53 protein-coding genes (1 of these 53 cut by a window edge) are annotated in these 56527 nt (G+C 62.1%); 25 read left to right on the plus strand and 28 right to left on the minus strand.

What is annotated here, in order from left to right:
* Positions 1-271: 271 nt before the first annotated feature.
* Entirely contained in the window at positions 272-1513 is a 1242-nt protein-coding gene (locus tag QZ498_RS11065; RefSeq protein WP_294622204.1) for a tetratricopeptide repeat protein, read from the minus strand.
* A 481-nt stretch (positions 1514-1994) separates the two neighbouring features.
* On the opposite strand from QZ498_RS11065, the gene QZ498_RS11070 reads away from it, so the two are divergent.
* Both QZ498_RS11070 and QZ498_RS11075 read left to right on the plus strand, forming a co-directional pair.
* Positions 1995-4544 carry a hypothetical protein gene (locus QZ498_RS11070; protein ID WP_294622205.1) on the plus strand — a complete coding sequence of 850 codons (2550 nt, stop codon included), beginning with the start codon at positions 1995-1997 and terminating at the stop codon, positions 4542-4544.
* A 129-nt stretch (positions 4545-4673) separates the two neighbouring features.
* Positions 4674-6584, plus strand: a complete 1911-nt coding sequence (locus tag QZ498_RS11075) for a monovalent cation:proton antiporter-2 (CPA2) family protein (protein WP_294622206.1) — start codon at positions 4674-4676, stop codon at positions 6582-6584.
* Positions 6585-6618: 34 nt separating this feature from the next.
* Here the strand turns inward: QZ498_RS11075 and cobT are convergent, their stop codons facing one another.
* Entirely contained in the window at positions 6619-7647 is a 1029-nt protein-coding gene (gene cobT, locus QZ498_RS11080) for a nicotinate-nucleotide--dimethylbenzimidazole phosphoribosyltransferase (protein WP_294622207.1), read from the minus strand.
* A 69-nt stretch (positions 7648-7716) separates the two neighbouring features.
* Here cobT and cobS point away from each other — a divergent pair, with 69 nt between their 5' ends.
* Positions 7717-8472, plus strand: a complete 756-nt coding sequence (gene cobS, locus QZ498_RS11085) for an adenosylcobinamide-GDP ribazoletransferase (RefSeq protein ID WP_294622209.1) — start codon at positions 7717-7719, stop codon at positions 8470-8472.
* Positions 8473-8551: 79 nt separating this feature from the next.
* Here the strand turns inward: cobS and QZ498_RS11090 are convergent, their stop codons facing one another.
* The 5 genes from QZ498_RS11090 to QZ498_RS11110 form a co-directional block, all read right to left on the minus strand.
* The gene (locus QZ498_RS11090; RefSeq protein ID WP_294622211.1) at positions 8552-9061 is read right to left on the minus strand and encodes a CarD family transcriptional regulator; all 510 of its coding nucleotides are present in this window, start codon (positions 9059-9061) and stop codon (positions 8552-8554) included.
* 291 nt (positions 9062-9352) lie between these two features.
* Positions 9353-9691 (minus strand): ferredoxin FdxA, encoded by a 339-nt coding sequence (gene fdxA, locus QZ498_RS11095; RefSeq protein WP_294622213.1) that lies wholly within the window; start codon positions 9689-9691, stop codon positions 9353-9355.
* A 51-nt stretch (positions 9692-9742) separates the two neighbouring features.
* Entirely contained in the window at positions 9743-10126 is a 384-nt protein-coding gene (locus tag QZ498_RS11100) for an RNA-binding S4 domain-containing protein (RefSeq protein WP_294622214.1), read from the minus strand.
* Between the two features lie 9 nt (positions 10127-10135).
* Positions 10136-12970: a helicase-related protein gene (locus tag QZ498_RS11105; protein ID WP_294622304.1), complete on the minus strand. Its 2835-nt coding sequence runs from the start codon at positions 12968-12970 to the stop codon at positions 10136-10138.
* Positions 12971-12996: 26 nt separating this feature from the next.
* Positions 12997-13608: a tetratricopeptide repeat protein gene (locus QZ498_RS11110; RefSeq protein ID WP_367117643.1), complete on the minus strand. Its 612-nt coding sequence runs from the start codon at positions 13606-13608 to the stop codon at positions 12997-12999.
* Positions 13609-13632: 24 nt separating this feature from the next.
* Between QZ498_RS11110 and QZ498_RS11115 the strand changes: the two genes are divergently transcribed.
* Together QZ498_RS11115 and QZ498_RS11120 are read left to right on the plus strand one after the other, a co-directional pair.
* Positions 13633-13920 carry an SCP2 sterol-binding domain-containing protein gene (locus tag QZ498_RS11115; protein WP_294622216.1) on the plus strand — a complete coding sequence of 96 codons (288 nt, stop codon included), beginning with the start codon at positions 13633-13635 and terminating at the stop codon, positions 13918-13920.
* Positions 13920-14909 (plus strand): alpha/beta hydrolase, encoded by a 990-nt coding sequence (locus tag QZ498_RS11120; protein WP_294622218.1) that lies wholly within the window; start codon positions 13920-13922, stop codon positions 14907-14909. The genes QZ498_RS11115 and QZ498_RS11120 overlap by 1 nt, the downstream gene beginning before the upstream one ends.
* Here QZ498_RS11120 and QZ498_RS11125 read toward each other — a convergent pair.
* Complete coding sequence (locus QZ498_RS11125; RefSeq protein ID WP_294622220.1) at positions 14863-15693, minus strand: fumarylacetoacetate hydrolase family protein; 831 nt, start codon at positions 15691-15693, stop codon at positions 14863-14865. The two genes, QZ498_RS11120 and QZ498_RS11125, sit on opposite strands and share 47 nt — an antisense overlap.
* A 101-nt stretch (positions 15694-15794) precedes the next feature.
* Here QZ498_RS11125 and QZ498_RS11130 point away from each other — a divergent pair, with 101 nt between their 5' ends.
* Positions 15795-16796, plus strand: coding sequence for a ligase-associated DNA damage response exonuclease (locus QZ498_RS11130; protein ID WP_294622222.1), 1002 nt, complete (start codon positions 15795-15797; stop codon positions 16794-16796).
* Positions 16793-18385, plus strand: a complete 1593-nt coding sequence (locus tag QZ498_RS11135) for an ATP-dependent DNA ligase (RefSeq protein ID WP_294622224.1) — start codon at positions 16793-16795, stop codon at positions 18383-18385. The genes QZ498_RS11130 and QZ498_RS11135 overlap by 4 nt, the downstream gene beginning before the upstream one ends.
* Here QZ498_RS11135 and QZ498_RS11140 read toward each other — a convergent pair.
* On the minus strand, positions 18382-19638 hold the full coding sequence (locus tag QZ498_RS11140) for a Xaa-Pro peptidase family protein (protein ID WP_294622226.1): 1257 nt from the start codon (positions 19636-19638) through the stop codon (positions 18382-18384). The two genes, QZ498_RS11135 and QZ498_RS11140, sit on opposite strands and share 4 nt — an antisense overlap.
* A 94-nt stretch (positions 19639-19732) precedes the next feature.
* On the opposite strand from QZ498_RS11140, the gene QZ498_RS11145 reads away from it, so the two are divergent.
* From QZ498_RS11145 to QZ498_RS11155, 3 genes are all read left to right on the plus strand, one after another.
* Positions 19733-20602, plus strand: coding sequence for a LysR substrate-binding domain-containing protein (locus QZ498_RS11145; RefSeq protein WP_294622228.1), 870 nt, complete (start codon positions 19733-19735; stop codon positions 20600-20602).
* Between the two features lie 253 nt (positions 20603-20855).
* Positions 20856-22676 carry a M3 family oligoendopeptidase gene (locus QZ498_RS11150; RefSeq protein WP_294622230.1) on the plus strand — a complete coding sequence of 607 codons (1821 nt, stop codon included), beginning with the start codon at positions 20856-20858 and terminating at the stop codon, positions 22674-22676.
* 175 nt (positions 22677-22851) lie between these two features.
* Positions 22852-23127, plus strand: a complete 276-nt coding sequence (locus QZ498_RS11155; RefSeq protein ID WP_294622232.1) for an amphi-Trp domain-containing protein — start codon at positions 22852-22854, stop codon at positions 23125-23127.
* Positions 23128-23412: 285 nt separating this feature from the next.
* Here the strand turns inward: QZ498_RS11155 and QZ498_RS11160 are convergent, their stop codons facing one another.
* Positions 23413-23979 carry a 5-formyltetrahydrofolate cyclo-ligase gene (locus QZ498_RS11160; RefSeq protein WP_294622234.1) on the minus strand — a complete coding sequence of 189 codons (567 nt, stop codon included), beginning with the start codon at positions 23977-23979 and terminating at the stop codon, positions 23413-23415.
* On the minus strand, positions 23976-25370 hold the full coding sequence (gene mgtE, locus QZ498_RS11165) for a magnesium transporter (RefSeq protein ID WP_294622236.1): 1395 nt from the start codon (positions 25368-25370) through the stop codon (positions 23976-23978). The genes QZ498_RS11160 and mgtE overlap by 4 nt, the downstream gene beginning before the upstream one ends.
* A 134-nt stretch (positions 25371-25504) precedes the next feature.
* Between mgtE and QZ498_RS11170 the strand changes: the two genes are divergently transcribed.
* Positions 25505-25753 (plus strand): hypothetical protein, encoded by a 249-nt coding sequence (locus QZ498_RS11170; RefSeq protein WP_294622238.1) that lies wholly within the window; start codon positions 25505-25507, stop codon positions 25751-25753.
* Here QZ498_RS11170 and QZ498_RS11175 read toward each other — a convergent pair.
* The 3 genes from QZ498_RS11175 to QZ498_RS11185 are packed head-to-tail and all read right to left on the minus strand — an operon-like array spanning position 25750 to position 27459.
* Positions 25750-26193 (minus strand): CAP domain-containing protein, encoded by a 444-nt coding sequence (locus tag QZ498_RS11175; protein ID WP_294622239.1) that lies wholly within the window; start codon positions 26191-26193, stop codon positions 25750-25752. The two genes, QZ498_RS11170 and QZ498_RS11175, sit on opposite strands and share 4 nt — an antisense overlap.
* Positions 26194-26238: 45 nt before the next feature.
* Positions 26239-27027, minus strand: a complete 789-nt coding sequence (locus QZ498_RS11180) for an inositol monophosphatase family protein (RefSeq protein WP_294622241.1) — start codon at positions 27025-27027, stop codon at positions 26239-26241.
* A gap of 57 nt (positions 27028-27084) precedes the next feature.
* The gene (locus QZ498_RS11185; RefSeq protein WP_294622243.1) at positions 27085-27459 is read right to left on the minus strand and encodes a helix-turn-helix transcriptional regulator; all 375 of its coding nucleotides are present in this window, start codon (positions 27457-27459) and stop codon (positions 27085-27087) included.
* A 310-nt stretch (positions 27460-27769) separates the two neighbouring features.
* Here QZ498_RS11185 and QZ498_RS11190 point away from each other — a divergent pair, with 310 nt between their 5' ends.
* Positions 27770-28735 (plus strand): NADPH:quinone oxidoreductase family protein, encoded by a 966-nt coding sequence (locus tag QZ498_RS11190; RefSeq protein ID WP_294622245.1) that lies wholly within the window; start codon positions 27770-27772, stop codon positions 28733-28735.
* Here the strand turns inward: QZ498_RS11190 and QZ498_RS11195 are convergent.
* The gene (locus QZ498_RS11195; protein WP_294622247.1) at positions 28719-29600 is read right to left on the minus strand and encodes a LysR family transcriptional regulator; all 882 of its coding nucleotides are present in this window, start codon (positions 29598-29600) and stop codon (positions 28719-28721) included. The two genes, QZ498_RS11190 and QZ498_RS11195, sit on opposite strands and share 17 nt — an antisense overlap.
* A 124-nt stretch (positions 29601-29724) precedes the next feature.
* On the opposite strand from QZ498_RS11195, the gene QZ498_RS11200 reads away from it, so the two are divergent.
* From QZ498_RS11200 to QZ498_RS11215, 4 genes are all read left to right on the plus strand, one after another.
* Positions 29725-29937 (plus strand): hypothetical protein, encoded by a 213-nt coding sequence (locus tag QZ498_RS11200; RefSeq protein ID WP_294622249.1) that lies wholly within the window; start codon positions 29725-29727, stop codon positions 29935-29937.
* Positions 29938-30039: 102 nt separating this feature from the next.
* Positions 30040-30819, plus strand: coding sequence for a Bax inhibitor-1/YccA family protein (locus QZ498_RS11205; protein WP_294622251.1), 780 nt, complete (start codon positions 30040-30042; stop codon positions 30817-30819).
* A 234-nt stretch (positions 30820-31053) separates the two neighbouring features.
* Positions 31054-31500, plus strand: a complete 447-nt coding sequence (locus QZ498_RS11210) for an N-acetyltransferase (protein WP_294622253.1) — start codon at positions 31054-31056, stop codon at positions 31498-31500.
* 31 nt (positions 31501-31531) lie between these two features.
* The gene (locus tag QZ498_RS11215; RefSeq protein WP_294622255.1) at positions 31532-32953 is read left to right on the plus strand and encodes a YdiU family protein; all 1422 of its coding nucleotides are present in this window, start codon (positions 31532-31534) and stop codon (positions 32951-32953) included.
* Here the strand turns inward: QZ498_RS11215 and QZ498_RS11220 are convergent, their stop codons facing one another.
* Positions 32954-33589 carry a hypothetical protein gene (locus tag QZ498_RS11220; protein ID WP_294622257.1) on the minus strand — a complete coding sequence of 212 codons (636 nt, stop codon included), beginning with the start codon at positions 33587-33589 and terminating at the stop codon, positions 32954-32956.
* 38 nt (positions 33590-33627) lie between these two features.
* Between QZ498_RS11220 and QZ498_RS11225 the strand changes: the two genes are divergently transcribed.
* Together QZ498_RS11225 and QZ498_RS11230 are read left to right on the plus strand one after the other, a co-directional pair.
* Positions 33628-34329 carry an endonuclease/exonuclease/phosphatase family protein gene (locus QZ498_RS11225; RefSeq protein WP_294622259.1) on the plus strand — a complete coding sequence of 234 codons (702 nt, stop codon included), beginning with the start codon at positions 33628-33630 and terminating at the stop codon, positions 34327-34329.
* Positions 34330-34337: 8 nt separating this feature from the next.
* The gene (locus QZ498_RS11230) at positions 34338-35177 is read left to right on the plus strand and encodes a PhzF family phenazine biosynthesis protein (RefSeq protein WP_294622261.1); all 840 of its coding nucleotides are present in this window, start codon (positions 34338-34340) and stop codon (positions 35175-35177) included.
* On the opposite strand, the gene QZ498_RS11235 is transcribed toward QZ498_RS11230, so the two are convergent.
* The 3 genes from QZ498_RS11235 to QZ498_RS11245 form a co-directional block, all read right to left on the minus strand.
* Positions 35141-36244, minus strand: a complete 1104-nt coding sequence (locus tag QZ498_RS11235) for an acyltransferase (protein ID WP_294622263.1) — start codon at positions 36242-36244, stop codon at positions 35141-35143. The two genes, QZ498_RS11230 and QZ498_RS11235, sit on opposite strands and share 37 nt — an antisense overlap.
* A 3-nt stretch (positions 36245-36247) precedes the next feature.
* Entirely contained in the window at positions 36248-37255 is a 1008-nt protein-coding gene (locus tag QZ498_RS11240; RefSeq protein ID WP_294622265.1) for a sterol desaturase family protein, read from the minus strand.
* Between the two features lie 186 nt (positions 37256-37441).
* The gene (locus QZ498_RS11245; protein WP_294622267.1) at positions 37442-38716 is read right to left on the minus strand and encodes a DEAD/DEAH box helicase; all 1275 of its coding nucleotides are present in this window, start codon (positions 38714-38716) and stop codon (positions 37442-37444) included.
* Positions 38717-39038: 322 nt separating this feature from the next.
* Here QZ498_RS11245 and QZ498_RS11250 point away from each other — a divergent pair, with 322 nt between their 5' ends.
* The 3 genes from QZ498_RS11250 to eno all read left to right on the plus strand — a co-directional run bounded on the left by QZ498_RS11250 (position 39039) and on the right by eno (position 41834).
* Positions 39039-39449: a Fur family transcriptional regulator gene (locus QZ498_RS11250; RefSeq protein WP_294622307.1), complete on the plus strand. Its 411-nt coding sequence runs from the start codon at positions 39039-39041 to the stop codon at positions 39447-39449.
* Between the two features lie 125 nt (positions 39450-39574).
* Positions 39575-40441 (plus strand): DMT family transporter, encoded by an 867-nt coding sequence (locus QZ498_RS11255; RefSeq protein ID WP_294622269.1) that lies wholly within the window; start codon positions 39575-39577, stop codon positions 40439-40441.
* A gap of 115 nt (positions 40442-40556) precedes the next feature.
* Entirely contained in the window at positions 40557-41834 is a 1278-nt protein-coding gene (eno, locus tag QZ498_RS11260; protein WP_294622271.1) for a phosphopyruvate hydratase, read from the plus strand.
* A gap of 54 nt (positions 41835-41888) precedes the next feature.
* Here the strand turns inward: eno and QZ498_RS11265 are convergent, their stop codons facing one another.
* The gene (locus QZ498_RS11265; protein WP_294622273.1) at positions 41889-42167 is read right to left on the minus strand and encodes a glycine zipper 2TM domain-containing protein; all 279 of its coding nucleotides are present in this window, start codon (positions 42165-42167) and stop codon (positions 41889-41891) included.
* 267 nt (positions 42168-42434) lie between these two features.
* On the opposite strand from QZ498_RS11265, the gene QZ498_RS11270 reads away from it, so the two are divergent.
* Together QZ498_RS11270 and QZ498_RS11275 are read left to right on the plus strand one after the other, a co-directional pair.
* Positions 42435-42986, plus strand: a complete 552-nt coding sequence (locus tag QZ498_RS11270; RefSeq protein WP_294622275.1) for a fasciclin domain-containing protein — start codon at positions 42435-42437, stop codon at positions 42984-42986.
* Positions 42987-43184: 198 nt separating this feature from the next.
* A complete protein-coding gene (locus QZ498_RS11275) occupies positions 43185-43334 on the plus strand; it encodes a hypothetical protein (protein ID WP_294622277.1) in 150 nt (49 codons plus the stop codon).
* Between the two features lie 273 nt (positions 43335-43607).
* Here the strand turns inward: QZ498_RS11275 and pgi are convergent, their stop codons facing one another.
* From pgi to zwf, 3 genes are read right to left on the minus strand one after another with little or no spacing between them, the layout of a single operon-like run.
* The gene (gene pgi, locus QZ498_RS11280; RefSeq protein WP_294622279.1) at positions 43608-45209 is read right to left on the minus strand and encodes a glucose-6-phosphate isomerase; all 1602 of its coding nucleotides are present in this window, start codon (positions 45207-45209) and stop codon (positions 43608-43610) included.
* A gap of 14 nt (positions 45210-45223) precedes the next feature.
* A complete protein-coding gene (gene pgl / locus QZ498_RS11285) occupies positions 45224-45895 on the minus strand; it encodes a 6-phosphogluconolactonase (protein ID WP_294622281.1) in 672 nt (223 codons plus the stop codon).
* A complete protein-coding gene (gene zwf / locus QZ498_RS11290; RefSeq protein ID WP_294622283.1) occupies positions 45892-47346 on the minus strand; it encodes a glucose-6-phosphate dehydrogenase in 1455 nt (484 codons plus the stop codon). The genes pgl and zwf overlap by 4 nt, the downstream gene beginning before the upstream one ends.
* Positions 47347-47513: 167 nt before the next feature.
* On the opposite strand from zwf, the gene QZ498_RS11295 reads away from it, so the two are divergent.
* Together QZ498_RS11295 and QZ498_RS11300 are read left to right on the plus strand one after the other, a co-directional pair.
* Complete coding sequence (locus QZ498_RS11295; protein ID WP_294622285.1) at positions 47514-48458, plus strand: radical SAM protein; 945 nt, start codon at positions 47514-47516, stop codon at positions 48456-48458.
* 42 nt (positions 48459-48500) lie between these two features.
* Positions 48501-49682 (plus strand): NAD(P)/FAD-dependent oxidoreductase, encoded by a 1182-nt coding sequence (locus tag QZ498_RS11300; RefSeq protein ID WP_294622287.1) that lies wholly within the window; start codon positions 48501-48503, stop codon positions 49680-49682.
* 68 nt (positions 49683-49750) lie between these two features.
* Here the strand turns inward: QZ498_RS11300 and murD are convergent, their stop codons facing one another.
* The 5 genes from murD to QZ498_RS11325 all read right to left on the minus strand — a co-directional run.
* Positions 49751-51184, minus strand: a complete 1434-nt coding sequence (murD, locus tag QZ498_RS11305; RefSeq protein ID WP_294622289.1) for a UDP-N-acetylmuramoyl-L-alanine--D-glutamate ligase — start codon at positions 51182-51184, stop codon at positions 49751-49753.
* Positions 51185-51467: 283 nt separating this feature from the next.
* Positions 51468-52589, minus strand: coding sequence for a phospho-N-acetylmuramoyl-pentapeptide-transferase (mraY, locus tag QZ498_RS11310; protein ID WP_294622292.1), 1122 nt, complete (start codon positions 52587-52589; stop codon positions 51468-51470).
* A complete protein-coding gene (gene murF, locus QZ498_RS11315; protein ID WP_294622294.1) occupies positions 52589-54037 on the minus strand; it encodes a UDP-N-acetylmuramoyl-tripeptide--D-alanyl-D-alanine ligase in 1449 nt (482 codons plus the stop codon). Before murF ends, mraY begins: the two co-directional genes overlap by 1 nt.
* Positions 54034-55536, minus strand: a complete 1503-nt coding sequence (locus QZ498_RS11320; RefSeq protein WP_294622296.1) for a UDP-N-acetylmuramoyl-L-alanyl-D-glutamate--2,6-diaminopimelate ligase — start codon at positions 55534-55536, stop codon at positions 54034-54036. Before QZ498_RS11320 ends, murF begins: the two co-directional genes overlap by 4 nt.
* 19 nt (positions 55537-55555) lie before the next feature.
* Positions 55556-56527: the 3' portion of a penicillin-binding protein 2 gene (locus tag QZ498_RS11325; RefSeq protein ID WP_294622298.1), read on the minus strand. The gene runs 813 nt beyond the window's last position; the window shows 972 of its 1785 coding nt (coding positions 814-1785); its start codon lies beyond the right edge, outside the window; it ends in the stop codon at positions 55556-55558.

A 56527-nucleotide genomic window follows, 5' to 3' on the forward strand; every position in this document is an offset into this window, starting at 1 on the left:
CCGACGACATCATCGCCGATCTGGAACAGGCTTTGGCGAAGGCTTCGGCCTGAAGAGGTTAACGGTTTGTGAATAGCGAACGGGCCCCGAGCGATTCGGGGCCCGTTTTGCTTTGTTAACAAGGGCGAGGCGCGATTTTGGGCGGGCTGTAACACGTCGGTATTTTGTCGGTATTGCGTCGGTGCCGGGGTGGCCCGGGGTGCGGATTAAGAGGGCGCACGGTGGGGAAGCGTACGAAACGTACGGGAGTTTCGTAAGGTTTGGGATTTGGTCAGGAAAGCTTGGCGATGTGCCCTTCGACCAAAGCGATATGCGGATGATCGGGCGGCAGGGTGACGCGGAGAATCTCCAAGGCTTGCTCATATAGGGGCCGCGCCTCTTCGGGCTTGCCTTGCTCGACCAAAAACCTAGCGAGGTTGTTGAGGCGGTTGGCATAGTGCGGATGCCTTTCCCCAACCGCATTTCGCGTAACCTCAAGTGTCTCACGAAATAGCGCTTCGGCCTCAACAGTGCGCCCCTGTGCCTGCATTGTAACAGCGAGGTTATTGAGACGGGTTGCGTAATCTGGATGCCCCGTCCCAATCGTCGCACGACCGATCTCAAGAGCCTCGCGGTAGAGCCCCTCAGCTTCGCCATTGCGCTCCTGCTCGTGCAGAACCCCGGCGAGATTGCTGAGATGGATGGCATAGTCCGGATGCCCCTCCCCAATCGTCGCACGGTCAATCTCAAGCGCCACGCGGTAGAGCCCCTCGGCCTCCGCATAGCGCCCCTGCGCCTCCACCACCAAGGCGAGGTTGTTGAGGCGGATGGCATATTCGGCGCTTTCTACGCCATGATCGGATTTGACCCAGTCCACCAATTTTTCATGTAGCGGGATTGCCTCCGCCCCTTTGGCCAGCCGCCATGTCATTCGGGCGTAGGCGGACAGGTGATCGAAGGTTTCATGTAAATCAGTCGCGCGTTTGTAGTGCGTGTAGGCATCGCCCCACCGCACCTCCGCCTCGGCCACTTCGCCCCGGCCAAAGGCGGCGCGGGCGGTTTCCTGAACGGCGAGTTCGTTTTTTGCCTCGATCTCGGCGAAAATATCGTCGGCGAGGGAATAGTCGCCCTGTTCCAGCGCCGCCTTGGCCTCGGCGATCCGGTCCGCGCCGATCTGGTTGGCCTCGCGGTCCAAGAGCGCCTCTAGGTCCTTGATGCGTTTTTGGGCCTCGGCAAGCGCCTCATCGGGGTTGGCGATTTGCTTTTCCAATTCGGCGATCCGGGCGCGGAGTTGTGATTTCTCGGCCTCCGCCGCCTCGGCCAGTTCGGCCTCAAGATCGGCTTTGAGTTCACGGCGCAGGCGGATGAATTCCGGCACTGTGAGCGCGGGGCCATCCTTGGCTTGCGGCGGTTTGATTTGGTCGATGGTGTCGGGGGCGAGTTGGGTGGGTTTGGGTTTGGCGAAGGGTTTTGTGATGATGGCCCATACGAACAAAAGGACTGCAACCAAACCTCCAGCGGCGCTCAGTTCCATTCCATAAGTTCGCAAGAACCCTAAGACAGCGTCCAACATCACCAACCCACTCGATTGCCCTCAGCCACACCATACCCGCCTGAGGTGATTTGGGAAGGGTGAGGCGGGCGCGGAATCAAGGCCGAAGGCCGCCGCGCCATCGACGGGCCGCCCCCTCGGCCCGGCGATTGGGTTGGACGCAGTTCACCGCTTGGACGTCGCGCGCCAGTGGTTGCGATAAAGCACTATTGCGCAAAGGTTTGATCGCCGCGCCGCGGCCCGCCGCTGGCGCGGCTTATCGCGCAGTGGCGCGCGAAGGCGCACCCTACGGAGGGGCCGGGATCGTCGCGGTGCGCAGGACTGCGCCTCCTGCGGGGTTGGCACGCCTGACATCTTGGTCTGCGTCGCATCCACCCTTTGCCTCGGCGGCATGCTGCTGTAGAATCGATCAACGGCAGGAGGCGACTCCCGCTTCATCCTGACCGGTGTTAAAGCGGTGCACATGAAACCAAATTTCGCTCTTACCCTCTCGTTCGACGGCATCGGGCTGTTGCACCGGGCGCATCCCGGTTGGCATCTTGTTGGTGATGTGGCCCTTGATAGCGACGATCTGAGCGCCGCGCTCGGCGATCTGCGGGACAAGGCGCGCGCGCTTGACCCCAGCGGGCTGACCACCAAGCTGGTGATTCCCAACGAGCAGATCAAATACCTCTCGTTCGAGGAAGGCACGGCCAGTGGCGACGCCTTGCAAGACGAGGTGCGCCGCCATCTCGACGGGACAACGCCCTACAGCCTTGATGAGCTTGTCTATGACTGGTCGGTGGGGGCTGGACAGGTGCATGTCGCCGCCGTGGCCCGCGAAACCCTGACCGAGGCGGAAAGTTTCGCGACCGACCATGAGTTCAACCCGCTGTGTTTCGTGGCGATCCCCGAGGCCGGCCATTTCGTGGGGGAGCCGTTTTTCGGTGAAACCTCGATGGCCGCCGATCTGGTGCCGAAGGGCGACAGCCTGATGCGCGACAGTGCCCCGATCCGTATTCTTGGGGCCGCCACCCTGCCCGATCCGGCGGAGACCCCGGCGGCGAGTACGCCCGAGGCCGAAGCGGGCGATGCTCCGGCAACGCAGGATTTTGCGGCAGGCGATGACGCCCCGGAGGCCGACGGCGGGACCACGGTGGAAGAGACCGCCGGGGCAGAGGCCCCTGCCACAGGGACGACGACCGACGATACGCCGGCCCCCGAGGCTGAGGCAGAAGCTGAGGACGCCGCCGCGCCCCCGGCGCAAGCCGACACAGGCGCGGGCGCGGCCCCCGTCGCCTTCACCTCGATCCGCGCAAGCCGTGACACGGACACCCCCGAGGCGGCACCGAAGCTCGCCGGGGCCGAGCGCGGCGCAGGCGCCGTCGCCAAACCCGCCGCTCCGGTCACCGGCACGCCCGACGCGGCCATGGCCGAAGACACGGCCGGAAATCTTGCCGCCTCGCTGCGCCCGGACCCGGAGGCGCGACTGGACGACAGCCCGGCTGAGGCCAATGCCGAAGCCAGCGCCGGCAAGGGCCTGCTGGCGGGGTTCCGCACCCGGCGTGATCCCTCCCAAGCGCCCCGCCCCAAGGCGAAATCCAAGCGCACCGACGAAGGCACGCCCGTCGCCGCCATGGCCACCACCGGGGAGGCGCGCGCCGACGAGGCCCGCCGGATGACCGTCTTCGGGGCCCGCGAGGAGGTCCCGGTTGGCGGCAAACCGCGATACCTTGGCCTGATCCTCACGGCGATCCTGCTGTTGTTCCTCGTGTCGGTCGCCGCTTGGGCGTCGATCTTCATGGAGGACGGGCTGGCGCGGTTTTTCCGCGACGACGAGACCCAGGTGGTCGCCGCCCCGGATGCCGAGGCCGAGGCCGAGATCGAGGCAGAGATCGAGGCCGCCGAGGACGAGGCGGAGGCCGACGCGGAGAATGGCGAGGTCGCCCTTGCCTCCCTCCCGCAGGACGAGGCCGAGACCCGAAGCGATGCCGAACCGCGGCTGACACAACCGGCGGTGCCCGAGGAGCTTACCCCCGACGAGGCGCGCGCCCGCTATGCGGCGACCGGCATCTGGCAACGCGCGCCGCGCCCTCTGCGCGCCCCGCGGGCCGCTTCGCTGGATGAGTTTTACCAGACCTCGATCGACAGCAATGTGCCGAGTTCGGATGCGGTGGCGCTGCCGGACATGGCGCGGCTCACGCCGGATGCGCGCCCGCCGACACCGGCCTCTCCGGCGGCGGCCGGGACCACCTATACACTGGACGACAGGGGCATGGTTCTGGCCACGCCCGACGGTGCTGTGACGCCTTCGGGTGTGACCGTTTATGCCGGGGCACCGCCGCTCACGCCGGATATCGTTCCGGACCGTCCGGGGGCCATCGCCCTGCCGCAACCGCCCGAGGAACTGCAACGCCTGATGGGTATGCGGCCCAAGCAGCGCCCTGACGACCTGACCGAACAGAACGAGCGCGGCCAACTTGGCCTTGGCGGGCGCACCCGAACCGAACTGGCCGCGCTACGCCCCAAACTGCGCCCCGAAAGCGCGCAGGAGGCCGCCAGCCGTGCCCGCGCCGAGGCCGTGGCGGCGGCAGTGGCCGAAGCACAAGAAGACGATACCGAACCGCAAGAGGCCGACCCCTTCGCCAGTGCCACGCCACAGGCGGTCGCCGCGTCGCTCAAGCCCAATTCGCGCCCGCGCAACTTCGGGCGGATCGTCAAACAGGCCGAACGCCGCGCCGCCGCGCAGCCGGTCAGCGCCTCCCAGCGCATCGCGCCAAGCGCGCCCACCACCACCACAGTGGCCCGTGCCGCGACCGAGCGTAATCAGGTGAACCTGCGACAGGTGAACCTCATCGGCGTCTACGGCACCCCCTCGAACCGCCGTGCCCTCGTGCGTCTGTCCAATGGACGCTACAAGAAAGTCAAGGTCGGTGACCGCCTTGACCGGGGCCGCGTCACCGCCATCGGCGACAGCCAGTTGCGCTACAACAAGGGTGGACGCAACGTGGTGCTGCGCATGCCGCGCGGCTGATCCGCGCCGCCGGAACCGCAGGCAAAACAAACACATCCACAACCGCTTTGCCACGGCGCCCAGCAAGCCCCTTGTTCCCATGCGCGGCTTGCCCCATACCCATAGGCACACAACACCCGGAGCGCGCCGATGGAAGGTTTCCTCTTCCAAGCCACGATCTACCTCGCCGCGGCGGTGATCGCCGTGCCCTTGGCCGCGCGGCTAGGGCTTGGCTCGGTGCTGGGCTATCTGGCCGCCGGGATCGTGATTGGCCCGGTCCTCGGGTTGGTCGGCGGGCATGAAACCGAAGAACTCAAGCACTTCGCCGAATTCGGCGTGGTGATGATGCTCTTTCTCATCGGGCTGGAGCTTGACCCCCGCGCCCTTTGGGACATGCGCCACAGGCTTTTGGGGCTGGGCGGCTTGCAAATCACCCTCACAACGCTCGCCGTGATGCTGGGCTGCATGGCCTTGGGACAACCTTGGTCGATCGCGCTGGCCATCGGGCTGGTTTTTGCCCTGTCATCAACCGCTATCGTCCTGCAAACCTTGTCTGAAAAGGGCTTGATGCAAACCGGCGGTGGGCGCTCGGCCTTCTCGGTGCTGCTGACGCAGGACATCGCGGTGATCCCGATGCTGGCCCTGTTGCCCTTGCTGGCACTGCCAAAACCGCCCGAAATGGTGCTGTCGGACGCGTTGAACCGGATGAGCGATGCCGGCCACGGCACCGATCACGGCGCCCATGATGCCGCCACCTCCTTCGTGCAAAGCCTGCCGGGGTGGGGGGTGACCCTGCTGACCCTCGGGGCCGTCGCCGCGATTATCCTGACCGGCATTTACCTCACGCGCCCGGTCTTTCGCTTCATCCACGCCGCCCGCCTGCGCGAGATGTATACCGCCCTCGCCCTGCTGATCGTCGTGGGTATCGCCTATTTGATGAACCTCGTGGGCCTGTCGCCCGCGCTTGGCGCCTTCCTTGCCGGTGTGGTCCTTGCCAACTCGGAATTCCGGCATGAGCTGGAAAGCGATATCGAACCGTTCAAGGGGCTTCTTTTGGGCCTGTTTTTCATCACCGTGGGCGCGGGCATCAACTTTGCCGTCCTCGCGCGGGATTTCTTCGTGGTGATCGGCATCGCGCTTGCGGTGATCCTGATCAAGGGAGTGATCCTTTACCTTCTGGGCCGGGCCTTCGGCCTGCGCGGGCGCAACCTGTGGCTTTTTACCCTGTCGCTGGCGCAGGCCGGTGAATTCGGCTTCGTCCTTATCAATTTCTCGGGGCAGCAAAACGTCATCCCGCCCGCGATGAACGAGATGCTGCTTCTGGTGGTGGCGCTGACCATGCTCATCACGCCGCTGCTTTTCATCCTCTACGATTGGCTTTCAGGCCGCATGGAAGACCCGACCGAGCCACAAGAACCCGACAAGATCGACGATCAGGCCCCGGTCATCATCGCCGGGATCGGTCGTTTCGGTCAGATCGTCAATCGCCTCGTGCGGTCTTCGGGGTTCAATACCGTGGTGCTTGACCATGACCTCAGCGCGATCCAGCGGATGCGCCAATTTGGCGTCAAAGGCTTCTTTGGCGACCCCACCCGCCCCGAGCTTCTGCACGCCGCCGGTCTGGGGGAGGCCAAGGTGCTGGTCGCCGCGCTGGACAGCCCAGAACAGATCACCAAGCTGGTGGCCTTTGCCCGCCGCGAACGCCCAGACCTGCATATCATCGCCCGCGCCCGCGACCGCACCCATGTGTTCCGCCTTTACAAGGCCGGGGCCGATGACATCGTCCGCGAGGTCTTCGACAGTTCCCTGCGGGCCGGACGCTATGTGCTTGAGAACATGGGGCTGACCGAGTTCGAGGCCGCCGAACTGGAACAGACCTTTTACAAGCACGACCGCCAGTCGGTGCGTGAACTGGCCGCGCTATGGGATCCCGATATTCCCACCATCGAGAACTCCGCCTACGTTGCCCGCGCCAAGGAACTGGAGCGTGACTTGCAGACCATGCTCTTGTCGCAACTCGAAGACACCGCCGAGACCGACGCGAAAGAAGCGGGCGAGTAGCGCGAAGGGTCGTGTCGCAGGGGCGGGTCGGGTGTCACCCGTCAGAAACCCCCGCCTCGGCAAAGGTCGACATGCCGGAATGACAGGCCAAGGCGCCTTTCAGGATATTGATTGCCAAGGTCGCGCCCGAGCCTTCGCCAAGCCGCATATCAAGCGCCAGAAGCGGCGTTTTCTGAAGATTGTTCAACAGTTTTTCATGCGCGACCTCGGCGCTGAGATGCCCCGCAACCGCGTGATCCAGCGCGCCCTTTTGCGCCACCTCAAGGCAGGCTGCCGCCGCCGAGCAGATGAACCCGTCCAAAATCAAGGGGATACGCAGGGTCCGCGCGCGGACCATGGCCCCGGCCATGGCCGCCAATTCGCGCCCCCCAAGACAGCGCAATGCCTCCAACCCATTGGATTTGCAGCCTGAATTCACCTCGACCGCGCGGGCGACAACCTCGGCCTTGTGCTGCAATGCCGCGCCCTCGACGCCCGTGCCGCGCCCGGTCCAATCCCCCGCCGCGCCGCCGAAGAGCGCCAAGGCAATTGCCGAGGCGGCGGTGGTATTGCCAATCCCCATCTCCCCGACGGCGAGCAAATCCGCTTTGGGATCAACAGCTTGCCACCCGGTTTTGAGGGCGTCGACAAGCTCGTTCTCGGTCATGGCGGGGCCTTGCGTCATGTCCGCCGTGGGCCGGTCAAGCGCCAAGGCATGCACATCCATCTGCGCACCCGCGGCCTTGGCCAATTGGTTTACCGCAGCGCCGCCCGCCTCGAAGTTGGCCACCATCTGCACGGTCACTTCGGGTGGAAAGGCCGAGACGCCCTGCGCCGTCACCCCGTGATTCCCGGCGAAAATGATCACCTGCGGCGCGTCGATCACCGGCCGCGCGTCACCGCGCCAGCCACAGTACCACGCCGCCAGTTCCTCCAGCCGACCCAAGGCACCCGGCGGTTTGGTCAACTGCCCATCGCGCGCCTTCGCCGCTGCCACAGCCGCCTGATCCGTTTCGGGAAGCGATTGAAGTATCTGCGAAAATTCGGCCAGCGTGGTAAAGTCTTGGCGCATCTGTCCATCCATTGCATCCTGTCTTGGCATTATGTATCGCAGCCAGACGCAGAGGCGCAGCCGGAAAAAGGCCCAGAGACGATGAAAAACGACCAAGGCCTTGTAAAAGCATCGGATTTTCCCTTGGCGCTTGCCCTTCTCACGCGCCTGCCGGTGCATGTCAGCAGCTTCGAGCGCGGTGCGCGCGCGGCCTGGGCCTATCCCTTGGTGGGCCTGGTGACAGGTGGTTTGGCCGGGTTGGGCGGGCTTGCCGCGCTTTGGGTGGGCCTGCCGACACCGCTGGCGGCCTTGTTTGCCCTTGCTATTCTCACTGTCACCACCGGTGCCATGCACGAAGACGGTTTGGCCGATACCGCCGATGGCCTCTGGGGCGGCTGGGATCGCGCCCGCCGTCTGGACATCATGAAGGACAGCCACATCGGAAGCTACGGGGTGATCGCGCTTGTGCTTTCGTTTTCAGGGCGTTGGGCGGCGCTCTGGCTTCTGTTCGAGGCCGGCCCCGGCAGTGCCCTCGCCGGCCTGCTTGTCGCGCCGATGCTGTCGCGCGCCACCATGCCCGCGCTCATGGCGGCACTACCGCATGCCCGTGATCACGGGCTTTCACACAGCACCGGCCGCCCGACGGTCGCAACCGCCGGCTTGGGCCTTGCAATCGCGGCAATCCTCGGGCTGTTTCTTCTGGGCTGGGGTATATTCGGCGCCCTGTTCTGGGCGGTCATCCTCGCCATGGTCATGGGCCGGATCGCACAGGCGAAGATCGGCGGACAGACCGGAGACATCCTTGGCGCGACACAGCAAATCACTGAAATCGCGGTTCTTTTTTACCTCACCACTTAGGCATTTCGAGACGACCCGAAACGCCATGAAAAAGGCCACGCCCAAGGGGTATGGCCTTTTTACAGAATAGTCTGAAGACTTACGCGGCGCGGGTGATCAGAACCTCATCCACCTTCTTGGCGGCACTCACCTCGTCACCACCCGACACAGCGGCCACTTCCCGGGTCAAACGCTCAAGCGCGGCCTCGTAAAGCTGACGCTCGGAATAGCTTTGTTCGCGCTGGTCGTCCGAGCGATGCAGGTCGCGCACAACCTCAGCAATGGCGATCAGGTCGCCGGAATTGATCTTTTGTTCATATTCCTGCGCCCGGCGCGACCACATGGCGCGCTTGACCTTGGCCTTGCCTTTCAGCGTGGTCATTGCCTTGGACACCACATCCGGGCTCGACAAGCTGCGCATCCCGATCTCGGTGGCCTTGTTGGTCGGCACCCGCAGGGTCATCTTGTCCTTTTCAAAAGAGATCACGAACAGTTCCAGTTTGATCCCGGCAACCTCTTGCTCTTCGATCGAAACGATTTGTCCAACGCCATGGGCCGGGTACACCACATAGTCGTCGGGACGGAACTCGGATTTCTTGGCTTTGCTCATTCAGGTCTTCCTCACAGGGTAAGCCCGTTCAATACGACATCGGCTGTATCCGGCATCCGCCGAAAAACAGACGTCAGGCGCAAAGAAAACCATCCCCAGGCGGCAGCATGGGCAAATGGATATCAGGCGATCATCTACATATGTGACAGATATATAACACAAAATGCCCCCTTTCGGAAGTGGTGGCATTCGCAGTATGTATTTATACCTTTTAACTCAAAGGCTTACACGCGATTCCTCGGGCGCGATTGGTCATAAAACCTGCCCAAATTCCGAATCGCCCGATTGGTCTCAGCCACCCTCGCCGGGTTTCTCCGAGAAATACTTGTCCAGTTTCCCGGTTTCGCCATCGCGCTCTTCGGCCTGGGGCAGTTCATCCTTCTTGGTGATGATCACCGGCCACATCTCGGAATACTTGCGGTTGAACTCCACCCATTGCTCCATGTCCGGTTCGGTATCGGGCCGGATCGCATCGGCGGGGCATTCGGGTTCACAAACCCCGCAATCAATACATTCGTCAGGGTGGATCACCAGCATGTTTTCCCCCTCGTAGAAGCAATCCACGGGGCACACCTCGACACAGTCGGTGTATTTGCACTCGATGCAGTTATCGGTCACCACATAGGTCATGTCGGTCTCTCATTCTGGCGCGTTTCGCTTGACCTAATCCAGCGGCGCGGATCAATCAAGCGTATCCGGGCGATTGAGATCGAGTTTGCGACGATCCCGCTTGGTAGGCCGCCCTTTTCCCTCATATTTCGGCGCCGGCGCACCGCTGTCCTTCGGCGCAGGCGGTGGGCTCAGGTCGTCATAAAGCGCCTGCGCTTCGGGCGCGGGGCCGCGCCGGTCGCCCACCTCCACAATCCGCACAACCCGGACCTGACGCGCCTGTGTAAAGGTCAGAACATCCCCGGGCCCGACGCTATGGGCGGGCTTGGCCACCTTTTCGGAATTGACCCGCACGTGGCCTGCCGACACCTGCTTGGCCGACAGGCCGCGCGTCTTGAAAAAACGCGCGTACCACAGCCATTTGTCCAGACGGATCTTGCCCGGCTGATCGGCCAAACCCGGGGGTTACCCCTTGTCCTTGAGCCCCATGAGGGCTGCGGCAAAGGGGTTGTCGGGGTCGATCTTGTCTTTTTTCTGCGGCTTGGAGGAAAAGCTCTTCGGCCCCTGCTCGCGCTTGGGCTTGGGTTTGCCCTTGCCGCGCGGCTTGCCGGCGGGTTTCTCACCCCGCGGTTTGCCACGCCCTTCGTTGCGCGCACGGCCGCCGCGCCCGGCCCAGGTGAAGGTATAAAACACTTCAATCTCGGGGTCGGCAGGTTCAGCGGATGGCGTTTCCCCCGGAAGCACCTCGCCTTCCGTGGCCTCGGGCACATCGGCCGGCACTTCGGCTGTCTCGGGCGCATCGGCGGCAACCGGCGCTTCTCCTGCATCGGGGATCGCTTCGGCCTGGTCCTCGGCGGTGGCCTCGGATGCGCCGCCACCTTCGGTCTGCGCCGGTCCTTCGGTCATGGCCTGATCCACCGGCTTCACCTTCTCGCGCTCACCGCGCTCGGCCTTGTAGCCAAGGCCCTGCATCAGGTCGGCGAATTGCTCCAGCGTCATGCCAGTGATCGACAGCATATCCGCCTTGGCCTCGAAACCGCCGCGGCTATCCTCGGCGCGCAGCATATCGGCCAGACGTTCCAGCATGTCGATCCGAATGGCCCGCTCACCCGCCGCACGATAACCCGACATCGCGTGATAGCCGCGCGGATGCGCCGTACCCGCAGGGACGGTGACCAAACCGGGCGGCGGCGCTTCGGGGAATTCCTCCAAGCCTTGGGCCAGCGACCACAGTACAAGGCGCAAGCGCGTCGGCGCGGGCTTGAGCAGCAAGGGCATGAAAATCGTGAACTGGCCAAAGCGCACACCGTGCTTGCGCAGCGCGCCACGGGCGTCCTGATCCAGCGCCTTGACTTCCTCGGCCACCTCGCCGCGCGGGATGATCCCGAGGTTTTCCACCAAACGGAACCCGAAACCACGCGCCAGCCCGCTCAATGCCTCGTCGCGCTGAATGTTCAGTAGCGGCTCGAACAAAGTGGCCACCTTGCGGTCAATGAAATGCTGCAAGCGGCGCTGCACCTTTTGGGCCACGTCCTCGCCCGCCGCTTCATCGACAAAGGCCTGCGCCTGCGGCTTCATCGGGTCGGCCCCGGCCACCAGCTTGCCCACGGCCTGCTCGCCCCACATCAACCCGCCTTGTTCGGTAAAGTCGATCTCGGTATCGGGCGCGTTGTAAAAACGATCCGCTTTCAAATGAAACTGCGGCGCAAGCGCCTGCAAACTGGCCTGCGAGATGGCTTTCGCCTCCTGTCCCGCTGCCGCTTTATCCTGAATAAAGCGGAACCCTTCCAGACGCCCGACGAATTCGCCCTCGACCGTCACTTCACCTTTGTCGTTCACTTCGGCCACCATGGCCTCCTTCTGCTTGAGCCGGCGCAAAAGCACGGATGTGCGCCGGTCCACAAATCTTTGGGTCAAACGCTCGTGCAGCGCGTCCGACAGGCGGTCTTCTACCGCGCGTGTTGCGCCGCGCCAATGCAATTCGTCATCGACCCAACCCTTTCGTTGCGCAACATAGGTCCATGTGCGGATATACGATAGACGTTTCGACAATGTGTCGATGTCGCCATCGGTGCGGTCAATGCGTTTCACTTGCCGCGCCAGCCAGTCATCGGGCACCCGGCCCCGTTCATGCAGATCGCTGTAAATGGTCTCCAGAAGCCCCGCGTGTTCCACATGGCTGATGCCGCGGAAATCAGGGATTCGGCAGACGTCCCAAAGCAGACGCACGGAGGCACCGTCACTGGCCCTTGCGCGCACCTCGGCCTGTTCGGCAAGGGTTCGCAGCGCGCGCAGGTCATCGGCCTCCCGCGCCCGGACCAGCCACTCGCCCTCGGGCTTGGCCTCGAGCGAGGCAATCAGCGCCTCCACCTTGCCAAACGACAGCTTGGGATTGCGCCATTCCAGCTTGCGAATGGGCGCAAAGCGGTGGTCCATGATGGCCTGCGCCACCTCGTCGGGCAGCTCGGGCGCCTCGCCCGTCACACCGAAAGTGCCATGGCTCATGCCCCGGCCTGCGCGCCCAGCGATCTGCGCCAACTCATTGGGGGCCAGCGCCCGCATCCGCCGCCCGTCAAACTTCGACAGCGATGAAAACGCAACGTGGTCAATGTCCAGATTGAGGCCCATGCCAATGGCATCGGTGGCCACCAGATAATCCACATCGCCATTCTGATACAGATCGACCTGCGCGTTGCGGGTGCGTGGGGAAAGTGCCCCCATAACCACCGCCGCGCCGCCTTTTTGACGGCGCAACAACTCGGCAATGGAATATACATTATCAACCGAAAACCCCACGATGGCGCTTCTTGGCGGCATCTTACTTATCTTTTTCGAACCTGCATAGGAGAGTTGCGACATCCGCTCCCGACTCAGGAATTCCACCCCCGGCACCAGCGCCGCAATCGCCCCGCGCATGGTGTGGCTACCCAAAAACTGCGTCTCGCGCAGCCCCCGGGCGCGCAACAAGCGGTCGGTAAAGACATGCCCGCGCTCCGGGTCGGCGCAAAGCTGGATTTCATCAATCGCCACGAAATCCGCGCCCAAGCCCTCGGGCATCGCCTCGACGGTGCAGACCCAGTATTGCGCCCGCTCCGGCACGATCCGTTCCTCGCCAGTGACAAGCGCCACCACCGACGGGCCACGGGCCGCAACGATCCGGTCATAGACCTCGCGCGCCAGAAGACGCAGCGGCAGGCCAATGACCCCGGTGCGATAGCCCAGCATCCGCTCGATCGCGAAATGCGTCTTGCCGGTGTTCGTGGGGCCCAGAACCGCCAAGGTTCTGGACTGCGCGGCCATGGACATCGGCCCAACTCCCTCAGTTGTCAGAGATCCGCGCCGCCAACCTCGCGGGCCACACGCTCCAGCGCCTTGGTTACGTCCTCGGACTGCGGATGTATAGCCGCCGAGCGTTGAAAGGCCTCAAGGGCCAGATCATCGTGGCCCACCTGCTCCAGAACCGAGCCCAAACTAAACATCGCGTTGAAGTTATGCGGGTTGAGCGCCAAGGCACGGGCCAGATCATCCAAGGCGGGGCCGAACAGATCGACATTGGCGAAGGCAATCGCCCGCAGATGCCAGCCCTCGGCGAATTCCGGCGCATGATCGGTCAGCGCGGTCAGATGTTCGATCGCGTGCCGCGAATCACCGCTCTCCAAAGCCTCTCGCCCACGCTTGAGCAGCAAGTCCATCGCCGGAGACCCGGTTTTCGACCACTCATGCTCGATTTCGCGGGCCAGGCGGCGGGCCTCCTTCGGCTCCGCCTCGGGCAGTTGCTCCAACATCTCCATCGCGCGATTACCGTTCTCCGCCGCCAAAGGTAGGGAAAACGCGACTACAACGGAAAGTGCCGCCACGATATGGTTGAGAATGCGGTGTCCTATGCCCATAGATACAGAATGTAGCGAACTGGCCGCCGAGTCAAAGACCCGGGCCATCAATTATTCCTGAGGAGTACCGCCATGAGTGATGTCATCAACACAGCCGTCGCCGCCCTGAACGATAAAATGTCGGGCGGATTCGACGGCACCGCAAAGTTCATGATCGAAGGCGAAGGCGCCATCATGATCGACGGCGACGGCGCGCGCGCCGCCGATGACGAGGCCGATGTCACACTCACCGCTGATGCAGATACCTTCCAATCCATCCTCGAAGGCGATCTTGACCCGACAGCGGCCTTCATGTCCGGCAAACTGGCCGTGGATGGCGATATGGGCATGGCCATGAAGCTGGGCAGCGTTCTGGGCTGATGGAAAACGCGCCCTTCCACGCCGATGTGGCCGACGGGCCAGAGGGTGGCCGCGCCTTTTGGCTGCGGGCAGCGGATGGGGTGCGCCTTCGTATCGGGCTCTGGACACCCGAAGGCGCGGACAAGGGGACGGTCTTTCTGTTCCCCGGCCGCACCGAATATGTCGAAAAATATGGCCGCGCGGCGCGGGATTTCGCCACGCGCGGCTATGCCACCCTCGTGGTGGACTGGCGCGGCCAAGGCTTGGCCGACCGCTTGCTTGACGACAGCATGTCGGGCCACGTCAATGTCTTCAGCGATTACCAGAAAGACGTCGAGGCAGTGGTTCAGGCGCTGGACCAGCTCGATCTGCCCAAGCCGCTTCACCTTTTGGGGCACTCCATGGGGGGCTGCATCGGGTTGCGCGCTGCGATGAACGGCCTGCCTGTGGCCTCCTGCAGTTTCACCGGCCCGATGTGGGGCATTCGCATCGCATCCCCCCTGCGCCCGGTGGCATGGTCTCTGAGCTGGGGCAGCCGACAAATGGGGCTTTGCCACCTCTACGCACCGGGCACGAAATCAGACACCTACGTTCTGGTCGACCCCTTCGAGGCCAACAAGCTGACCTGCGACCGCGACATGTATCAGTACATGATAGATCAGGCGCAGGCGCATCCCGAACTCACCCTCGGCGGTCCCAGTCTGCGCTGGCTGCACGAGGCCCTGCGTGAAACGCTTGCCTTGTCGCGCCTGCCCTCGCCCCGACTGCCATGCCTGACGCTTCTGGGCACCGAGGAGGATATCGTCGACATCCCGCGCATCCGCTCGCGCATGGCCCTATGGCCCGGCGGCCATCTGGAAGAAATCGACGGTGGCCGCCACGAGGTGATGATGGATACCCCCGAGATGCGCAAGCGCGTCTTCGACATGCTGGCGGCGCATTATGACAGCGCCGCGAAGGGGTTCAGGAATCCCGCGTCACCGGCAACCGCTGTCGCCCAAGGCGGCTGATTTCCAGTTCCATCACGTCACCGTCCTTCAGGTAACGGGGCGGTTTCATCCCCATCCCCACACCCGGCGGCGTGCCGGTGGCGATCACATCGCCCGGTTGCAGGCTCATCACCTCGCTCAGATGCGCGATGATCTGCGCCACGGTGAAATTCATCGTCGCAGTGTTGCCGGTCTGCATCCGCTCGCCATTCACCTCCAGCGACAGGTCAAGGTCTTGCGGGTCGCCCACCTCGTCGGGCGTCACCAGCCAAGGCCCGACCGGCCCAAAGGTGTCGCAGCTTTTGCCCTTGGTCCATTGGCCCGACATCTTGGCCTGAAAATGCCGTTCCGAGACATCGTTGACGATGCAATAGCCCGCGACATGGTCCAAGGCCTCGGCCTCGGTGACATATTTCACCGGCTTGCCGATCACCACGCCAAGCTCCACCTCCCAATCGGTCTCTTCCGATCCGCGCGGCATCCGCACCGTGTCATAGGCCCCGATAATGGACGAGGTCGCCTTCATGAACACGACCGGATGGGTCGGCAGTTCCATGTTCATCTCGGCGGCATGGTCGGTGTAATTGAGCCCGATCGCCACCAGCTTGCCGATATTGCCCACCGGCGGGCCAAGCCGTGGCTCTCCTTCGACCAGCGGCAGACCCTCGGGGTCGACACCAGGCAGTTTACCAAGGATCGCCCCCGCCAGATCAGGCACCACGCCCGAAAGATCGCGCAGGCGCCCTGCGCTGTCGATCATCCCGGGCTTTTCCTGCCCCGGCTCTCCGTAACGCACGAATTTCATCTCTGTCCCCTATCCGGCATTGGAATTGATCGCAGGATAACCGCAGGTCTTGGCAGTGCAAGGGGCTGGCATCCATTGCGCTTGGCCCTATCCTTTTGCGCATGGTTCTGGAGTTCAAACCCCAAGGTATCTACTGCCCCGCCGGTGATTTTTTCATCGACCCGTGGCAGCCCGTTGATCGGGCGTTGATCACCCATGGCCACGCCGACCACGCCCGCCCCGGCCATACCCGATACCTTGCCACCCATGCCGCAGGCCCGGTGATGCGCCACCGTCTGGGTGAAATCACCTTGGACGGTATGGCCTATGGCGAAACCCGGCAAATCGGGGAGGCCAAGGTCTCCTTCCACCCCGCAGGCCACGTCCCCGGCTCAGCGCAAATCCGGGTTGAGGTGGGCGGTGAGGTCTGGGTGGTTTCGGGCGACTACAAGACCGCGCCGGACCGATTGTGCGCAGCCTTCGAGCCAATCAAATGCCACAGCTTCATAACCGAATGTACCTTCGGCCTGCCTGTCTTTACCTGGCCCTCCGAAGATCAAATCGCGCAGGAGATCAACACCTGGTGGGCAGCCAACTCCGCACAAGGTCGCTTCTCCCTTCTAGGGGCCTACTCCCTTGGCAAGGCTCAGCGTGTGCTGTCGCTGCTCGATCCTTCCATCGGCCCGATCCTCACCCATGGCGCGGTGGAAAACACCAATGCCGTGCTGCGCGGCCAAGGCCTGCCCCTGCCCGAGACAATTCACGTTACCCCCGACCTGCACCCCAAGGACCACCCCGGCGCGATGATCGTGGCACCCCCCGGCGCGCTTGGCTCCACATGGGCGCGGCGCTTCCGGCCCGCCGCCACCGGCTTTGCCAGCGGCTGGATGCGCCTGCGCGGGGTGCGCCGCCGCCGCGCCGCCGACCGGGGTTTTGTCATCTCGGACCACGCCGATTGGCCGGCGCTGAACGAGGCGATCAAAGCTACAAGCGCAGAAAATATATATGTAACACATGGTTACACGGATATCTTCGCGCGATGGCTGAACACTCAAGGCTATAACGCCCAAGTGGTCCCGACCGAGTTCACCGGCGACACGCTGGAAGAAGGGGCCGGGGCATGAAGCAATTCACAGCACTTTACACCACCATCGACCAGACCACGAAAACCACCGCCAAGGTCTCCGCGCTGGCGCAGTATTTCGACACGGCCCCCGAAGACGACAAGCTCTGGACCATCGCGCTTTTCTCGGGCCGCCGCCCGCGCCGCGCGATCACCACCACCCGCCTGCGCGAATGGGCGGCCGAACGCGCGGGTATTCCCCTGTGGCTCTTTGAAGAAAGCTATCCCATCGTCGGCGATCTGGCCGAAACCATCGCCCTCGTCCTGCCCCCGCCCGAGGCGGGCCATGACGACAGCCTCACCACATGGATCACCCGCCTACGCGGCTTGGACAAGGCCGAGGAGGAGACCCGCAAATCCGCCGTTCTCGACGCGTGGAACAGGATGCAGGCGACCGAACGCATGGTCTTCAACAAACTGCTCACCGGCGGCTTTCGCGTCGGCGTCAGCCGCAAACTGATGACCCGCGCCTTGGCCGGGTCAACCGGCCAAGACGAGGCCGAACTCGCCCACCGCCTGATGGGCGATTGGACCCCGGAAACCACCACATGGGCCGCGCTGATTGAGGCCCCGGATACCGGCGCACAGGCCTCCCGCCCCTACCCCTTCTGCCTTGCCTACGGGCTTGAGGACGGGCCAGAAACCTTGGGCAACCCCACCGATTGGCTGGCCGAATGGAAATGGGACGGCATCCGGGGACAGGCGATTATCCGCGACGGCCAGCACTTCATCTGGTCGCGCGGTGAAGACCTGATGACCGACCGCTTCCCTGACCTCGCCCCGCTCTCCGATTACCTGCCGCAAGGCACCGTTCTGGATGGCGAAATCGTGGCATGGGATGGCACGGCCCCCATGCCCTTCAACGCCCTGCAAAAACGCATCGGGCGCAAGACCGTGCCGAAAAAACTACTGCAAGAGGCGCCGGTGATCCTGCTGGCCTATGACCTGCTGGAAGACGCGGGCCACGACCTGCGGCAACAGCCCTTCAGCGCCCGCCGCGCGCGGCTTGACGCATTACTCGCTGACCTGCCCCAGAACGCCCCCCTGCGCCCCTCCGCTCCCATTGCCTTCGACACATGGGAGGGCCTCGCCGAAACCCGCGCCAAGGCTCGCGACCACCGCGCCGAGGGGCTGATGCTCAAACGCTTGGACAGCCCCTATCATACGGGCCGCAAAAAGGGTGACTGGTGGAAATGGAAGCTCGACCCATTAACCATCGACGCGGTGATGATCTATGCCCAACAAGGCCACGGTCGCCGCGCCAACCTTTTTACCGATTTCACCTTCGCCGTGCGCCACGGAAACGATCTTGTCCCCTTCACCAAGGCCTATTCCGGCCTCACTGATGCCGAGTTCCGCAAGATCACATCTTGGGTGCGCAAGAACACCCAACAACGCTTCGGCCCGGTGCGCCAAGTCACCCCCGAACATGTGTTCGAAATCGCGTTTGAGGGCATCCACGAAAGCCCGCGCCACAAATCCGGCGTGGCGCTGCGCTTTCCGCGCATGAAACGCTGGCGACACGACAAACCCGTGGACGAGGCCAACACCCTCGACGACCTGCACCAGATGCTGGCGCAATACGGCTAGCGCAGCAAATCCTCCTCGAACGGAAAGCGCGAGAGAACCTCCATCCCGGTCTCGGTCATCAGGACTTGTTGCTCCAGCTTGACGCCCTCGGCCTCACCCTCCGCCCCGATATAGCTTTCCACACAAAGCGTCATGCCCGGCTCGATCACCCCGTCATAGCCTGCGTCGGGAAAATCGCCGTGGTGATAAAGGTACGGATATTCCCCGGTCATCCCACAACCATGTGCCGACAGGTAATAGCGGTTGGCATAGTATTTCTCGGGAATGTCCCAAGCCGCATCGGCATAGTCGCGAAACGTCATACCGGGGCGCAGGATGCCCATGTTGTGATGCACCTGCTCATAGGCCACCTTGTAAAGCTCGCGCTGCGTGGCCGTGGGCTTGCCCGGCCCCGCATGGAAGGTGCGGGAAAAATCCGAGTAATAGCCGTGACAGCCCACCACATCGGTATCCAAGGCGATCAACTCATTCTCGCCGATCACGTTATCACTGGTTTCCTGAAACCAAGGGTTCGTCCGCTCCCCCGCGTTCAGCAACCGGGTTTCCACGTAATCCCCGTTCTGCGCGATCACCGATTGATGCAGGACCGACCATAACTCGGCCTCGGTCAATCCCGGGCGGATCGCCGCGCGCAGCTTGGCCACACCGATTTCCGTGGCCCGAAGCGAGGCATTGACGCATTTCATCTCTTCCGCCGATTTGATAGCCCGCGCCATTTCCACCGGCTCCTGCGCATCGACAATCCGAAGGCCTTGATCGCGCAAGGCAATGGCAGCGCCCGCGTTCAACCGTTCCAGCCCCACGGTCGCGCCACGCCCGACAAGGCCCTGAATCTCATTCGCCATCTCTGCCGCCCACGCGGTTTCCCGCGCCGCAATATCAGGTCCGGCGGCCACGAAACTGGCGGTGCGCGCCGCGCGCACCTCGTCGATGGTCTCCAACCCGTCGGCCAAATGCGCACAGCCGGTAAATTCGAACAGGATCGACCGATCCGCCGTCAAAAGCAGATACCGCGACGGCGCGTTGCGCTGGCTGAACACCTGCATGTTGCGCGCGCCGGTGGCATAGCGAATGTTCACCGGGTCCGACAGGATTACCGCCGCGATATCGCGCTTCGCCATTTCCGCCCGCACCCGGCCCAGCCGATAGACGCGCACCGACACAAGGTCGATCCCCTCATCCTCAGGCGACCGATCAAGCTGTGCCAAAGCTGCAAGGTCAGTGCGTTCCGCGTGCCAATCCAGTTCCGCCATAATCATCTTTCCTTACCCGTTACACGATTACCTAAACGATAGCATCAGACCCAAAAACACTGGAAATTCTCAGGCATTTCGATAACCAAAAGGAATGACACAAGACAGACGCAGCCTGCCACCGCTCGAAGCCTTGGTGTTCTTTAACGCCGTGATGAAACGCGGCGGTTTTTCCGCTGCCGCCCCCGATCTCATGGTCTCGCAGGCGGCGGTCAGCAAACGCATCCGACAGCTTGAAGACTGGCTCGGCACACCGCTTTTCGAGCGCGGCGCGCGCCATGCCAATCCCACCGAAACCGCCCGCCGTCTGGAAGAACCCGTCAGGCTTGCGTTGGATTACCTGATGTCCTCGCTCGACACCGCCCGCACCAGCGAAAGCGATACCTTGCACATCGCGGCCAATGGGGCGGTGTCGATGTTCTGGCTCTATCCCCGGCTACAGGCTTTCGCCACCAGCGCGGACGCCTGCAATGTCTCGGTCCTGACCGCCGATGAACCGGACGCCCTGACCGCCGATAAAATCGACCTTGCGGTGTTTTATGGCGAGGCCCCACCCCCCGGCTGGACGGGCAAGCGGCTGTTTGACGAAACGCTTGTCCCCGCCGCCGCACCTCAGGTCAACGTCGCCCCCGACCTGCCGCTCTTGGACTACCCACGCCTTGCTCCCGACTGGATCAACTGGGACGTCTGGCTGTCTCACCGGCCCGAGGCGACCCTCACACCCCGGCCCAAGGAAACCTGCCGCAGCTACGGCCACGCCATCGGCCGTGCCTTGGCCGGGGACGGCATTGCATTGGCCAGCCGCCCGATGCTGGATGCGCTTTTTCATTCCGGCCAGCTGACCGAGGTGGGCGATACAGCACTCACCACCTCGCGCCGGTATTGGCTGATCGAACCCCGCGCGGCACGACCATCTCCACAGGGCGCACGGCTTCAAGCCGCGCTGCACGACACCGGCCACTGATCCGCCCCGGCAGAACCGTACGAAACTCGCGTACGTTTCGTACGTTTCTCACCGCGCGCTCTGTTAACCCGCCGGGCTGCGGGGAAAAACACCGACGCGATACCGACGTAATACCGACCCGATGCAGACAGGGGTTTTCGTTGTTAACCAAGGGGTTAGGGCCGATTCTCCCAATCCCCCACCTGACCCCGCTTGAGCCTGCCGCCCAGCCCGCCTATGTCTGATCCCAAACCAGACACTAGGAGAGATGCGCATGATCCCCCGTCCCCAGCCCACATTCGATGCCAACGCCAATGCCGGAGGCGACAATCTGGGCAAGCTGCCGGAATGGGACCTGAGCGATCTCTACCCCGCCCCGGACGCCCCCGAACTGCAAAAAGACCTTGATTGGCTGGAAAAGGCCTGCGCCGATTTTGCCAAGGATTACGAGGGCAAGCTGGCCGATCTTGATGCCGCTGGCCTGCTGGAATGCATCGAACGCGACGAGGCGATTTCCAACATCGCCGGGCGCATCATGTCCTACGCGGGCCTGCGCTATCACCAGAACACAACCGATGGCGAACGCGCCAAATTCCTGTCCGACTGTCAGGAAAAGATCACCAATATGACCACGCCCTTGGTGTTCTTCACGCTGGAACTGAACCGCCTCGACGAAGACAGCCTAAAAGCCATGTACGAGGCCAACCAAGACCTCGCCCGCTACGCCCCCGTGTTGCGCCGCATCCGGGCGATGAAACCCTACCAACTCTCTGATGAGCTTGAGAAATTCCTGCATGACATGGGCGTCGTGGGTGATGCGTGGGAGCGGCTGTTCGACGAAACCATCGCCGGCCTCACCTTCACCGTCAACGGCGAGGAAATGGGCATCGAATCCACCCTCAACCTGCTCACCGAACAAGACCGCGACCAACGCGAGGCCGCCGCCCGCGAACTGGCCCGCGTCTTCGGCCAAAACATCCGCACCTTCGCCCGCGTCCACAACACCTCGGCCAAGGAAAAAGAAGTGGTCGACCGTTGGCGCGGCATGCCCACGCCGCAAACGGGCCGCCACCTGTCCAATGACGTGGAACCCGAAGTGGTCGAGGCCCTGCGCAACGCCGTGGTCGAGGCTTACCCGAAGCTCTCGCACCGCTATTACGAGCTGAAACGCAAATGGCTGGGCCTTGACCGCATGCAGGTCTGGGACCGCAACGCGCCGCTGCCGATGGACGATAAAAAGGTGGTCGATTGGGACAGCGCCCGCGACATCGTGATGGAGGCTTATTCGGCCTTCGATCCGCGCATGGGCGATCTGGCCGAGCCTTTCTTTTCAAAGGGTTGGATCGACGCAGGCGTGAAACCCGGCAAGGCGCCCGGCGCCTTCGCCCACCCCACGGTGACCAATGTCCACCCCTATGTGATGCTGAATTACCTGGGCAAACCGCGTGACGTGATGACCCTTGCGCATGAGCTGGGCCACGGCGTGCACCAAGTGCTGGCCGCCGACCAAGGCGAACTGCTGTCGTCAACCCCGCTCACGCTTGCCGAAACGGCCTCGGTCTTTGGTGAAATGCTCACCTTCCGAAAGATGCTCGACAAGGCCGCCAATGACGCCGAACGCAAGGTGCTTCTGGCCGGCAAGGTCGAGGATATGATCAACACGGTGGTCCGTCAGATCGCCTTTTATGATTTCGAATGCAAACTGCACGAGGCGCGCCGCGGCGGGGAACTGACCCCCGATGACATCAACGCGTTGTGGATGTCGGTACAGGCCGAAAGCCTTGGACCGGCCTTTGATTTCATGGATGGGTACGAGACCTTCTGGGCCTATATCCCGCATTTCGTGCACTCGCCCTTCTACGTCTACGCCTATGCCTTCGGCGATGGCCTCGTGAACGCGCTTTATGCGGTCTACGAGGAAACCCCCGAGGGCTTCCAGGACAAGTATTTCGACATGCTCAAGGCGGGCGGCTCCATGCACCATTCCGAGCTTCTTGCCCCCTTCGGCCTTGATGCCAGCGACCCGGCCTTCTGGGACAAGGGGCTGAGCATGATCTCGGGGCTGATTGACGAGTTGGAAGCGATGGAGGGGTAACACCCCGCGCGCCCCGCGCCCTGACATTTCCGGGCGCGGGATATCTGCGTAACAGCGTCGCAACCGCTTCAAAACACCCATGAAACTCACCACATGTTTCGGGGAAGCACAGAGCGCGTCGACGATGCTATCCGTGCATCCACCTACCTACTTTGCACAAGAAATGGAGGCCGCCATGGGTCGTGAAACAGTCCTGTTCAGCAGCAAGGAACCAAAAGCACGCGGTGATGTCAGCGCCTTTCTGCGCGACTTGGCCGACCGTCTTGATGCCGGGCGCGTCACGCTTCGCCAAGGCGAAAGCGAAATCGTGATGGACCTGCCCGAACAGCTGGTTCTGGAACTCAAGGTCGAGGATGAGGAAAAGCGCCGTAAAGGCATTCAGCACAGCCTTGAGGTGGAACTGAAATGGTATGACGGGCAAGCGCACCCCGGTGGCGTGGAACTCGGGTGAGGGTGGCCTGCCGCACGCAGGCAATCGCGCCTCTGCAGGCGTGTCATTATCGAATGGAAGCGAATTCGGGGCTCTGCCCCCTGCGTTGAAAACCCGACAATTTTCAACGCTCCCCAAAGCGTTCCGCGTTCAACCTGAGACATCAAACAAATGCGGAACGCGCGCAAAGATTGAGCGGAGCACTGCATTTCGCGAAAATCTGTGATTAAGGTGTTTCGCGAAACGCTTTAGGATATTCATGAACAGAAGACGGGCGGTGTGTTTAAGAGTTTTTAACCGATTGATCTAATGATCGGAAAAACTCAGGACGCCGGATTCGGTGACGATCATATCAAGCGGTTGGTCGGTCGGCTCCAGCGGAAGGTTATCCGACTCCTGCGCGGCATAGGCAAAACCGATGGCCAGCGTCGGGCGTTTTGAGCGCAGAAGCTCCAAGGTGCGGTCGTAGAACCCGCCGCCATAGCCAAGCCGCCCGCCATGCCGGTCGAAGGCCACAAGCGGCACGATGAGGATTTCCGGCTCAAGGAAATCATCCCGTTCAGGGATCATCGCGCCAAAGGGGCCTTCCTTCAGGGCGCAGCCTGGCTCCCACCGGGAAAACTTTAGCGGCAGGCCTTTGCCTTGGATCACCGGCACGCCCACGGGGCCGTGCGCTGCCGCTTCTTCCATGGCGGGCACCGGGTCGATCTCGGTGCGGATCGGCATGTAACCAGACAGCGGCACGCCACGGTGCCCAGCCAAGACCTGCGAAAGATGCCCCGCAGCCCCCGGCCCCGCCGCCTCATGCGCCGCCTTCCGCCGTGCGAAGGCCGCCTTGCGCGCCTCGGCTTTGATTGCTGTCAAATCGGTCATAAAAGCACCATCGCCGCCAGTCCCAGAAAGGCGAAGAACCCGACCACATCCGTCACCGTCGTCACGAAAGCGCCGGAGGCCAAGGCCGGGTCAACGCCCATGCGGTCCAGTATGATCGGTATCACCGTGCCCGCGAGCCCCGCGACGACCAGATTGATCACCATTGCGGCAGCGATCACATAGCCCAGTTCCGGGCCACCGAACCACAGCACACCCACCACGCCCATCACCACGGCGAAGATCAGCCCGTTCACAAGCCCCACCAAGACCTCGCGCCGGATCACCCGCCAGACGTTGGAGCCGGTAAGGTCCTTGGTGGCAATGGCCCTCACCGCCACGGTCAGGCTTTGGGTGCCCGCATTGCCACCCATCGAGGCCACGATAGGCATCAAAACCGCAAGCGCCACGATTTGCGCGATGGCCGCCTCGAACTGCGCGATGACCAGCGAGGCGAGGATCGCGGTGACAAGGTTCACCGCAAGCCACGGAAAGCGCCGCTTGGTGGTGTCGATCACCCTGTCGGCAAGGCTGCTTTCATCGCCGACACCGGCCAAGCGCATGATGTCTTCCTCATGCTCTTCATCCAGCACGACCATGGCGTCGTCGATGGTGATTACGCCAACCAAACGCTCGTTTTCGTCCACGACCGGGGCGGAAATCAGGTGGTATTGGTTGAAAGCATAGGCCACGTCGCCCTCGTCCTGCGTGACGGGAATGATATGGAAGGTCTCCTCCACCAAGTCCTTGAGCATCACCTCACGCCGTGCCGCCATCAGCTTGCCCAAGGTCACATTACCCACCGGCCGCAGGCGCGGATCGACAAGAATCAGATGGTAAAACTGGTCCGGCAAATCCTCTTGATTGCGCAGGAAATCAATCGCCTCGCCCACGTTCCAATGCTCGGGCGCCATGACCACTTCGCGCTGCATCAGGCGGCCCGCGGAATACTCCGGGTAGGTCAGCGATTGCTGCACCGCAACCCGATCGCCATGTTCCAGCGCGCTCAGGATGGCCTGTTGCTGCTGATCCTCCAAATCCTCAACAAGATCAACAACATCATCGGATTCCAGATCGCGTACCGCATCGGCCAAGACCTCGGGGCGCAGGAGGCCAATCACCTCTTCGCGTATGGAATCGTCGAGTTCCGACAGGATGTCGCCATCGAACTCGACGCCGTAAAGCTCGATCAACCGGCGCCGGTCAAAGGCGTTGATCTGTTCCAGAAGGTCGGCGATATCCGCCGGGTGCAGCGGCTCCATCTCCTTGAGCAGCAGGTCGCGGTCCTCGATATCCACCGCATAGATGATCCGCGCCACCGCTTGGCGGTCCAGAAGATAGGCGTCGTCCTCGCGTTCGGGGTCGGGCTCTGCCTGATAGCTGTCTTCGGCCATGTCCGCCCCCTGTTCGATCCCTACATGCTTGGAAGGAGTAATAAAGCCGCTCACAGAAGACAATGCCCATGCTGTGACTTGCCAAAGCCAAGCGCGCCCTAGGTTTGGACCATATCACAAGACACGAGGCCGCCATGTCCGATCCAAGCCCGCAGACCGCCATCCATCTCGCCCGCGCCGTGGAGGCGATAGATGCCCAGTTCGGCGAGGGCTTTGCCCGCCAGCATCCTGAGCTGGTCGCCAGCCTCGTACAAAGCGCCACGATCGAGTCCGCCGTCGCCACAGGCTATACCGCGCACAGGCAGGCCCTTGAGCTTGCAGAGAAAATTGGTGCCGAGACCTGCGAGACCATCCTGAAACTCAAGCCACGGATCTTCGGCTAACAGCCGGGCTTTGCCAGAACCATGACCCACAGGTTTCCAGGGCCGCGCACGAGGCCGAACTCGCGCGCTTGGCTGGCCAATATATTGCGTCGGTGCCCCGGTGAAGCCATCCAGCCGCTTAAAACCTGCTCAAGGCTGCCCTGCCCCTTGGCGATATTCTCCGCCACGAAGCAAAAGCCATAGCCTTGCCCGCGCACCCGGTCGCCAACGCTGCTGCCGTTCGATCCGGTGTGACTGAAAGCCCCGGTATCGGCCAGATCGCGGGCATGGGCGGCGGCGGCTTGGGTCAACTGGCGGTTTACGCTCAAGGCGCTGCGCCCGGCCTCAGCCCGGCTGGCATTGATCTGGTCGCGCGCGCTTGGGCCTAGGTCTTGCATCGCTTGCGCCACAGCCGCCACAGGCAGCAAAAGCGCAAAACTAAGGTAAATCAGAAGGCGCATGTCGGTGTCCTCCGCTGGCCTTTCGAACCTAGCGCAAGCCGCCCGTCACGTCACCTTGGAAAGAACCTCAAGCGCCGCTGCGTGCTGCTCCCGCCCCGCTGCGGCCACAACGCGCCCCCCGTCATGTGCGGGCCCGCCCCGCCAATCGGTGACGATCCCGCCCGCGGCCTCGATCACCGCGATCGGGGCTTGAACGTCATAGGCGTTCAGTCCGGCTTCGATCACAAGGTCAATCTGCCCGGCGGCCAGCATGGCATAGGCATAGCAATCCATCCCGTAGCGTGTCAGGCGTACCTTGTCAGAGACAGCGCGAAAGGCCGCGCCCTCCTCAGCGCTGCCCACTTCGGGAAAGGTGGTGAACAGGATCGCCTCGCCAAGGGGACGGTCCCCGAGCACCCGCAAATCCCGCGGACCTTGCGGGCCGTGCATCCGGGCCCCTGCGAAACCACCCTCGAAGCGCTCCCCGATATAGGGTTGGTCGATCACGCCATAGATCGGCCCGTTGCCATCTGACACGGCAATCAGAATGCCCCAAGTGGGGGCGCCCGACAGGAACGCCCGCGTTCCATCAATCGGGTCCAACACCCATGTCAGGCCGCTGGTGCCCTCGGTATGCCCGAACTCTTCGCCCAGGATGGCATCCTGCGGGCGCATCTCGGCGAGCACGGCACGCATCGCGCGCTCCGTGGCGCGGTCGCCTTCGGTCACGGGGTCAAACCCTTCGCCGGCCTTGTTATCCGCAGTCAGCCCATCCGCCCGAAAAAACGGAAGCACGGCCGCCCGGGCGGCATCCGCCAAGGCATGGGCCGTGCTTTTGATGTTCTCAATATCCATGTGCCACCCGGAGCCTCGGCAATTCACCTTAGCCTCTAGCCCGGTTGGCGTTCAGGCTCAAGCCACGTCGCTCAGCACCCGGGCCAGATCAAACAGGCGGCGGCGCTGGTTCTCCGGGATCGCATAGTAAGACCGCACCAGATCAAGCGCTTCCTTGTCGCCCAGCAAATCTGCCGGAACACCTTCCTGTGCGTCTTCCCGCCCGCTGCCTTCGGTCTCCAGACCTTCAAAGAAAAAACTCACCTCAACGTCAAGAGCATCCGCGATGTCCCAAAGCCGCGATGCACTTACACGGTTGGCGCCGGTCTCGTATTTCTGAATTTGCTGGAATTTGATCCCGACACGCTCGGCCAGCTGTTGCTGGGTCATACCCACCAACCAGCGGCGGTGACGAATTCGCTTACCAACATGCACATCAACTGGGTGCGGCATGGAATTATCCTTCATTAATTCATGTCCCAAGGGACAGGGCGGGCATTTCCAACCAATGGATTGCCCAAGAGGAAACCGTAAACGTCATTTCACTCATATTACTACCGCAGGTTAGCAACCAATCCTGAAAAAACAAGAAATATTGCTCTCGAGAGAGGAAACCTACCCAAATGCAGTACAATTTTAACGGGCACCCCATCCTTTAGGATAGTCCCGGAGCTACCCGTCGGCGTCATTTGACAGGCCGAGGATAATTTGACAAGCCTATCAAAAGTTTATTCCTTCTCCAACGCCGCCAAACGGGGGCATCATGCGCGCGTATCAGATCGAATCACCCGGGGCGGCCCCCGTTCTCTCCGAGGTCTCGCCCCCGCAACCCGGCATGGGTGAAATCTCGGTACAGATCGGTGCCTGCGGCCTGAATTTCGCCGATCTCTTGATGGTCAAGGGCGAATATCAGGATACACCCGTGGCGCCGTTCACCCTTGGTATGGAAGTTGCAGGCACGGTCACGGCACTGGGGCCCGATACCGACGGCCCCGCCCCCGGAACACGTGTCGCGGTCTTCGGCGGGCAAGGCGGTTTGGCCGAACAGGGCTGTTTTCCGGCGGATCGTGCCGTGGCCATCCCCGAGACAATGGATTTCATAGACGCCGCCGCCTTTCAGATCGCCTATGGCACAAGCCACGTCGCCCTCGATCACCGGGCGCGCCTGCAACCCGGTGAAACGCTGCTCGTTCTCGGCGCGGCCGGCGGCGTCGGACTGACGGCGGTGGAGATTGGCAAGCTGATGGGTGCCACGGTCATTGCCTGCGCCCGTGGCCCTGAAAAGCTGGAGGCGGCGAAACAGGCAGGCGCCGATCACCTGATCGACGCTGAGACCGAAGATATCCGCGCGGTTTGCAAGGATCTCGGCGGGCTGGACGTGGTCTATGACCCGGTGGGTGGCGATCAGTTCAAGGCCGCCTTCCGCGCCTGCAATCCCGAGGCGCGCCTGCTGCCCATCGGCTTTGCCAGCGGCGACATCCCACAGATTCCCGCCAATCACCTTCTGGTCAAGAACCTTAGCGTCATGGGCCTCTATTGGGGCGGGTATCTCAAGTTCCGGCCCGAGGTGATAACCGACAGCATGCAAACCCTGATTGGATGGTACAACGACGGACGCCTCAAACCGCATGTCAGCCACGTTTTGCCGCTCGACCGCGCGGCAGAGGGTTTGGACCTTCTCAAAACCCGCAAATCGACTGGCAAGGTCGTGATTACGATGTCAGACTGACGACATTCCCGGCCCCGACCCCGCCGCCGTATTCATGGCGCAGCATCTCGGCCAGTGCCGTCGTCGGCGCATCACGCCGTTCGGCCCCGTACATGTTGACCATCTGCGTCCCAAGATCGGGCAAGGCCCCGCCGGTGTTGATCGCCTCCTGATGCGGTGGAATGCTGTCCTCCAACAAGGCCCCGACAGCCAGATCGGCACTGATCAGCGCCTCGACCGAGCGGTCATCCTCGGAGTCCACGGCCATTTCCCAATCAATCCCCGCCTCATCGAGTATCCGCAAAACGATGGGCCGGAAAATGCACACCGAACAAAACGCCAAACGCAAAGGCCGCCGCTTCCACGCCAGCCCGTCGCGCGCCCCGGCCCAACGAAGCGCCATGGTGGTCAGGGGTTCGCCTCCCGGCTTCACATCCTTTTCTGTGGTCAAGATAAGGTCCGCCTCGCCTTTGCGAAGCGTGTCGTGCAGGCGCATCGTGCTGGACGACTTGAGGTTCACTTTCATACGGGGAAACGCCGCATTGAAGGATTTGAGGACGCGGGGGATCACAGGATAGAAAATATCGTGTGGCACACCGAGAACGATCTCACCTTCATAAATCGTATCGGTCAGCCGCCCCACGGCCTCGTCATTCAATTCGACGATCCGACGCGCATACCCCAAAAGCTGCTCCCCCGCCGCAGTCAAGCTGACGCGCCGCGCGCTTCGATCCAGCACTTCGATGTCCAGCATCTCTTCCAAGCGCTTGATCTGCATGGAAACCGCCGACTGCGTCAGATGCAAAGACGCCGCAGCACGTGTGACGCCGCCATGTTCAGCAACGGCAAGGAAAGAGCGCAGGGTCGTTACGTCCAGATTTCTCATGTATCAACCTTTGTGATGCCAGGGTGAACAAACATTCATTTTCACAATGAACATTATTCTGGCAAATACATCAACAACAAAGATGAAAGACACCCAAACCATCACATATATCAAAGGATCAGACATGGCGTATCTCCACCACACCCAGGCGGATTGCAACACCACTGCCCCGCGGCCCCGGCTCGGCTTGCGTCACTATCTGGCGCTTTGGCAACAGCGCCGCAACTTGGCACGAATGGAAGAGTGGCAACGCCGCGATCTGGGCCTGTCAGACCGCGAAATTGAGGCCGAGGCAAGCCGCGCACCGTGGGACGCCCCCGAGGCATGGCGCCAATAGCTCCAATTCCTGACCGGAAAGCCTTGAAATGCAAGCCAGCCTGACCGATATTGTCAGCAAAGCCTTTGACAGGCTTGCCAGTTCAACATTTTGGAGGCTTTGATGGCTGAATTTGATACAATCCGGACGGGCGTTGGCAACCGCACCGCCCAGATTGACGAGGGCCTGCGCGCCCATATGAACAAAGTCTACGGCACTATGTCCGTGGGCATGCTGATCACCGCTCTGGCGGCATGGGCAATCTCTGGCCTTGCGACCACCACCGACCCGTCGATGGCAACGGCGCAATTGCCCAATGGCACGATGCTCAACAGCCTTGGAAGCACGATCTACATGTCCCCCCTGCGCTGGGTCATCATGCTGGCCCCGCTGGCCTTCATCTTCCTTGGCTGGGGCGCTCTGATGCGCAAGGGCTCGGCCGCCACCGTGCAGCTTGGCTTTTTCGCCTTCGCCGCGCTGATCGGCCTGTCGCTCAGCTCGATCTTCTTGGTGTTCACCGCCTATTCGATCACCCAGACCTTCCTCGTGACGGCGATCGCCTTCGCGGGCCTGTCGCTCTGGGGCTATACCACCAAGAAGGACATCTCGGCTTGGGGCAGCTTCCTGATCATGGGCGTGATCGGCCTGATCGTGGCGATGATCATCAACTGGTTCCTGCAATCACCCGCGATGATGTACGCCATTTCGGCCATCGGTCTGCTGATTTTTGCGGGCCTCACCGCCTTCTACACGCAGGACATCAAGAACACCTACGTGGCCCATGCCGCGCATGGCGATCAGGAATGGCTGGACAAAGCCGCCTATGATGGCGCGCTCAGCCTCTACATCTCCTTCCTGAACATGTTCCAGTTCCTGCTGATGTTCATGGGACAAGAATCCTAACCAGCCCACCCAAAAGGCCAAAGGCCGGCTCATTTGAGCCGGCCTTTTCCATTTGCACTCGGGGCCATGATCAAACCGATTTCTTGAAAAGAAATCGGATCGAAATCTTTTCAAGATTTCGTGCCCCCTTGGGCGATTTGATGCCATGCCACGGCCCTTTGAGTGGACATTCCATCAAGCCCCCTCCATGGTCGCGTCCAAGACTGCCCCCCGGATGAAAAGGCCCAACCGCCTGTGACTCAACTCACCCTCGCCAAACCTGACGATCTTGACCGCCTCACCCGGCTCGTCGCCGATTTTCATACCGAACAGGGCATCAACCAAGACGCGGAAACCCGCCGCGCGGCGCTTGCCCCTCTGCTCGAAGGCTCCCCGCATGGCGCGGCCTACCTCATCGGCCCGGGGCGCGCGCCCATCGGCTATATCATCGTCTGTTTCGGCTGGTCGGTGGAATTTGGCGGCATGGATGGCTTTCTGGATGAGCTTTACATCCGCCCTGCCGTGCGCGGGCGCGGCATCGGCTCCGAAGTTCTCATGAGCCTGCCCAAAGCCCTCGCGGGCGCGGGGCTCAAGGCGCTGCACCTCGAAGTCAAAACCGAAGACGAGCGCGCGCAACGCTTCTATCGCAAACTGCGCTTTCAACCGCGCGAGGGCTACCGCCTGATGACCCGGATCATATAGAAATCCGCGGCAAAATGCTTACCTTCACCCCATGACCCTGCATATCCCCTTTGATAACAGTTATGCCCGCCTGCCCGCCGGGTTCTATACGCGCCTCAACCCTGTGCCGGTGAAATCGCCGCAACTTCTGGCCTTCAACGACGGGCTGGCGCAAACCCTTGGCCTCACGCCCGGAAACCCTGAGGATATGGCCAAGGTCTTCTCCGGCAATCTGCCCCCTGATGGCGCGGAACCCCTCGCACAGGTCTATGCCGGGCACCAATTCGGCGGCTTTTCCCCGCAACTCGGCGATGGCCGCGCCAACCTGCTGGGCGAGGTGGTCACGCCCGAGGGTCAGCGGTTCGACATCCAGCTCAAAGGCTCCGGTCCCACGCCCTACTCCCGTATGGGCGACGGGCGCGCGTGGCTCGGGCCGGTCCTGCGCGAATACGTGGTCTCGGAAGCAATGCACGCCATGGGCATCCCCACCAGCCGCGCCTTGGCCGCCGTCACCACGGGCGAGCCGGTTTATCGCGATACCGGCGCCATGCCCGGCGCGATCCTGACGCGCGTCGCCGCCTCTCATATCAGGGTCGGCACGTTCCAGTATTTCGCCGCCCGCCGCGATCTGAAATCCCTGCAAAACCTTTTCGATTACACGGTCGCCCGCCACGCGCCCGAGGCCGAAACCCCCACCGATCTTCTGGCCCATGTCATCGACCGTCAGGCGCGATTGATTGCGCAATGGATGGGCGTTGGCTTCATCCACGGGGTGATGAACACCGACAACACCACGCTTTCCGGCGAAACCATCGACTATGGCCCCTGCGCCTTCATGGACAGCTTCCACCCCGACACGGTCTATTCCTCCATCGACCGGCAGGGGCGCTATGCCTATTCCAACCAGCCCAATGTGATCGTGTGGAACATGGCGCAACTGGCCACAGCGCTTGTGCCGCTGATGCCCGATCAGGACGCCGCCATCGAGGAGTTCACCAAGCTCGTCCACGCCATGCCCGAGCGTATTCAGGCCCATTGGCTCAACGTCTTTGGCCGCAAGATCGGGCTCGAGGCGGCAACGGCAGAGGATGAACCGCTCATCACCGGGCTTTTGGCCCGCATGGCCGAAGGTCAAGCCGATTTCACCAATACCTTCCGCGCCCTTGCCACTGGCGGCGCCCGCGATCAGTTCACCGACCCCGCCAGCTTCGACACATGGGAAGCGGAGTGGAAAAAACGCCTTGAGAGCGAAGACGACCCAACAGCCCGCATGCGCCGCGCCAACCCCTCCGTCATCCCGCGCAACCACCGTTTGGAACAAATGATTGATGCCGCGGTCGCCGTCGATTTGGCGCCGTTCAACCGCCTGTTGCAGCTCCTCGCAACCCCCTACGACGACCACGACGAGGCGGCAGACCTCAAGCGCCCACCCCAGCCCGCCGAAGTGGTCCAAGCCACCTTCTGCGGCACGTGATCACTTTTTCCACCGCTTGAAGAACTTCGGATTACGCTGCACGAATTCGTCGATGACCGAGGCCAGCCCGCCCTTGGCCTGCCCCTTGAGATAGGCCAGCCCCGCCGCCGCGCCGATCACCGCGCCCACAACGTTGACAATCAAATCGCCCATCGTGTCCACCAACCCCGATTTCTGCATGTTCAGCCCGAAAAGCTGATCCATCGCAAACTCGAAAACCTCCCAGATCGTGCCGATGAACACGGCGAAACAGAATCCGAAAAAGGCCACCGCCACATGCGGCGCGGCAAAGCGGTCGCCCTGGAACATCATGAAAACCAAGACGAATCCGATCAGGCCAAACCCGATGGCCGACCCGCCGTGCATCGCCACGTCCCACCACCAGAGTCTCTCATAAAAATCAAGGACTTCACCCAGAAAAAGCGTACCGCCGACGAACATGACAAGCGCCGCGATGAAACTGGGCGGCACCTTGATATCCGCCCATGTCGCCACGAAAACCGGGGCCAAAGACACCGCCAATGTCACGACCGCCACAAAGGCCAGCTCCAATTGCCATTGGACCAAGGCCCAGACCGCCACGCCCGCCAAAGCGGTCCAGATGATCCGCGCCAGCCAGGTTTGATCCGAAAACATCGGGTGACACCCCTTTCATTTGGGTTTTTTATGGTCCCATGTTGACCGTATCACCCTTGAGGATTGCAACCTATAACCTGCAAAAATGCGTCGGCCTCGACCTGCGCCGCAGGCCCGACCGCAGTTTGGCGGTGATCAATGCGCTTCAGGCACAGGTGGTTGTCCTGCAAGAAGTGGACAAGCGCCTGCCGCCCCGTCCCGCCGCCCTGCCGCATGACATGGTCGAGGACGACGGCTGGCACATCCTGCCCTTCGGAGCACCCGGCGGTTCGCTTGGCTGGCACGGCAACGCCATGCTTCTGCGCGACGGGGTCCATGCAACCCACACCGCCCATATCGACCTGCCCGGGCTGGAGCCGCGCGGCGCGATCCGCGCCGAACTTGAAACCCCTCTCGGTCCCCTGCGGGTGATCGGAATGCACCTTGGCCTCGTCCGCCGATACCGCCTGCTGCAACTGGGCGCGATCAACCGTGCGCTTGGTAAACTGTCACCAATGCCCACGGTCTTTGCCGGGGATTTCAACGACTGGGGCAATGGCATGGCCCTTGATGCCGCCGTCAAACGCGTGCGCTTCATCCCGGCCCGCGCCTCCTTTCCCGCGCCGCGCCCGGTGGCCCCGCTCGACCGCATCGCGCTCAGTGACGAGTTGGACGCCGTTGACAGCGGCGTGCACGGCGCGCGCCCGGCACATATCGCCTCCGATCACCTGCCCGTATGGGCCGACCTGACCCTCAAGTGAGACACCCCATGCACCGCTATTTCGTCTACGATGTCTTTACCGAAACCCGCTTTGGCGGCAATCAACTGGCCGTCTTCCCCGAGGCAGAAAGCATCCCCGAAGCGGAGCTGCAAAGCATCGCTGCGGAGTTCAACTTCTCCGAAGTCACTTTCGTCTACCCACCCGAAAACCGCGACCACACCGCCCGCCTGCGCATCTTCACCCCGACAATGGAAGTCCCCTTCGCCGGCCACCCCACCATCGGCAGCGCCAAGGCGCTGGCCGAATTGGGCCACGGCCCCGAGATGGTACTGGAACTGGGTATTGGCCCGCTGCCCTGCACCGCCGGACCACATGGCGCGCGCTTCACGACAAGCGCGCCGCTCGAACGTCTGGCCAACCCCGACCCTGCGTTGGTTGCCCGCGCCCTTGGCCTGGCGGTTGACCAAATCGACCAAAGCGCACATGCGCCTACGCTCGCTTCCGTCGGCCTGCCCTTCACACTCACCGCGCTGAAAACCCGGGCCGATCTGGCCGCCTGTCAAACCGATATGGCCGCCTTCCGCGACGGCGCAAAGGCCCACCCCGAAGGCCTTGATTTCGCGCAATTCGCCTATATCCGCGAGGGCGACACGATCCACGCCCGCATGTTTGCGCCTTTGGATAACATCCCCGAAGACCCCGCCACCGGCAGTGCCTGTGCCGCGCTTGCGGCCTTTCTCTGCGATCTGGACGGCGCGCCCTTATCTGTGACCGTCCATCAAGGTGAGGATATGGGCCGCTCCAGCCTCATTCACCTCACTGCCAACGGCGAAAGAGTCACCGTCGCCGGTCAGGCCGTGCGCGTGATGGAAGGCTCGCTCTTGTAAGGAACCCGCAACACCCGGCGCAGGCCCGCGCGCCAGTGGTGCAAGGGCCGCTCGAACGCGGCGGCAAAGGCATAGCACAGGACAAAGGTCAGGCCGAACAGCACCGTATCGCCCGCCCATGATGCACCGGGCAAAGGCAGGCCACCAAGAAACTGCAAAAGCGGGTAATGCATCAGGTAAAGCGAGAAACTTCCCCCCGCCAGCCAAGCGGCGGGCGCGGCCACGCGCCCCCCCTCCCACGCCGCCAAAAGCCGCGCCATGCCCAAAAGATGCGCCGTAACCATCAGGCCCAACAGCCCGTTCCACAAAAATTCATCCGAAAACCGCAACCCAAGCGCCTGATGCATAGGGTCAGTCAATTCCACAAGCATATCCGGCACGCCAATTGCCAAACACAGCCCATAGGCCACCCCCGGCAAAACCGCCAAGCGCAGCGCCACAGGTCGGGTCATCTCGGCCTCCGCCGTGATCCGCCGATAAAGCCAAACACCCATCAGCCACGCCGGCATGAGCAACAGGATGTTCAGACCAAACAAGGCAACGCCCGCCGCTAGCAAAACCAACCGCCGCACGCCGGTAGTATAAAAGGCCACGGCAAAAAGCGCATAAAACGCCGCCTCATAGCTCAAGGACCAAAACGGCCCATTGGTGCCAAGCCGCGTGGCCATGCCGCCCCACTCATTGGAAAAACTCAACCCGCGCAGCAAAACCTCCCACAGCGGCAGGGCGTTGTACTGCCAGCCATCGTAAAGCGTCGGCGCAAGCCCCACGCCCAACCGATCAAGGAAAAACCCGATCACCAGCGCCGGTAGCGCCACAGACCAAAGCCGCGTCGCCCGGTCAAAGGCAAACCGCCCAATACCGCCCGGTTTCACCGACACCACATGTGCGATGACCAGCCCCGACAACACGAAAAACACGATCACCGCATCGCTGCCAAGGTTCAACTCACGCACCCAAATCCACCGCCCTTCGGTGAACCGCGGATAGGCGAAATGCGATAGCATCACGATCAAGGCCGCCGCGAACCGCAGTCCATCAAGATATATGGAAAACCCACGCGTCACGGCTTATTCCGCCGGGGTGACGTCTTGGGCAGGCGCGACATCCTCGGCCCGCGGCGCAGGCTTAGGTGACAGGCCCAACCGCTTGCGAACCTGCCGCCAGCTATCGCGCATCGGCACGACAAGCGCATTGGTCAGGCTATCGTGCCGCTGGCGAATGCGATTGCCCTCCGCATCACCAAGGCCAAACTCCAAAACCTCCTCGCGCTCCGGCACATAAAGCGAGCCGAACATCCAATCCCAGATCGCCAAAACCTCACCATAGTTCTTGTTGTGATGCTCCGGTGCCAAGGAATGGTGAATCTGATGCTGTGCCGGGGAAATGATCACATGTTCAATTAAGCGCCCAAAGCTTAACCAGACATGCGTATGGCGCAGGTTTGATCCCGCCATATTGAACAGGAAATACCCCGCATTGACGCCCACGATGGTCATCAAGTTCGGATCTTGCGAGAAAACAGCCAGAAAAATACCCTGCAAACAGCCGATGAATAACCCCTTCACCATGGTCGAGATCAGGTCATAAACCGGATGCTTGCGGAACACCGTGATCGGGGTCATCACCTCGGCCGAATGGTGCAGCGAATGAAACGGCCAGAAAATCCGGCTTTCATGGTGCACGCGATGCACCCAATAGGTGCCAAAATCGCTGACCACCAGCAACAGCAGCGAAATCAGAAACGGGCTAAGCGGTGCCAGACCCAATCCCGGCCCAAGCGCGCCACTCACGAAATCCGCGACATAGGCCCCGAAAAACACCAGATTGAACAGCCCAAGCGCGGCAAAGGCCCGGTTGACCGCAAAGATTTTCAGATCGACGATGTGAGACGCGTGGAAATAGATCGACTTGGGCATAAGCCACTCGAAAAACCCCTGCTCAATCCCGCGGCGCCGATAAAGAAACAGGCAAATCAGGATCGTCAAACCAATATACAGCGGCCAAAGCCGTGTTTTCGGCCCCGCAAGTATGGTCCAGATTTCCGAGAATACCGCCTGTAGCCAATCAAGTCCCATGGTCTTTGCCCCTGCTCTGTCGTCCGAAGCAAATTAACGGGCGATTTGGGCAGAAATATGGGGCGGGCATGGCATTTAGGGCATCGCCCACAGGCAAAAACGCCTCGCCCCGGCCCGATCTGACAGGCCAAAGGCAAGGCGTTTAGAGGGGGATACGAACGCCCTCAGGCACCCAAATCCCTTATTTTAGGCGGCCTTCTTCGGCCCACTCCGACGCGAGCGGCGGCGACGGTTGGTCGAGGCAGGCTTGCCGCCCGGGCCACCGGGCTTGCCGCCCGGACGCCCGCCCCGGCCACGGCCCTTGGGCTTGGCATTGGGGTCCGGCAATTCTTCCCACGCGCGGCCCGAGGCCACGGGAATCTCCAGCTTCATGACCTTCTGGATGTCCTTCAACTCGCCCATCTCGTCCGGCGCGCAAAAGGCAATCGCGGCGCCGTCCTTGCCGGCCCGCGCAGTCCGGCCAATCCGGTGCACATAGTTTTCCGGCACGTTCGGCAAGTCGAAGTTATAGACATGCTTCACATCGGGAATATCCAAGCCCCGCGCGGCCACATCCGTGGCCACCAGTACCCGGACCTCACCGGCACGGAAGGCATTGAGCGCGCGCTGTCGCTGGCCTTGGCTCTTGTTGCCGTGGATCGCATCCACCGCATAGCCCGCCTGCGCCAGCTTCTTGGCCAGCTTGTCCGAGCCATGCTTGGTGCGTGCGAAAACCAGCGCCAACTCGTCGCGATGGCCATCCAGCAGCTCAACCAGCAAATTGGGCTTTTCCGCCTTGGCAATAAAGTGAACCGCCTGCGTGACCTTGTCTGCGGTCTTGCCCGGGGGGCTGACCTGCACGCGCTTGGGCTTGTTCAGGTAGCTGCTGGCAATCTCGTCCATCTGCTTGGCCATGGTGGCCGAAAACAGCATGGTCTGCCGCTCCTCGGGCAACAGCCCGGCGATCTTGCGCAGCGCGTGAATGAACCCGAGGTCCAGCATCTGGTCAGCCTCGTCGAGCACCAGAAAGCGCGTCTCCTCAAGCGTCAGCGCGCGTCGGTCCAAAAGGTCCAGCAGACGCCCCGGTGTGGCCACCAGAATATCGGTGCCCTTCTCAAGCCGCTTGATCTGCGCCCCAATTGACGACCCGCCAACGACCAGGCCAACCTTCATCGGCGTGTCCTTGACGAAGCCGATCAGCGTGTCGCGGATCTGTCCCGCCAATTCCCGCGTGGGGGCCAGTATCAGGCTGCGCACGGTCTTGGGCGCGGGTTTGCCGCGATGCTCCATCAGTTGCGCCACCAACGGCAGGCCAAAAGCGGCCGTCTTGCCGGTGCCGGTCTGCGCCAGGCCCATCACGTCAAACCCATTGAGGGCATGCGGAATCGCCCGCGCCTGAATCGGCGTAGGCTCGGTGATACCTGTCTTTTCCAGTGCTTTGACCAGCGGGCCAGGCAGCCCCATTTCTTTAAATAGTGACAAATCATGTCCTTCCCGGCAGGGCCACGCCCATACCGTATACGGCCCCCGAACCCCGGGTGGCCTCATCGTGGTGTCGCCTGACGCACCTGCCCGGCCTCATGCCAAGCAGCCGTCAAACGGTTCGGACCCACGCGTGATTTTGGGAACTCTCCTCGATATCTCATGTGGCGGGGCAAACCCGCACGGCTCACGCGGCCGGAGCTATCGGTTAAAGGGCAAATGCGCCTTTGCCGGCACAAAGTCAAGCATTGGTGGCAAAACGGGTGGATTCATTTTTCCGATGAAGCTATCCAACAGCCCGACGACGACCATGGGGGCCGATATGTCCGACACGATCACCGACCGCTGCGAGGCCAAGGGCCTGCGCATGACAGGCCAACGCCGGACAATTGCATCGGTCCTGCAAGAATCTGACGATCACCCCGACGTCGAAGAACTTTACACCCGCGCCTCCGCCCGCGACCCCAAGATTTCCATCGCCACGGTCTATCGCACGGTGAAACTCTTTGAAGAGGCCGGAATTCTGGAAAAACTGGAATTCGGCGACGGGCGCGCGCGTTATGAAGACGCCGAGCGCGACCACCACGACCACCTGATCGACATGAACTCGGGCGAAGTCATCGAATTCGTCGACCCCGAGATCGAGGCACTTCAGGAAAAGATCGCCAAGAAACTGGGGTACAAGCTCATTGGTCACCGGCTGGAGCTTTACGGCGTGCCGCTCAAGAAGTAAGCCTTGGCCAGATCCGGGGGCCAGCCCCGTCGCCATTGTCTCTCGGACCAATGGCGCGACAATGACGACCCCCGGGATATTTCTGAACAGAAGAAGGGGCTATCGGCCCTTCTGAAAGGACGCCCATGGAAAACCTGCGCGGAAGCGCCCTGATGGTGCTGGCCATGGCCGGTTTCGCGCTTGAGGACATGTTCATCAAGCGCCTCGCCGGGGATTTGCCCGTCGGTCAGATCCTGATCTTTCTGGGTACCGGCGGGGCTGCGATCTTTGCGCTTGGCGCGCTGTCGCGCGGGCATCGGTTGTTCTCGCGCGACCTGATCACCGGCCCCGTGCTGCTGCGCAATCTGGGGGAGTTGGTCGGAACATTGGGATTCGTCACTGCCATCGCGCTGACGCCCCTCGCCTCGGCCTCGGCCATCCTGCAAGCCACGCCTTTGGCAGTGACGCTTGGGGCGGCGCTGTTTTTGGGGGAAGACGTCGGCTGGCGCCGCTGGAGCGCGATCCTCGTTGGTTTTGCTGGCGTTCTTATGGTGATCCGTCCCGGATTGGAGGGGTTCGAACCTGCCTCGCTTTTCGCCGTGCAGGCGGTCTTTGGCCTTGCCCTGCGCGACCTGGCCACCCGCGCCGTGCCGCGCACGGTGACATCGCTGCAACTGTCGTCCTACGGCTTTGCCACCGTGGTGCCCGCTGGGATTGTCATCCTCTGGGTAACAGGCGATCCGGTCGCCCCCTCCCCCGCCAACTGGCGCGACATCGCCTTCGCGCTGCTCATCGGGGTGGCCGCCTATTACGCCATCGTCGCCGCCATGCGCGTGGGCGAAGTGAGCTTCGTCACCCCCTTCCGTTACACCCGCCTGATCTTTGCACTGATCATCGCGGTGCTGGTCTTTGACGAACAGCCCGATGGCCTCACCCTTCTGGGCGCGGCGATCATCATCGCCTCGGGGCTTTACACCCTGTTCCGCGAACGCCGCCTGCGCCGCCGCGCCTGACCTGTTAGCGCTAGCCCCGCAAAATAAGCGCCGTTAGCGCTATCAGTCACAGTTGCATTCCCCGCCAGACTTGCTATGGCACCCGCAACCTTTTCCAAGTCCGAGGACGACACCCATGAGCATCATTATCGACATCCACGCCCGCGAAATCCTTGACAGCCGGGGCAACCCCACAGTCGAGGTGGACGTGATCCTCGAAGACGGCACCATGGGCCGCGCCGCCGTGCCTTCCGGTGCCTCCACCGGCGCGCATGAGGCCGTGGAACGTCGCGACGGCGACAAATCGCGCTACTTGGGCAAAGGCGTGCTCGAGGCCGTGGCCGCCGTCAACGGTGAGATTGCCGAGGAACTGGTGGGCATGGACGCCACCGAACAGGTCAGCATCGACCAAGCGATGATCGAACTTGACGGCACCCCCAACAAGGGCCGCCTTGGGGCCAACGCCATCCTCGGCGTCAGCCTCGCCGTGGCCAAGGCCGCCGCCGATTTCACCACCCAGCCGCTGTTCCGCTACGTGGGCGGCACCTCGGCCCGTGTCCTGCCGGTGCCGATGATGAATATCATCAACGGCGGCGAACACGCCGACAACCCCATCGACATTCAGGAATTCATGATCATGCCGGTCAGCGCGGAAAACATCCGCGAGGCCGTGCGCATGGGGGCCGAAGTCTTCCACACCCTGAAAAAAGAACTCTCCGCCGCGGGCCTGTCCACCGGCATCGGCGACGAAGGCGGCTTCGCACCGAACCTCTCCTCCACCCGTGAAGCGCTCGATTTCATCCTGAAATCCATCGAAAAGGCAGGCTACAAACCGGGCGAAGACATCTACCTCGCCCTCGATTGCGCCTCGACCGAATATTACAAGGGCGGCAAATACGAACTCTCGGGCGAAGGCAAATCGCTCACCTCCGAGGAAAATGTCGACTACCTCAAGGCGCTTGTGACCGACTACCCGATCATCTCGATCGAAGACGGCATGGCCGAGGATGACTGGGACGGCTGGAAACTCCTGACCGACGCGATTGGCGACAAGGTGCAACTGGTGGGCGACGATTTGTTCGTCACCAACCCCGCCCGTCTGGCCGATGGCATCGCCAAGGGCGCGGGCAACTCCATGCTGGTCAAGGTAAACCAAATCGGCTCGCTCACCGAAACGCTGAAAGCCGTCGACATGGCCCACCGCGCACGCATGACCAATGTCATGTCGCACCGCTCGGGCGAAACCGAGGATGCCACCATCGCCGATCTCGCGGTGGCCACCAACTGCGGACAAATCAAAACCGGGTCGCTGGCGCGCTCGGACCGGCTGGCCAAATACAACCAATTGATCCGCATTGAAGAAGTGCTCGGCGAAACCGCCCAATACGCGGGCCGCTCGATTTTGCGGGACTAACCAAAAGAAACGGGGCGCATCATCGGTGCGCCCCGTTTGCGTTTCACTCACGCCTTAGCTTGGGCAAGGCGCGCGGTAATATGTGCCATCGCCTCGGGCATAGGCACAGGTGTTGTTGTTCTGGTTCTGCGCCACGACAGTCCCGGCCGCCGCGCCACCAAGGGCGGAAATCAGACGCCAATCATCATCGGCCCCCAAAGCATCGGCAGTGATCAGACCTGCGGCAGCACCGCCGGCCGCCCCGGCCACGGTGCGCGCTTCAGAGGACATGTTCTCACAAGCCCCCAGTGTCAGAACAGACAAGCCAGCGGCAAGAAGCATCCAAGGTTTCATCGTTTCTCCTTTCTGCGTCGCCACGGCCAGGATCGGCCCGAAGCGACCGCGTCAGAACTTGGGTCACAGGCGCAAAACGAGAACCCGGGCGGGGTTGTTCCAAGAGAATTTCCGACATTCCGAAAACCGGCGGGGTCTCGCCCGCGCTCGGCGGGCGCATAGCCTTGATGCAAAAAATCATCACCCGGCCTGAAACTTTCCCGAACCGATCTGCGTGTCTGTCACACCAGCCCGCTCATACGGGCACGAAAACCAGGAGATATGATAATGACACTGAAACTTTCCCTCGCCTTCGTCGCCGCAACGGCCATCGGCTCAACCGCCGCGCTGGCCGAAAACCCCATGGTGGGCGGCGCGCCGATGTTCGAAAACAAGACCATCGTCGAGAATGCCGTGAATTCCGAGGATCACACCACGCTAGTCGCCGCCGTCAAGGCCGCCGGTCTGGTCGAGACCCTGAATTCCGAAGGCCCCTTCACCGTCTTTGCCCCGGTCAACGCAGCCTTCGGCGCCCTGCCCGATGGCACCGTCGACACCCTGCTCAAGCCGGAGAACAAGGCCATGCTGCAAAAGGTACTGACCGCGCATGTGGTCGCCGGGGATTGGTCGGCGGCAGCCATTGCAACACAGGCCAACAACAGCCCCGATGGCTTTTACCACTTCAACGCCGTGTCGGGCGATGCCCTCTCGGCGCAAGTCAAAGGCGGCAACGTCTACATCTTTGACGAATCCGGCAACGCCGCGCGGGTGACGATCGCAGATGTCGATCAATCCAATGGCGTCATCCACGTGGTCAACAAGGTCCTGTTGCCCAAGTAAGCCGCACCATGAACGCCTGCGCAGAAGTGTTGCCCCCGTCCTACCCAGTGGGTCTGCGCAGGTTCGCCCGGCCTCATACGCACACCACAATCCCAGTGGCGTGCCTCTGTCGATGGGGCCGGGCTCTTTTGACATTCGTCAAGATCTACCGGAAGCGACCATGCCATGGTTCGGGCCTGACCGATAAGGAGGCTGAACATGGCACGTCTGATTTTTGCTGTATCATTCCTATTGCTCACCGCCTGCGCCGATGAGGAACACTATCCGCTCTCGGGCGAAGAGTGTAACCCGGACGACCCGGTGCGCGGCCTGGACGCCAGCGATTTTGACTGCCCGCCAAGGGCATGATCCATGACCCGGGGCCAGAAGGGGCGTTGCCCCTCGGCCTTCGGCCTCACCCCAGGGTATTTTTGCCAAGAAAAAGATATCGCCCTTTGATACGCGAAAAAGCCCGTCAGGGCTGATGAGCGCGCCGCGCGACACGTACGAAACTCCCGTACAAAACGTACAACTCTCACCGTGCGCCCTGTTAACCTGCCGGTGTGAGGAAAAAAATACCGACGCGATACCGACGTTATACCGACGAGATGCAGTCCGGGGTTTTCCTTGTTAACCAAAGGGTTAGGTGCGATTCGCCCGGATGAAATCCACCAACTGCGCGGTGGATGCGTCCTTGCCCGTGGTGTCACCGCTTTCAAGCACCGGTTCGATTTCCTTGGCCAAGACCTTGCCCAGTTCGACGCCCCATTGATCGAAGGAATTGATGCCCAGCATCACCCCTTCGACGAAGACCCGATGTTCATAAAGCGCCACGATCTGGCCCAAGCGGCGCGGCGTCAGCTTGTCATAGACCAAGGTGGTCGAGGGCCGGTTTCCGGGGAAGGCGCGATGCGCCGCTTGTCGCTCTAACTCCTTGCCGTTAAAGCCTTTTTCCGCCATCAATGCGCGTGCTTCCTCGATGCCCCGGCCACGCATCAGGGCCTCGGATTGCGCAAGGCAATTGGCCACCAACAGTCGGTGATGATGCGCAAGCTCGGGTTCGTGCCCTTGCGCGGCTACCATGAATTCGCAAGGCACAACTTGGGTGCCTTGGTGTATCAATTGGTAAAAGGCGTGCTGACCATTGGTCCCCGGCTCCCCCCAAACCACCGGGCCGGAGGGCATGGTCAGCGGCTCACCAGCCATGCTGACCCGCTTGCCATTGCTTTCCATTTCCAATTGCTGAAAATAGGCCGGTAAACGGCTAAGCCTTTGATCATAAGGCAAAACTGCGCGCGTTGGGTAGCCGCGGCCCTGATGATGCCAGAGCCCCACAAGCGCCAAAAGCACAGGCATATTCTTGGCCAGAGGGGCTTCTTGAAAGTGGCGATCCATGGAAGCCGCCCCCTCCAGCATCTCGCGAAACCGTTCCGGCCCCACGGCGATCATCAGCGACAGACCAATCGGCCCCCACACCGAATAGCGCCCGCCGACCCAGTCCTCGAAGCCGAAGACCCGCTCGGGCGCGATACCGAACGCGGCCACCTTGTCGTCCGCCGTCGAGAGGGCCACGAACTGCTGACCGGGGTCTTTGACCACGCCCGCCATCCACGCCCGGGCGGTTTCGGCATTGGTCATGGTCTCGACGGTCGTGAAGCTTTTCGAGGCCACGATCACCAAGGTCGTTTCGGGGTTAAGCCCCTGAAGGCAATCAGAAATATCAGCCCCATCCACGTTGGACACAAAATGACAACGCGGCCCGTCCTGATAGGGCGACAGCGCAAGCGCGGCCATCTCAGGCCCCAGATGCGAGCCGCCAATACCGATATTGACGACATCGGTGATCGTGCCGCCCTGACCCTGCACAAAGCCTTGCCTTACATCCTCGCAGAACCGTTCCATCCGCGCCAAGGTTTCGAGGACCTCCGGCATCACATCGCGCCCATCCACCAAGACAGGCGCGCCGCCAAGATTTCTCAAGGCAGTATGCAGCACTGCGCGCCCCTCGGTTTCGTTGATGGCCTGACCTGCAAACATCGCGTCCCGGCGCGTTGCAACGCGGCTTGCCTCGGCCCAATCCAGTAAGGCGTCACGCGCCTCGCTGCTGATGTGAGTCTTGGAATAATCAAAGAGCATCCCATCGAACCGGATCGAGAACGCCTCCGCCCGCCCGGCATCCTCGGTGAAGAAAGCCGCGATATCGTCACTGGCGGCCTCGGCCAATTCACGGATCCGATCGATCATTAAGATACCTTCTATTACTTGCAATAGTGCACGTTCATGTCGTCCAAGACCGCCCTGACGGGGGCCTCGTGCACGGGCAGGCTTTGCGCCCGGTCCAAGGCGGCCCTTTTGGAGGAACCCATTAAAATCAGATGCTTGGACATTGCATCATTCAAGACTCGCGCCGATAGGGTGACCCGCGGCTCGGGCGCGCCCGGCGCACGCATCGGCACCAAGACCGGCGCGCGGCGACCCAGTGCAACCTCAAGATTGTCAGCCCCGGGAAACAGCGAGGCGGTGTGCATATCCTCTCCCATGCCCAACAAAAGAACGGCGATCGGCAAGCGCGGAATGATGTAGGATTCAAGCTCTGCCAGCACCGCTTCCGGCGCCTCTGCACGCGCATAAAGCGGCAGGTAGTTCGCCTTCGCAGCCCGCCCCACCAAAAGCCGCTCACGGATCATCCGGGTGTTCGAGCGCACATGAACTTCCGGCACCCAACGTTCATCACTGAGCATCACATCCACCCGGCTCCAATCCAGGTCGGCCTCACAAAGATCGTCAAAAACCGGCCCCGGGCTGGACCCGCCCGGCACAACGAAAAGCGCCCGATCTTCATGGTTCAAGGTGGCCCTCAACTCCCCCGCCAAAGCATTGGCAAGGTCGATGGCCAGCATTTCATCATCTGCGTATTCAATCAGGTTCATGGCTTTATCTCCCGCCAGTGCCGTCCATCACGATGGATCAGCGCAAGCGCTTCATCCGGCCCCGATGAGCCCGAGGCATAGGCGATGGGCGGTTCGGATCTTGCCTCCCACTCCGCGATGATCGGATCTGTCCAGGCCCAGGCTTCCTCGACCTCGTCATCACGCATGAAAAGCGTCTGGTTCCCTCGAATAACATCCATGATAAGGCGTTCATAGGCATCCGGGAAGTCCGCATCGTCCGGCCCCAAAGCCTCGGCAAAGGTCATGTCCAGCGGAACGTCGATCAGGCGCATCCCTCCCGGCCCCGGCTCCTTGATCGTGACGCCCAGTTCAATGCCCTCGTTGGGTTGCAGGCGGATCGTCAAGATATTGGCGTGTCGCCCTGCCTCGGCCCCGAATATCGAATGCGGCGCATCCTTGAATACAACTGCGATTTCGCTCGCACGGGCTTTGAGGCGCTTGCCAGTTCGCAGGTAGAAGGGCGTGCCGGCCCATCGCCAATTGCTGATGTGCGCTTTGAGGGCGACGAAGCTTTCCGTTCTGCTGTCGTGATTCTCCACCTGCTCACGATAACCCGGGGCATCGGCACTTGCCTCGTATTGTCCCCGTACCAGGTCGGCCGGCTCTACAGGATCAAGCGCGCGGATCACCTTGAGCTTTTCGTCACGCACCGGGTCGGGCTCGAACTTGGCAGGGGGTTCCATGGCGATGAGGCATAACAGCTGCATCATGTGGTTTTGCATCATGTCGCGCATCGCGCCGGCACGATCATAGTAATCGCCCCGCCCGCCGACGCCGACGCTTTCGGCCACGGTGATCTGGATGTGGTCCACGTATTGACTGTTCCAAAGCGGCTCGAACAGGGTGTTGCCAAAGCGGATCGCCATCAGGTTTTGAACGGTTTCCTTTCCAAGATAATGGTCGATCCGGTAAATCTGATGCTCATGGAAGTGTTGCGCCAAGGTGGCGTTGAGCGCCTTGGCGGTCTCCAAGTCACGACCAAAAGGTTTCTCCACGACGATGCGGCTATCGTGGTCAGCCATCCCGTATTTTTGCAAACGCTCAGCCAAATCGCCAAAAAGCCGTGGCCCGACCGAGAAATAGAAAGCGCAAATGCGATCTGACGCAACCTCCCGCGCCAGTTCCTTCCAGCCGGTCTCGCCCAAGGCATCTACAACGACATATCCCAAGCGTCCGAGAAACGTATCGAGCGTATCCTCGTCACGTGCCGAGACCGGGTCGAACTCATGGATCGCCGAGCGCACCATATCCCTGTATTCCGCAACATCCATATCGCTGCGCGCCGCGCCGATAACACGCGAGTCCTTGTCCATTTGTCCGGATCGAAAACGCCTAAACAGTCCCGGTAATATCTTCCGGCGAGCCAGATCCCCTGTCCCGCCAAAAATCACAAGGTCAAACGGATCAACCGGAATGACGCGCGATACCATGGTGAAAACTCCTGCTCCTGTGCCCGACGCCCAAGGCAGGCCTCGCATTATCGGCAAGTCTAGCATGACACGACACGTTCACAATGGTGTCAAAGCCAGCCGCAAACCTTTCTTTCGGGCCACAACCGGGCTACCGGTTAGACACATCTAAATGCGCAAGGACCCCCATGAAGGATATCGCTGCCAATACTGGCAAATTTCAGAACCCATTGGTCACCGCAGACGGTAACACCAGAGCCTCTGTGCCGCTCTCCAAGCCCGAGACCTTGTGGTTCAATACCGGCACGTTGTGCAACATCACCTGTGCCAATTGTTATATCGAAAGCTCCCCCACCAACGATGCGCTCGTCTATATGACCGAGGCCGAGATTGACGCCTATCTCGATCAAGTCGAAGACCGTGGCTGGCCCATTCGGGAAATCGGCTTTACCGGCGGGGAACCCTTCATGAACCCTGAGATGATCGGCATGACCCGCGCGGCCTTGTCGCGCGGATACGAGGTTTTGATCCTCACCAACGCCATGCGCCCGATGATGCGTCGCCGCGTTCAGGATGGCCTGCGCGCTCTGGTCGCGGAGTATGGCGATCAGCTGACCCTTCGGATTTCCGTCGACCACTGGTCCGAGACAAATCATGACACGGAACGCGGCAAGGGCGCGTTCGCGCGCACGATTGAAGGCATGCAATGGTTGCGCGATGCGGGCATCCGCATGGCCGTTGCCGGACGCACCGTCTGGGGCGAAGACGAGGCTACGGGCCGTCAGGGATATGCCAACCTGTTCGCCACCCATGGGTTTGATATCGATGCCTTCAACCCCGCCGAAACAGTCCTCTTCCCGGAAATGGACGAAAGCGCCGAAGTCCCCGAGATCACGACCCAGTGCTGGGACATCCTCGGCAAGTCTCCCGATAGCGTGATGTGCGCCTCGTCCCGCATGGTGGTCAAACGCAAGGGGGCGGAAAAACCTGCCGTTCTGGCCTGCACCCTTCTGCCCTATGCGCCCGAATTCGAACTGGGCGAAACCCTGGCCGAAGCTGAACGCGACGTGGCGCTAAATCACCCCCATTGCGCCAAGTTCTGCGTTTTGGGTGGGGCAAGCTGTTCGGGCTAAGCCTGCTTGACGCGCCCGCCCGCTTGGGGCATCGCCTGATCCATGCAGATCAGCACCCTCATCCTTGGCGCCGGCGCCGCCGGCATGATGTGCGCAGCCCACGCCGGCCCCGGCACACTGTTGATCGACCACGCCAAGCGCGCGGGCGAGAAAATCCGGATCTCCGGCGGCGGGCGCTGCAATTTCACCAATCTTTACACTGAGCCCGGCAATTTCCTTGGCCAAAACCCGCATTTCCACAAATCCGCCCTGTCGCGCTACACGCAATGGGATTTCATCGACCTCATCGCCCGCCACGGCATCGCCTATCACGAAAAGACCCTTGGACAGCTTTTCTGCGATGGAAAATCCACCCAGATCATCGAGATGATGCGCGCCGAGATGACGCAAGTCGGGGCTGACCTCTGGCTGCATTGCTCGGTTGCCGAGGTGAACCATGACGGCACGCATTTCACAGCCACGTTGGATCACGCAGGAACGCGAAAAACGGTCACCGCAAGAAACCTTGTCTTGGCCACAGGGGGCAAATCCATCCCAAAAATGGGGGCCTCAGGGCTTGCCTATGATCTGGCTCAGCAATTCGGCCATAGGGTCACCGAAACCCGCCCCGCGCTCGTGCCGCTCACCTTTTCTGACAAGCGCTTTTCGTCGCTCTCCGGAACCGCCGCCGCCGCGCATGTTTCGAACGCGCGCACAGGCTTTGACGAAGCGGTGCTTTTCACTCACCGCGGCCTTTCTGGCCCCGCGATCCTGCAAATCTCATCCTACTGGCGCGAGGGCGAGGAGATCGAGATCGACCTTGCCCCGGAAGGTCAACTCTTCGACGCACTCAAAGCGCAACGCCAAACCCAAGGCCGTCGCTATCTCACCACCGAACTGGCCCAACACCTTCCCAGCCGTCTGGTAGACCACTTGGCGCAAGAGATTGACCTTACAGGAAATCTTGCTGATCAATCCGACGCGCGCCTGACCGAAATCACCGACCATTTGCGCCACTGGAGGCTCAAGCCCACAGGCTCCGAAGGCTACCGCACCGCCGAAGTCACGCTTGGCGGTATCGACACCGATGGCCTGTCGTCCAAAACCATGATGTCCAAAACCCTGCCCGGCCTCTATGCCATTGGCGAGGCCGTGGATGTCACTGGTTGGCTTGGGGGCTACAACTTCCAATGGGCTTGGTCTTCGGGCTGGGCGGCGGGCACTGCGATCCGCGCATCCTCTTAACGCCTTCTTCTGTTTACAAATATCCCGGGGAATCGCCCATAGGGCGATGGGGCAGAGCCCCAAAAACCTTATTTGGACAAATGCCGTTTCACCTGTGCAATGAAATCCTCGCCCCGCTTTTCGAAACTGTCGTACTGATCGAAACTCGCGGCAGCGGGGGCCAAAAGCACGGTGTCCCCGGGCTCGGCCTCTCGCACCGCGCGGGCCACCGCGACTTCCATCGTGGTGCAGACTTCGGCCTCAACCCCTTCCAATTCAAGGGAAAATTGCGCCGCCTCGCGCCCGATAACATAGGCCTTCACCACATGCGCCAACCCCGGGGCCAGCCCGGCCAAGCCGCCATCCTTCTCAAGTCCGCCACAAATCCAGCGGATCTTGTCGAAAGCCAAAAGCGCTTTCAGGGCTGAATCCACATTGGTCGCCTTGCTGTCGTTGACATAGGCCACGCCGCCAACCTCGGCGATCCTCTGACTACGATGTGGCAAGCCCGCGAAACTGTGAAACGCCCGCTCAATCACCTTGGGCGCAAGGCCAAGTGTCCGGCAGGCCGCATAGGCTGCGCAGGCGTTTTGATGATTATGCGTGCCGGGTAAGCCTTTGATTTCACGCAGGTCTATGGAACCCGCTTGCTTGCCTTTACGATATTCGGACAAGAACCCCTTGCGGGCGAAAACGCTCCAGCCCGGTCCAGACAGCTTGCCCTTGGCCGAAACACGAATGACCCGGTCATCACTGCGCCCTTCGGCCAGTTGCCCGGCCAGAAACAGGCCCTCGTTCTCGTCCACGCCGACGACAGCACGGTCCGGCCCTCCTTCGGCGAAAAGCCTGCGCTTGGCGGCGAAATAGCCGCCCAGACCGGCGTGCCGGTCCAAATGATCGGGAGTGAGATTGGTAAAGACGGCGATATCTGGTGTCAGGGCGCGGGCGAGTTCGGTTTGGTAGCTGCTCAGTTCCAGAACCACCACACCGCCGTCGTTCGGCGGGTCGATATCCAGCACGCCCCGGCCGATATTTCCGGCCAGTTGCACGTCGCGGCCGACGTCTTCGAGTACGTGGTGAATCAACGCGGACGTTGTTGATTTTCCATTGCTTCCCGTGACCGCGATCACCTTGGGCGGTTGCTCGAAATTGGCCCATTCGCCGCCAGAGAGCGACCGGAAAAAGAGCCCGATATCATTGTCCACCGGAACACCCGCCCGCAGGGCCGCACCGACAACCTTGTTGGGGGCGGGATAGAGATGCGGGATGCCCGGCGAGACGATCAGGCTGGCCACGTCATCAAAAGCATTCTCACGGGACAAGTTCTTGACTTCAAAGCCTTCTTCATTGGCCACTTCCTGCGCGGCCGGGTTGTCGTCCCATGCCAGAACATGCGCGCCGCCAGCCCGCAGGGCGCGCGCCGCAGATAGGCCTGACCGCCCCAAGCCCAACACCGCAACCTTCGCACCCTCGAAACCCCGTACTGGAATCATGCCCTGCCCCCATCTTTCATCATAGCGCACCCTGCCCCGAGCCGCCCGCCCTTGCAAGATGGGTTAACGAAGGATGAAGGACGGGCAGGCCAAGGGTGAGGCGTTTGCCCCCATGCCCTTTGTTAACAAGGGTCTTCGGCGTTTTTGGCCTGTCTGCAACCCGTCGGTATCGTGTCGGTATCACGTCGGTGCCGGGGCGCTGCGGGGTGCGGATGAACAGGGCGTACGGTGTATACTTGTACAAAACGTACGTGAGTTTTGTACAAACCTGAGACAGCCACGTCCCGACAAGGTTTCGGCAGCAATCAGCGACCTACCGCACCTTCAGTGTCGCCAGCCCGATCAGCGCGAGGATCAGCGCGATGATCCAGAAGCGGATGACGATTTGCGGCTCGGCCCAGCCCTTTTTCTCATAGTGGTGGTGGATCGGGGCCATCAGAAACACACGCTTGCCGGTGCGCTTGAAGTAAAGCACCTGAATGATGACCGAAAGCGCCTCGACCACGAAAAGCCCACCGACGATGCCAAGGACGATCTCGTGCTTGGTGGCCACGGCGATGGCGCCCAAGGCCCCGCCAAGCGCGAGCGAGCCCGTGTCGCCCATGAAGACGGCGGCAGGCGGAGCATTGTACCACAAAAAGCCAAGCCCGCCCCCGGCAAGCCCTGCCACGAATATCAGTATCTCGCCCGTGCCGGGCACGTAGTGCACATCCAGATAATCGGTAAAGTCGACCCGGCCCACCGCGTAGGCGATGATGCCAAGCGCGCCGGCGGCGATCATCACCGGCATGATCGCCAGACCATCCAACCCATCAGTGAGGTTCACCGCATTGGCCGCGCCCACCACCACGAACATCGCGAAGGGTATGAAGAACCAGCCAAGATTCACCAGCGTGTCCTTGAAGACCGGGAAGGCAAGGCGGCCCGAGAGCGGGTCATAATCCTCGACCCGCGCGGCAAGGTCGATGTCGTTCAGGGTGTGCAGGTGCATGGCCCAATAGGCGGCGACGCCCGCGATGGCAAATCCGATCGCAAGGCGCATCTTGCCCGAGACCCCGGCGACATTGCCCTTGGACACCTTGGCATAGTCATCGGCAAATCCGATGAGCCCGAAGGCGAGGGTTACAAAAAGCACCATCCAGACAAAGCCATTATCGAGCCGCGCCCAGAACAGCGTGGAGGTCATGAGCGCGCCCACGATCAAGAGCCCGCCCATGGTGGGGGTGCCGGATTTCGCGAAATGGGTTTCGGGGCCATCATCGCGGATTGGCTGCCCCTTGCCCTGGCGCTTGCGCAGCACGTTGATCAGCGGCGGGCCGAAGATGAAGCCGAAGAACAGCGCCGTCATGAAGGCCCCGCCCGCACGAAAGGTGATGTAGCGGAAAAGGTTGAAAAAATCGCCACCATCCGAGAGTGCGGTAAGCCAGTAAAGCATTACGTGTTCCTTTTGTCTTGGGCCAGATCGCGGCCCACCCGGCGCAGGGCATCGACCACGAGGCTGACTCGGCTGCCTTTAGAGCCTTTGACAAGCACCACATCGCCCGCGTCAACAAGCCGGTGCGCCTTATCCGCCAAAGCCTCGGCGGTGTCCACATGTTCTCCGCGCCGGGGTTCGGGCAAAGCCTCATAAAGCGCGGTCATTCGGGGGCCGACGCAATGCACGACATCCAGGGCCGCCATATCTGGTAAATCGGAAAGGCCCGCATGGAGCGACAGTTCATCCTCACCCAGTTCCAGCATGTCGCCCAAGACCGCCACGCGCCGCCCCTTTGAGATACGCCCCACCCCGTTGCGCGGGGTGGCGGCGGCAAGCACTTCCAGTGAAGCCGCCATGGAGGTGGGGTTGGCGTTGAAAGCATCGTCGATCAGGTCGAATGTCAGGTCCTCGTCGTCATGATCCAGCGCGATCACCTCGCGGGTGCCGCGCCCTGAAGGCGGCTGCCAACGGGCAAGGTCCATCGCCGCGCGTACCGGATCACCGCCCAGCGCCTCGACCGCGGCCAGCACGGCCAGGCCGTTCATGGCGAAATGCCGCCCCGGCGTGGAAATCTTGAACAGTTGCGGCCCGCCCGGAAGCTCGGACTGCACCACGGTGGTCTCATCGGTCAGGCGCACATCGAGCAGGCGGTATTGGCAGTCCTCGCAAGCGCCAAAGCGCGCCACCGGCCCGCCGCTGGCCCATGCCGCGCCTTCAATGGTGCGCAGAAGGTGGCTATCCAAATCGCCGTTGAAGATGCAGGTGCCGCCCTCTTCCAGCCCCTCGAAAATCGCCGATTTCTCAATCGCGATACCGTTGAGATTCTCGAAAGCCTCAAGATGGGCGGCGGCGACGGTGGTGATCATCGCCACATGGGGCCGCGCCATGCGCGCCAGCGGTGCAATTTCGCCGGGATGGTTCATGCCGATCTCGATCACGGCGAATTCCGTGTCCACGGGCATCCGCGCCAGAGTGAGCGGCACGCCCCAATGGTTGTTGTAACTAGCCTCGGCGGCATGGGTGCGGCCCTGCTGGGAGAGCACATCGCGTAGCATTTCCTTGGTCGAGGTTTTCCCGACCGAGCCGGTGATGGCGGCGATGCGGGCCTGCGTGCGGGCGCGGGCGGCGGTGCCCATGGCCTCAAGCCCTTTCAGCACGTCATCGACGATCAAGAGCGGCGCGTCCTCGGATACACCTTCGGGGATATGGCTGACCAAGGCGGCGACGGCCCCCTTTTCAAGCGCTTGCGCCACGAAATCATGGCCGTCGCGGGCGGCTTTCAGGGCCACGAAAAGATCGCCCGGTTGAATTGTGCGGGTGTCGATCGACACGCCAGAGGCCTGCCAATCGCGCGTCGCATGCCCGCCCGTGGCCTTGGCGGCGTCTTCAGAGGTCCAAAGCATCATGCCAGCCCCCCGTCCAGCGCAGAAACCGCCACGCTGGCCTGTTCGCTATCGTCAAAGGGAAAAACATCGTCGCCGACGATCTGCCCGGTCTCGTGTCCCTTGCCGCAAATCAGAAGGGCATCCCCGGGCCCCAGCAAATCGACGCCGCGCAGGATCGCCTCGGCGCGGTCGCCCACCTCGGTGGCTGTATCGATCCCGCCCGCCCCGGCAATGCCCTGCATCACGGCGGCGCGGATCGTGCCCGGGTCTTCGCTGCGCGGGTTGTCGTCGGTGACGATCACCAGATCGGCATTTTCCGCCGCCGCGCGGCCCATCAAGGGGCGCTTGGCGGTGTCACGGTCGCCTCCTGCGCCGACGATGGCCACAAGCCGCCCCATGACATGCGGGCGCAGCGCCGACAGCGCCGTGGCCACGGCATCGGGCGTATGAGCGTAATCGACAAACACCGCTGCCCCGTTAGAGCGGGTGGCGGCCAGTTGCATCCGGCCCTTGACGGTGCGCATACGCGGCAGGGTCTCGAAGACCTCCTGCGCATCGGCCCCCGCCGCAATCACCAGACCGGCCGCCAAAAGCACGTTCTCGGCCTGAAATCCACCGATGAGCGGCAGGCGCACCTGTTGCACCTGCCCCTTCCAGTCAAAGCGCAACTCTTGGCCCGTCGCCTCGAACCGCTGTGCCTGCAATTGCAAGTCGCACCCCGGTTTGCGCCCCACGGCAATCATGTCTTGGCCCCGGGCGCGGGCAATCTCGGCCACCCGGGCCACGGCGGGGTCATCCATATTGAGAACCGCCACGCCGTCCTCGGGCAGCACACGGTCAAATAGGCCCGCTTTGGCGTTGAAATAGGCCTCGAAACTCTCGTGATAGTCCAGGTGATCTTGGGAAAAATTGGTGAACCCGGCGGCCTGAATGCGCACCCCGTCAAGGCGGCCTTGATCCAAGCCATGGCTGGAAGCCTCCATGGCGGCGTGGGTGACGCCCTCGGCCTCGGCCGCCGCTAAAACCCGGTGCAACGTGATGGGATCGGGCGTGGTATGGGCCAGCGGAGCCTGGAAGGCGCCTTCGACGCCGGTGGTGCCAAGGTTGATCGCGTCAAACCCCATCTCGCTCCAGATTTGGCGGCAAAAACTGCTAACGGATGTTTTGCCGTTGGTGCCGGTCACCGCCACCATGACCTCGGGCTGCGCGCCGAACCAAAGCGCCGCCGCAAAGGCCAAGGTCTGACGCGGGTCTTCGGCGACGATCAGGGCAGCATCGCTGAGGCTGAGGAACTCGGCGGCGATCTGCGCACCCTTGGCATCGGTCAGGACGGCCCCTGCGCCCATGCGCAGGGCGTATTGGGTGAACTCGCCGCCATGCACGCGGCTTCCGGGCAAGGCGGCGAAAAGATAGCCGTCCTTCACCTCGCGGCTGTCCACGGCCAAGCCGGTCACTTGGGCCTGTCGCCCGCCTTGGGCCGTCAGGCCCAGTTCCGCCAGTGATTTCACCTGCCCCACCATCACACCCCGCCTGAGTGGCTCAATTCGACGTGAGCGTTATATCAGCCAGTTCGCCGGGTTCAATCTCGGGGCGCAGGCCCAGAAGCGGTGCCACCCGACGAATGATTTCGGCGGCCACGGGGACAGCCGTCCAGCCTGCGGTGCGGCGCGGCTCGTCTCCGCTGGTTTCCACGGGTTCGTCCAAGGTGACCACCAAGACATACTTGGGGTCATGTGCCGGGAAGACGGTGGCGAAGGTGGCGATCACCTTGTCCTCGTAATAGCCACCGCCACGTTCCTTGGGCTTGTCGGCCGTGCCGGTCTTGCCGCCCACAGCATAGCCCGGCACATCGCCAAAGCTGGCGGTTCCTTCGGTGACAACCTTGCGCAGCATGGTCAGGGACTTTTGCGCGCTTGCCCGAGACAGGACACGCGGGCCGGTGGCCGGACCTTCTTGTTTCAGCAGCGTGGGAACCACCCGGTTGCCACCATTGGCCAAGGTGGCATAGCCCGCCGCCAGATGCAGGGGACTGGTCGAGAGGCCGTGACCGTAGGAGATGGTCATGGTCGAAAGCTCGGACCACTTGGGCGGCAGCAGGGGCTTACCGCCCTCGGATTCGACGATCTCAAGCGGGGTGGGCTCGAAAAACCCAAGGCTTTCAAGGAATTGCTTTTGGCGCTCGACGCCGATCATCTGGGCGATACGGGCCGTGCCGATGTTCGAGGATTTGACGATCACCTTGGTCGCCGAAAGCTCGGACCCGTAGTTGCGGAAGTCGCGAATCCGGTGCTTGCCCCAACGCAGCGGGCCTTTGGTGTCGATCATCGTGTCGGGGTTGATCAGGCCAAGTTCCATCGCCTGCGCCACCGCGAAAATCTTGAAGGTCGAACCAAGCTCATACACCCCCTGCACCGCGCGGTTGAACAGCGGGCTGTCACCGGGGTTGCCCTCCGTCGGCGGGCGGGGCCGGTCGTTGGGGTCGAAATCAGGCAGCGACGCGATCGAAATTAC

The sequence above is a fragment of the uncultured Roseovarius sp. genome, assembly GCF_913057115.1.
Taxonomy (GTDB): domain Bacteria; phylum Pseudomonadota; class Alphaproteobacteria; order Rhodobacterales; family Rhodobacteraceae; genus Roseovarius.

Excerpts from the sequence above, each read along its gene's own strand:
- QZ498_RS11065 (WP_294622204.1), bottom strand. The coding sequence starts at position 1,513 with ATGGAACTGAGCGCCGCTGGAGGTTTGGTTGCAGTCCTTTTGTTCGTA.
- QZ498_RS11070 (WP_294622205.1), top strand. The coding sequence starts at position 1,995 with ATGAAACCAAATTTCGCTCTTACCCTCTCGTTCGACGGCATCGGGCTG.
- QZ498_RS11075 (WP_294622206.1), top strand. The coding sequence starts at position 4,674 with ATGGAAGGTTTCCTCTTCCAAGCCACGATCTACCTCGCCGCGGCGGTG.
- cobT (WP_294622207.1), bottom strand. The coding sequence starts at position 7,647 with ATGGATGGACAGATGCGCCAAGACTTTACCACGCTGGCCGAATTTTCG.
- cobS (WP_294622209.1), top strand. The coding sequence starts at position 7,717 with ATGAAAAACGACCAAGGCCTTGTAAAAGCATCGGATTTTCCCTTGGCG.
- QZ498_RS11090 (WP_294622211.1), bottom strand. The coding sequence starts at position 9,061 with ATGAGCAAAGCCAAGAAATCCGAGTTCCGTCCCGACGACTATGTGGTG.
- fdxA (WP_294622213.1), bottom strand. The coding sequence starts at position 9,691 with ATGACCTATGTGGTGACCGATAACTGCATCGAGTGCAAATACACCGAC.
- QZ498_RS11105 (WP_294622304.1), bottom strand. The coding sequence starts at position 12,970 with ATGGCCGCGCAGTCCAGAACCTTGGCGGTTCTGGGCCCCACGAACACC.
- QZ498_RS11110 (WP_367117643.1), bottom strand. The coding sequence starts at position 13,608 with ATGGCCCGGGTCTTTGACTCGGCGGCCAGTTCGCTACATTCTGTATCT.
- QZ498_RS11115 (WP_294622216.1), top strand. The coding sequence starts at position 13,633 with ATGAGTGATGTCATCAACACAGCCGTCGCCGCCCTGAACGATAAAATG.
- QZ498_RS11120 (WP_294622218.1), top strand. The coding sequence starts at position 13,920 with ATGGAAAACGCGCCCTTCCACGCCGATGTGGCCGACGGGCCAGAGGGT.
- QZ498_RS11125 (WP_294622220.1), bottom strand. The coding sequence starts at position 15,693 with ATGAAATTCGTGCGTTACGGAGAGCCGGGGCAGGAAAAGCCCGGGATG.
- QZ498_RS11130 (WP_294622222.1), top strand. The coding sequence starts at position 15,795 with ATGGTTCTGGAGTTCAAACCCCAAGGTATCTACTGCCCCGCCGGTGAT.
- QZ498_RS11135 (WP_294622224.1), top strand. The coding sequence starts at position 16,793 with ATGAAGCAATTCACAGCACTTTACACCACCATCGACCAGACCACGAAA.
- QZ498_RS11140 (WP_294622226.1), bottom strand. The coding sequence starts at position 19,638 with ATGGCGGAACTGGATTGGCACGCGGAACGCACTGACCTTGCAGCTTTG.
- QZ498_RS11145 (WP_294622228.1), top strand. The coding sequence starts at position 19,733 with ATGACACAAGACAGACGCAGCCTGCCACCGCTCGAAGCCTTGGTGTTC.
- QZ498_RS11150 (WP_294622230.1), top strand. The coding sequence starts at position 20,856 with ATGATCCCCCGTCCCCAGCCCACATTCGATGCCAACGCCAATGCCGGA.
- QZ498_RS11155 (WP_294622232.1), top strand. The coding sequence starts at position 22,852 with ATGGGTCGTGAAACAGTCCTGTTCAGCAGCAAGGAACCAAAAGCACGC.
- QZ498_RS11160 (WP_294622234.1), bottom strand. The coding sequence starts at position 23,979 with ATGACCGATTTGACAGCAATCAAAGCCGAGGCGCGCAAGGCGGCCTTC.
- mgtE (WP_294622236.1), bottom strand. The coding sequence starts at position 25,370 with ATGGCCGAAGACAGCTATCAGGCAGAGCCCGACCCCGAACGCGAGGAC.
- QZ498_RS11170 (WP_294622238.1), top strand. The coding sequence starts at position 25,505 with ATGTCCGATCCAAGCCCGCAGACCGCCATCCATCTCGCCCGCGCCGTG.
- QZ498_RS11175 (WP_294622239.1), bottom strand. The coding sequence starts at position 26,193 with ATGCGCCTTCTGATTTACCTTAGTTTTGCGCTTTTGCTGCCTGTGGCG.
- QZ498_RS11180 (WP_294622241.1), bottom strand. The coding sequence starts at position 27,027 with ATGGATATTGAGAACATCAAAAGCACGGCCCATGCCTTGGCGGATGCC.
- QZ498_RS11185 (WP_294622243.1), bottom strand. The coding sequence starts at position 27,459 with ATGCCGCACCCAGTTGATGTGCATGTTGGTAAGCGAATTCGTCACCGC.
- QZ498_RS11190 (WP_294622245.1), top strand. The coding sequence starts at position 27,770 with ATGCGCGCGTATCAGATCGAATCACCCGGGGCGGCCCCCGTTCTCTCC.
- QZ498_RS11195 (WP_294622247.1), bottom strand. The coding sequence starts at position 29,600 with ATGAGAAATCTGGACGTAACGACCCTGCGCTCTTTCCTTGCCGTTGCT.
- QZ498_RS11200 (WP_294622249.1), top strand. The coding sequence starts at position 29,725 with ATGGCGTATCTCCACCACACCCAGGCGGATTGCAACACCACTGCCCCG.
- QZ498_RS11205 (WP_294622251.1), top strand. The coding sequence starts at position 30,040 with ATGGCTGAATTTGATACAATCCGGACGGGCGTTGGCAACCGCACCGCC.
- QZ498_RS11215 (WP_294622255.1), top strand. The coding sequence starts at position 31,532 with ATGACCCTGCATATCCCCTTTGATAACAGTTATGCCCGCCTGCCCGCC.
- QZ498_RS11220 (WP_294622257.1), bottom strand. The coding sequence starts at position 33,589 with ATGTTTTCGGATCAAACCTGGCTGGCGCGGATCATCTGGACCGCTTTG.
- QZ498_RS11225 (WP_294622259.1), top strand. The coding sequence starts at position 33,628 with ATGTTGACCGTATCACCCTTGAGGATTGCAACCTATAACCTGCAAAAA.
- QZ498_RS11230 (WP_294622261.1), top strand. The coding sequence starts at position 34,338 with ATGCACCGCTATTTCGTCTACGATGTCTTTACCGAAACCCGCTTTGGC.
- QZ498_RS11240 (WP_294622265.1), bottom strand. The coding sequence starts at position 37,255 with ATGGGACTTGATTGGCTACAGGCGGTATTCTCGGAAATCTGGACCATA.
- QZ498_RS11250 (WP_294622307.1), top strand. The coding sequence starts at position 39,039 with ATGTCCGACACGATCACCGACCGCTGCGAGGCCAAGGGCCTGCGCATG.
- QZ498_RS11255 (WP_294622269.1), top strand. The coding sequence starts at position 39,575 with ATGGAAAACCTGCGCGGAAGCGCCCTGATGGTGCTGGCCATGGCCGGT.
- eno (WP_294622271.1), top strand. The coding sequence starts at position 40,557 with ATGAGCATCATTATCGACATCCACGCCCGCGAAATCCTTGACAGCCGG.
- QZ498_RS11265 (WP_294622273.1), bottom strand. The coding sequence starts at position 42,167 with ATGAAACCTTGGATGCTTCTTGCCGCTGGCTTGTCTGTTCTGACACTG.
- QZ498_RS11270 (WP_294622275.1), top strand. The coding sequence starts at position 42,435 with ATGACACTGAAACTTTCCCTCGCCTTCGTCGCCGCAACGGCCATCGGC.
- QZ498_RS11275 (WP_294622277.1), top strand. The coding sequence starts at position 43,185 with ATGGCACGTCTGATTTTTGCTGTATCATTCCTATTGCTCACCGCCTGC.
- pgi (WP_294622279.1), bottom strand. The coding sequence starts at position 45,209 with ATGATCGATCGGATCCGTGAATTGGCCGAGGCCGCCAGTGACGATATC.
- pgl (WP_294622281.1), bottom strand. The coding sequence starts at position 45,895 with ATGAACCTGATTGAATACGCAGATGATGAAATGCTGGCCATCGACCTT.
- zwf (WP_294622283.1), bottom strand. The coding sequence starts at position 47,346 with ATGGTATCGCGCGTCATTCCGGTTGATCCGTTTGACCTTGTGATTTTT.
- QZ498_RS11295 (WP_294622285.1), top strand. The coding sequence starts at position 47,514 with ATGAAGGATATCGCTGCCAATACTGGCAAATTTCAGAACCCATTGGTC.
- QZ498_RS11300 (WP_294622287.1), top strand. The coding sequence starts at position 48,501 with ATGCAGATCAGCACCCTCATCCTTGGCGCCGGCGCCGCCGGCATGATG.
- mraY (WP_294622292.1), bottom strand. The coding sequence starts at position 52,589 with ATGCTTTACTGGCTTACCGCACTCTCGGATGGTGGCGATTTTTTCAAC.
- murF (WP_294622294.1), bottom strand. The coding sequence starts at position 54,037 with ATGATGCTTTGGACCTCTGAAGACGCCGCCAAGGCCACGGGCGGGCAT.
- QZ498_RS11320 (WP_294622296.1), bottom strand. The coding sequence starts at position 55,536 with ATGGTGGGGCAGGTGAAATCACTGGCGGAACTGGGCCTGACGGCCCAA.